Here is a 57,671-nt window from a genome sequence, read left to right on the forward strand (position 1 = left end):
CATTTTTCGGGAAAGGCATCGCGGGTGTAGACGGTTAATGCAGCAGTGAAATATGCGATCGCAACTTCGATATTCTCAGCTTTCTCTCCCCTGATTCTCTCAGCGTAGGCAATTGCCAGATTATTTTGCGTCCTTGCCCAATTTTCGCTTCCCGGTTCCCAATTATTTAAAAGTATTTGATAACCAGTAATGGCAATTTCAAGATTATTCGCTCTTTTCCCCAGCGGAAAGTCACGAATATGAATACTCAAGTTTCCCATGTCGCCGAGAATAGATTCCATTGCTTCGGGATGTTCAGCAATTAAATACTGGGCCACTTGCTGTAAAATCTCGGCAAAACGGTCATTGAGGAGATGTTGCCGCTCGACCAGCATGGGGTTAATTACTTTAATATCGCTCTTGCTATCTTTTTCTGCTTGCAACAAGTCTAGGATAAACTTTCCATACTCTTGGGGCTTTTCACCTTCGGAGCGATCGCTATCTCCCTCATCATTTCTCCACAAGAATTGCCCTAGTTGACTGGCAAGATTTCGTAAAAAATTAATTAGTCCCATTTTTCTATCCTTCCCCTGCCAGGTTTTCTGCTACTACCTCGCAAAATTGCAGAAATCCGCGATCCAATAATTCTGAGTTAGCCTGTAAAATCTCCGGTTCCTCACCGTTGGGGCAATTCAGGAGTGTCTCAATCAATTGTAGATAAGCTTGGGCGCGGGTTTCTTCCATTGTGGGGAGTTGTCAGTAACACGGATGTTTATTTTACCATGATTCGATGGGTGGCCAGAAACCGGGTTTTTTCGAGAATATTTGGTTACAGGCGAAGAGATGGGAAAAAACCCGGTTTCTAAAGTTTGTGAACCGCAGATGTCGGCGGATATACGCTGATGGACGCTGATGAATTTAGTCGATAGGGGCGGGTTTATGAGATTGTTGGTTTTCGGAAAATATTGTGAGTAAAAACCGCCCCTACAGGATAAATGGTAAAAAACCGGGTTTCTTCTAATTTTGCGCTAATTCTGGTGGCCGGCCCATTAAACCGGTCATCAAGCGCAAGGCTAAAAACCTCACTGGGGGAATTGTCCGCAAACACCACAATCCAAAGCGGCGAAATGCTACAATTGGCAGCCAAGTATTGGAAAATAATCTGTCTAGAAAATCGGTAAATCCTAACACGATTAAATTCTCTTTTTTCCGCCAGTTGTGATACCGTTTCAATACTCGCAAATCGCCGATGTCTTCGCCTTTTTGGTGCGCTTGCTGCAAGATTTGGGCGATCGCCCCTGCGTCTCGAATGCCCATATTTAATCCCTGGCCGCCCACGGGATGGCAGCAGTGGGCCGCGTCGCCAATTAGTGCTAATCTGGGCAAAACGTAGCGATCGCTCTGCATTAACTGCACGGGAAACAAAAAGCGATCGCTCTCCAATTCCAAACGCCCCAAAAGCCCGCCCGTGCGCTGTTCCAACAAAGTCAAAAACTCTGTTTCATCCATTTGTTGCAAAGCTTTTGCTTCCGCGTGGGGTGCTGTCCAAACTACTTGACAGCGGTTCCCAGGTAATGGTAAAACTCCCATCGGGCCGCTCGGCCAAAAGCGCTCAAAAGCGATATCATTGTGCGGTTTTTCTGCTTTAATAGTGATAGCAACGCAGGATTGCCAGTATTTCCAGCCGCGAGTGCTGATGTTGGCTTCGGTGCGGATGCGCGATCGCGAACCGTCGGCTGCGACTAATAATTTGGTGCGAATTGTCCGAGTTTCGCCATTTTGTTTGACTTCTATTTCCGCGCAATCGGTTAAATATTTTACCTCGACAACTTCCGCCGGACAAACCCAGCTAAAATTCGGGTTTTTTTCCAAAGATTCCTGCAAAGCTGACAGCATTACTCGGTGCTCGCCAACGTAACCTAAAGCTGCTTTTGGTACGGGCAAATTGCCAGTATTTCCCAAATCCGGGCGGTGGAATTCCACGACGCCGGGATAGTCGCCGTCGCAGAGGCTAATTTGCTCGAAGGTGGTGATTTGCGGCAAGATTTGCTGCCACACGCCGATACCTTCTAAGATCATTCCTGATAGCAGGGTGATTGCATAGGCTTGTTTTTTGGCGGCGGCGGCGGCGGGGAGTTGGGTTTCAATTATAGCGATTTTCAATCCAGAATCTTTTAAAGCGCTGGCTAATGTGGCCCCGACTATGCCGCCTCCGACGATAGCTATGTCAAAGTCGAGTGTCGGTGTTTGCGTGGAGGCTGTTGTTGGAGAAAGTTGGTTTACAGGCATTTTCAAGGGATTTTGTCAAAGTTAATTGGATTGTTACTTTTTTATTGTAAAGAATTATTTCAATTTAGGGCGATCGAGCGACGGAGACGGGAGATGGGGAGACGGGGAGACGTTGAGAAATTTATGATTAATGACCACCATCAACGATCAACTGCCCACTATCAACTGCCAACTGCCAACTGCCAACAGTCAACAGTCAACAGTCAACAGTCAACAGTCTAATGACTAATGAATGCTGACCATTTCCTTTGTGTTTTCCGCAGCCAGCGCTGATACTTCCTGGCAAATGGGAATCTCGATGACAAACTCTGCACCTTCCCCGGGCGTGGAAATACACTGCAATTTGCCTCGGTGTTTTTCAACTATAATCTGATAGCTGATTGACAGTCCCAACCCTGTGCCTTTGCCGACGGGTTTAGTCGTAAAAAATGGGTCGAATAACTTGTGAATAACTTCTTGATTGATTCCCACCCCGTTGTCGGCAATGCGAATTGTTACTGTGTCTGAATTCGCACTGGTGCTAATCCGAATTCGGTTGTGGCGAGAATATATTTCTTTTGAAGCATGAGTGCTGTTGTACTCTTCGAGGGCGTCGATCGCATTTCCTAAAAGATTCATAAATACTTGATTGAGCTGACCTACATAGCACTCCACTTTGGGAAAATTGCCGTATTCTTTGATAATCTCAATAGCGGGACGAAGTACATTAGCTTTGATCCGGTGCTGCAAAATTAGCAAAGTGCTTTCGATTCCTTCGTGAATATCTACTCGCTTCATCTGCGATTCGTCGAGTCTGGAAAAGTTGCGTAAGGATACAACTAAGTCGCGGATGCGATCGGCTCCTACTTTCATTGATTCCAAAATCTTCGTAAAGTCTTCCATTAAGTAATCAACTTCAATATCTTCGGCTGCTTCTACAATTTCCGGGACGGGATTGGGGTATTTTTCCTGGTAAAGGTGGAGCAAACCAAGCAAGTCTGTGGCGTATTGGCTGGCGTGGGTGATGTTGCCGTAGATGAAGTTAATCGGGTTGTTAATTTCGTGGGCGACGCCGGCGACTAGCTGCCCGAGAGAAGAGATTTTTTCGGTTTGGATTAGTTGAGTTTGAGTTTGGTGCAACTCCTGGACAGCTTTTTCGAGCTCGGCTGCTTGCGATCGATACTGTCCCTCTGACTGCTTGAGTGCTTCCAAAACTTGGACTCGATCGCTAATGTCGGTGTGAGTGCCCACCCATTCGCGAATGCTGCCGTCTGCTGCTAAAACTGGAACTCCGCGCACCCAGAAGTGTCTGTAGCTACCGTCTGCAGCCCGCAAACGGTGCTCGACCTCGAAGAGACTTTTTGCTTCGACTGCGCGCATCCAAGCTTGCGCCGTGATCGGGCGATCGTCTGGGTGAATTGCCGAAGTCCAATTGTCTGTAGCTTCCTCCCAACTTTGACCCGTATATGCCATCCAGTCGATCGGTGCGATCGGCTTTCCCTGGCCGTCTGTCGTCCATACCAGTTGCGCGGTGGCCATTGCCAGCGATCGGTATCTTTCCTCGCTCAGGCGCACAAATTCTTCGGCTTGCCGGCTGGCTGTCACGTCGCGCAAAATAGCTGTGAATATGATTTCGCCTGCCACTTCGAGTTTGGAAATAGAAGCTTCGGCGGGAAATTCTGTACCGTCTCGGCGGCGGGCGAAAATTTCTTTGCGGTTGCCCATTTTTCGGGCTTGTTTAACGCCGGCGCCGAAATTGCTGACGAGGTGGCGGTGAGAGGCGGCAAAAGCTTCGGGCAAAAGCAGGCTCAGGGATTGTCCGATCGCCTCTGCTGCACTCCACCCGAAAATCCTTTCTGCACCTTGGTTAAACAGGATAATTTTTTGCTCAGCATCCACCGAAATAATCGCATCGTCGGCAATTTCTACAATGCCGGCGAAACGAGCTTGAGACAGTTGCAGCGCTTTTTCAGCTTGGAAGCGATCGCTAATGTCGCGGGCGATCGTCGAAATGTATGTGAGTTTGTCGTCCGGTGCGGAGTGGGAGATGATGACTTGGCTGACGGGAATTTCAAGTCCCGAGGCTGACACGAAGGCGGTTTCTCCGCTCCAAACGCCCCCGGAAACAGCAGTGGCGATCGCTTGATTCAAAGTGCTGCGGGCTGACGCTGCGGTGAATTCTGGAAATTGTCGGTTGGATATATCTTCGTTTTCGTCTATACCCACCATTTTTCTGCCTGCTTTGTTGATGTAAACCGCGCGTCCTTCGAGGTCGCAGATACCTACAAAATCCGGCGTTGCTTCCAGAATTGCTGCCAGACTTCTGTTAGCGATTTCGGCTTGTTTGCTCTCAGTAATATCCCGCGAAATGGTAACTATACCGCTAATATTTCCTACTCCGTCCCGGTAAGCACTTTTTGTAGAAAGAAATGTCCTCAAATTTCCTTTGACTGGCAGGTCTTCTTCGATCGCTTGCGTTTGGCCGGCTGTCATAATTGGGCGATCGGTTTTCCAAATATTCCCCGCAATTTCCGGCGGAAATAACTCGCTGTCATCTCTGCCGATAATGTCGTCTACAGACTTGCCAATTATACTAGCTCCCGCAGCATTTAGCATCAGATAACGGCCCTGAATATCTTTGACAAATAGGGCGGCCGGCGTACTATTGATGACGGCAAGCAACAGGTTGTAGTTTTTTTGAAGTGCCTGCTTAGTTGTTTTAGTGTCGAAAATTTGCTCCTGCAATTGCTCATTGGCGAGTTGCAGTTGGATAGTCCGTTTCTCAACTTGAGTTTCTAAGTCTAATTTAGCTTTCCTAAGTCCCAGTTCCGCTCGATAGCGCTTCCGGTCGGCCGTGCAGAGAGTTTTTGCATTCTGCCAAATCAGAACTGTAAAAATAATCACGTTCAATACGCTTAACAGCGATATCCCTACCTCCGGCGTGTAGGCTTGTAACCGCTCTCCCGAGAGGATGAAATAACCTACTAAAGGCGGGATAATAATTGCCCGTGGTAACAAGCGCCGCGCCATGATGCCGCCCGCGCGATCGCTCGTCATTACTGCTATCAATCCTCGCTCTGGGCTGGCAAATAAAATGCCGACGCTCAGCAACATAAATGCTGCGGAGGTGTGCAAAGCCATCCCTGTATTATTGCCAATTTGGTAAAATAAAGCTTTGTCGTAGAGGTAGCCTATCAAACCCGTAAATGCAATTAAAAATGCACAACAGCTTAAGATTTGAATCCGCAAGTATTTAGGGCGACGTTCTGACAGCAGCAGCAGCGCTGTTCCCAGCAATAAAAAAGCACCAGCAGTATTCGGAGCCATGCGTCCTGGTATTCCGGCGCTTGTCAAGGTGTAACTTTCTTCAAAGAGCAGTTGGTCGATGCCTAAGTCTAAATTAAAAGTATATTGAACTAGGGTTAATAGACTAATTAATATAATTAAAAATGAACAGCTATAAATTAAACAATTAGGATTTTTTTGATGCTTTCTTGCCCTTAATTCTACGCGCCGCCGCTGTTGGATGAACAGAGAACACCCGCCCAAAATAAAGCAGATCGCAGTATTGGCTTTCATGGTCACGAGTCCGGGCAGAATGCTTTTTAACAGTTGCAGATGGAATATCCAACCCAAAAGGACTGTACAGCCGATCGCGATTACTGCAATACTCGCTTTTTTGGAAAAAGACTGAACTGCTGCCATTCGGGTTGAGGGCCTGTGCAGTTGTTGTGCTCGTTCAAAAAGTTCCAATTTCTCGATCCCTCAAGTTATTTGGGTTTCTACGTATCTAAGGTAACAATAAATACTGTAGTCATATTGTTGCCCACTATACAAAGCTGCTTAAGACTTTCTTAAAACCGCTAAGCATAAAATATGAATTATTTTATCTAACTTTAGAGATATAGTCAACTGAAGGTTGAAGGCTCTTATGTAGAAGGCATTCGGCAGAATTCAATAATTTTTCTTGCTGGTAAGTTAAAACAAAAAATTCCTTGTTGCTTGTTCGTTGTCCCTTCGGTCTCGGAAATTAGCGCCCGATCGCTCGGCAAGACCGAGTGTTTTTACTCAGTACATCAAGGCGTAATAGTAGCGGATTAGTCAATCGGCAACACGATCGCTCGGATTGTCAAGCGGCTGCTGTGGCTGTGGGAAATGCGATCGGCAGAACAGATAAGACTCGGCGCTTGAAACCGCTACTACAAAAACAAAGTCCGCCTGCGCGGACTAAAGAGGGGATATTAAAGTCGGATTTGGTAACTGTCAACTGTCAACAGTCAACTGACAACAGACAACAGTCAACTAACTCCCAAGTTTTGAACTGCTTGCAAAGCTTCGGTTGCTGACGGGTAACGCTGGGGGAAAGCGTAGAGCACCATCTTGTCTAAAACGCGAGCCAACTCCGGGGTAACAGTTGCATTTTTCTGCCAGATAAGATTGCCTAAATTATCAACTCTGAGTTGTTTCGGGCGCATTCCTGTCAAGGCTTGAATCCCGATGAGCCCGACAGCATAGATGTCGCTGCACAGTTTCGGGGAACCGATGGCTTGTTCGGGAGGAATATAATCTTGCTGAGTCCCACCGCGCGATTTCGTTTGACCGATACTGTTTAGTGAAGTGTTGATTTCTTTAACTGCCCCAAAGTCAATTAATACAATTTTGTTATCAGATGTGCGCCTGATTAAGTTTTGAGGGTGAACGTCGCGGTGAATTACATCTTGTTTGTGAACAAAGACAAGGACTTCCAAGATATCTTTCAACAAATCAATAACCTGATGTTCTTCCCAAGGTTTACCTTCGATTAGTTCTTGATACAAGGGTTGCCCTTCGATGAATTGATAGACTAAATAAAAATATCCATCTTCTTCAAAGCGAGCTAACAATTCTGGTATCCGATCGTGTTGACCCAATCGATATAAAAGCCGCGTTTCTCGATCGAATAGGTGCCTGGTTCTCTCACACTGGCTTTTGAGGCGCTTGACGAGGCATAAAGGTCGATCGGGCAAATTTTCATCTTCAGCCAGATATGTATCGCTGTACTCAGTGCTGACCAAATGTTCTCTGATTCGGTAACGCATCTGCAGCAGTTTTTGCAAGATCGGATCGACATAATTAGCGGGTTGTGTGCCTTTTTCTACAGCTCTCATGATGCAGTCCCAAAGATTTGCTCCGACTACTCTTTCTTCTTGTCCAATAATTCCTGCTTGCTTCAGTACCTTGGTGAGGTCTTTCCACAAGTTGTAGCCGACATACCGCCCCAGGTAGCCCACTGTGTAGCCGCGGGCGATCGGATCGTTTTGCTGAATTTTTTGGTACGTCAAACCCCCGACAACACCTCGAATTATCGACTGCTGCAACCGACTCAGGTGTTTTTCCGTTTGTTCGTATACCAGATTGTCCAAAAAAATTATTGCTTCTTCTACCGTCATAGTTTCATATTTTAAGTGATTTGTACAGGAGCCACGCATTTTTCTAGCACTCGATTTCTGTTATATATGATTGCTCTAAAATTTGCTAGCTTGTCTACTTATTGAAATATATTTTTACAAATATGACTTTTATGACTTTAAGTTATGAATTTTATGAATTGACGTTTTAAGTAGTTCGTGCAACTATATCAAGTACAACTTTTAACTAGAGAGTACATTGCCACATTAGCGCATCGCAAATTTGACTGTACCCAATTTAACTAAAATCTTTAGAGGTGTATCATGCCAAACTCAATCACTCAAACAATTACAAAGTCGATCGCATTTATCGACAGCGCCGTACCCGAATCCCAAGTCTTAGCCAACGGTATTCGTCCAGAAACCGAAGTCATTCAACTAGATGCCCGTCGCAGCGGCATCGAACAAATTGCAGAAGCCTTGCAAAATCGCAGTGTCTCCGCAATTCACATAATTTCCCACGGAGCGCCGGGCTGCTTGCAATTGGGCAGCAGCAACTTGAATGCAGACAGCATCGAGTGCGATCGCATTTCTTTACAGCAGTGGTTTTCGACACAAATGGGCGCGATCGAAAATTCGCTATCCCCAAGCCCTGCGGAAGAAATAATTCAACCAGAAATTCTGCTTTATGGCTGCCAAGTAGCAGCAGGCGACACAGGTATGGCCTTTGTCAAAAGGCTAAGCGAACTAACCGGAGCCAGCGTTGCCGCCTCTCAGAATCTGACAGGAAGTGCAGCCAAGGGCGGCGATTGGGAACTCGAAATCAAAACCGGAAAAATCAAAACACCTTTAGCCTTGAAACCAGAGGTATTGGCTGCTTACAGCCACGTTCTCTCACTCTTTAAAATTAATGACTACGATCCAGAAATCTACGTCACCAATATCACCGCCGGAGACTTTAACGGTGACGGTAAGCCTGACGTAGCCACTATGGATCTTTCGTCAAACAACATTGGCATTGTCTTTGGAAATGGCAATGGCACATTTAACTTTGGCCCCAAAATTAATTTAGGGGTAGCTCCTTACGACTTTGCTGCAGGAGACTTTAATGGTGACAGCAAGCTTGATTTAGGCATTACTAACTTGAGTTCTAAAAACTTTTCTGTCTTATTAGGAGACGGCAAAGGCAGCTTTAGTCCGGCCACCAACTTTGATTTGGGTTCGTCTTCCACCTTCGTCTATTGGGGAGACTTTAACGGCGATGACAAGCTTGACCTAGTTACTATTAACTCCGACTCTAACAACATTTCCGTACTGTTGGCAGATGGCAAGGGCGGCTATGGCAAACCCACTAACTTTAGTGTGGGAACATTTCCCGCCATGGACATCGTTGTGGCAGACTTTAACCGCGATGGCAAGCTCGATTTAGCAACGGCAAACCAGACATCTAATAATATTTCCGTACTGTTGGGAGATGGCAAAGGTAGTTTCGGCAAAGCCACGAACTTTGATGTAGGAAAATCCCCCACTTCTATAGATGTGGGAGACGTGAACAACGACGGCAACCTTGACTTAGTAACTGCAAATAGCGGCTCAAACAGCGTTTCTATTTTATTCGGAGATGGCAAGGGCAGCTTTGGTTCTACCACCAGTGCTTATGGAGGAGTGAACCCCTCTTCACTTACCCTGGCAGACTTTAATGCTGATAGCAAACTTGATTTAGCAGTTTCTGATGTCATTTCGACCTTCATTTTGTGGGGAGATGGTACGGGCGGCTTCAACACTTACGACGAGGTTCCCTACACTGGTCTCAACCCTGCAATAGTAGACCTTAACGCAGATAACCAGGCCGATATAGTTGGCAACACCCTTGGAGATATCAGGGTTTTGCTCAACGATTCAGACGCTAATCAGGCCGTTTCTTACGCTATTACTATCAATGGTGCTAGCGATACTGAAGGCAACACGGGTGTAAAAAATCCCATTTTCACGGTGACTCGCAGCGGCAATACTACATTTAGCAGCAGTGTTAATTATGACATTACTGGCAATGCTACTAACGGCAGCGATTACAACAATATTGGCGGGACTTCTGAGGCAACTGGTATCAAAGGCACTATCGATTTTGCTCCGGGCGAAACATCCAAAACCCTGATTATCGATGTCTTGGGGGATACATTACCAGAAAGCGATGAAGACATTATTGTTACTTTGTCAAATCCGATCGCACCAGGCCCCAAACCTACCATTACTACTGCTACCGTTAAGGGTACGATTATAGACGATGACACTCCTGGCAACACGTCCACTACGCCAACACCAACACCGACACCAACACCAACTCCAACACCAACTACATCCGCTACTCCAACACCAACTCCAACACCAACTACATCCGCTACTCCAACACCAACTCCAACACCAACTACGTCCGCTACGCCAACGCCAGTCACGCCAACGCCAACGCCAGTGACGCCGACGCCGACAGAAGTGACGCCGACGCCGACAGAAGTGACGCCGACGCCGACAGAAGTGACGCCGACGCCGACAGAAGTGACGCCAACGCCTGCAGAAGTGACGCCGACGCCTGCAGAAGTGACGCCGACACCAGTGACGCCAGTGACGCCGACACCAGTGACGCCAGTGACGCCGACACTAGGGACGCCCCCACTGATACTTGCAACTCCAGACATTATTATTAATGCACCAGCGGGATTCTTAGTCACTTGGGAAGCAGGTGGCACAGCCCCCTTCTTTGTCAAACTCAACAGCCCACCTACTGCTGATGTGAGTATTACTTTTAGTACCAATAATGCGGGAGAAGGAGTAATTGACAGGCCAACTGTTACCTTCAATTCTACTAATTGGAATGAAGAGCAGATGGTGAGCGTAAGAGGCGTTGATGATTTTGTAGTTGATGGAGAGCAAAATTACATGATTATTGCCGACCCTGCTGTTAGCGCCGATCCCAATTACTCCGGGTTAACTACATCAATTGTTTACGCTTACAATAATGACGATGACGATCCTCTTCTTGAGACGAGCGTTAGTATAGGCTGCGTTATTGATGGTTACATCTCCGGTGCAACCATCTTCCTAGATGCTAACAAAAATGGCATTAAAGATAGTAACGAACCATCAACTACTACTGACTTTAACGGTGAATATCAGCTCGATATTCCCTTGGAGACTTTCGACAAAAATAAAAATGGGAAAATCGATGCAGATGAAGGCAATTTAGTAGCTTTTGGAGGGACGGATACGGGCACGGGTTTGCCGCTGGAAACGCCTGTTGCAGCGCCTGCGGATGCCACTGTTGTTACTCTGTTAACCAGTTTGGTAACTGATTTGATGGCTGGGGGAATGACGCAGAGTGAAGCCGAGTCAAAAGTTAAATCTACTCTGTCTATTCCTGCGGGAGTTGACTTGATCGACTTAGATCCGATCGCCTCTACAGCCAAAAATGAGCCTGGCGGCGTTGAAACTCTAGTCGCCATGACAAAAGTCCAAAACGTCATCACCCAAACCAGCAGCCTCATAGACGGGGCATCTACGGCTGATAATGGTGCGATCGTCAAAGCTGTTGTCGGGGCAATTAACAGTAAAATCAAATCCGGTGGTTCCCTGGATTTGAGCGATTCGGCACAGGTAGAAAGCATTATCCAGCAATCTGTTGCCAACGTCAAAAAAATTGACACCAATCTCAACACTCAACAGCTTTCTCAAATTACCCCGGAAGCAGCGAAGGTAATGGTTGAGGCAAATCAAAGCACGGATAAAGTTAAATCTAACTTTTTGCCTGAGTTTATTCCTTCGGAAATTGCCAAAGTCCAAAAGGTGACATTAGGTGAAAGTTCGATCGCCCTCGAAGAAGCGGCGGCTGGCACAAAACCAATCGCACAGGTAGTTTCCGAAAATACTGGCGAATTTTTAACTGCCAAAATTCAAGGAAATCCAGCACCGGCTCAACCCGCTGTTCCGGTTGTGCAAGGTGATGTGGAACTTGTCAATACTTCTCCTGAAATTCTGGGCGCTGAGGGCAAAAATCTTGTCGGTACTGATGATAGCGATACTTTAATCGGCGGCAGCGGTAACGATTTTATCAGTGCCAGAAAAGCTAGTGATTCCCTCGATGGTGGGGGCGGCAATGACACGATTTACGGTGGGCGGGGACTCGATACGCTGACAGGTGGCAGTGGCGATGATATCCTATTTGGAGGCCGCGGTGCTGACAGTTTGGACGGCGGTGCAGGCAATGATAGTTTGTACGGTGGCAAGGGAGATGATACTTTGCTTGGCGGTTTGGGTGATGATTTTCTCAGCGGCGAAAATGGCAACGATTTTCTGATTGGAGGTAGCGGGAGCGATCGCTTTTTGTTAACTCCAGGTGGGGGCTCGGATACGGTGCTTGATTTTGAGGTGGGTATCGATAAATTTGCGATCGATAACGGTTTGACTTTCCAGCAGTTAGAAATTACCCAAACTGCGGGAGGAACGCTGCTAAAAGTTGCCTCAACTAATCAAGTTTTGGCAACGGTGACTGGGTTGAATAGTTCGATTACTGAATCGGATTTTGTGTTGCTTTAGATCCAACTCCAGCGTAGGGGCAATCCTGTGATTGCCCTTCTAAATGAGGTAGGCACTAAAAACGAATCATTTGTTAAATCACTTTTACTGGGAGGAGCATCATGTTTAAGTTTGGAAAAATGACCCTAGTATTCATCACCGCATCTGTTGCTGTTTTGCAGCCAGCTTTTTCAGCTAGCGCCCAAGAAACCAGCAGCGAATTCAGGCAACTGCAAACCTTATTAGAAGCTAAGAAATGGGACGACGCCGATCGCGAAACCGTCTCTCTACTCCGCAACAACCCCACGTCTTGTCCTAACCTCCGCGCGATCGACCAATTGTGGATGCAACACAGCAATAACAAATACGGCTTGACCCCGCAGTTAGAGATTTGGCAGAAGACGAGCAACGGTTTAAATTGTAAAACTTGCGAAGGTGAAATTAAAGAATTTAGCGAAAAGGTAGGATGGAAACTAGGCCCGCAAGCAACTCCTATGCTAGGGGATTTTCCAGCTCAGTACCCAACTGTTGCTGCATTAGGTTGGCAAAGCTACGTGGATGGAGATGCAACTATGCAGATTCTTTTTGGCACCCGGAATACATGGCAAGCATGGAAAGTTCAAGGTTATAACTTGTTCTCTACTTTTGCTAATTGCGGCAAGTAAGTAGACCCACATAAAAAAACAATACCCAGATACCCGACTTATTTAAGAAGTCGGGTATCTAAAGCGCGAGATCGTTTTACGTTCTTTTGCTTTCATACTTCTGCTCGTTTTGCTGAATTTCTTGGTATGTCAAACCCCCTACAACGCCTCGAATTATCGACTGTTGCAACCGACTCAGGTGTTTTTCCGTTTGTTCGTATACCAGATTGTCCAAAAACAATATTGCTTCTTCTACTGTCATGACTTCATGTTTTAAGTTATTTGTACACGCTCTGCACATCTTTTTTTCTAAAATAGCAACTTCCCAGGGATGAGGTTCAGCTTTCCACTCACCAATTAGCCAGTACCCTTTGCGTTGCGATCGGGCAACTGAAAACTGCTGTATTTATCTTATACATGATTTAACTTTACTTTGATTGGTTGTCTACTTATTGAAATATATTTTTACAAATATGACTTTTATGACTTTAAGTTATGACTTTTATGAATTGACCTTATCAGGAGTTTGAATTATTATCTCAATTACAACTTGTAAGCTACGCCCTCAGTTAAAAATTTTTAATATTGTTTCATACGTTTGCAGTGAGGGCGCAGAGTCTTATTCAAAGGAGATTAATGACTAAACTCCTTACTACAAACAACGTCACATTTCTGGAAGTTTACAATTTTTTTAATTTATGTTAGACATCAAGACGAATCCTACCGATCGCCTTTTTTGCATTCAACAGCCAAACGATCTCCCCACATCAGTATTTCCGGTGAACAACGGCTTGCTCAACCCAATCGATCCATTCAATGTTTCTAGCTATAGTGCGGAATCTAGCTTTCCTAATCTCACAGCATCCAGCAGCGACCAACAGACACAAAATGCGGATTTTCTTGTAGCGGATGCCAGGGCTGACTTCAGTTACTCTGTGAGCGATGCTCAACTCAAACCGCAAGCACAGTCAGCGATCGCAAACACAGATCCGCTAACAGGAACGATATCTGCTTCCCAGTTGAATTTCGCCGATCCAGGTAACTCTCTTTCGACCGCTCGTAATGTTGTTGGCGTTCAGAACGGTAGCATCAGCTTAACTGATTTTGTCGGAGTTGGAGATTCCAAGGATTTCTATCGATTCGATATCAATACTAAGAGCAATTTTAACCTGCGTCTCGACGGTTTGAGAGGGGAAGTAAAGCTAATTCAAGATAGAAACCGCAACCGTGTAGTCGATCTTGGTGAAACTATTGACTCCTCTGCTAATAGTGGCCAAGTCTCCGATGTCATTAATGTACCCAATTTGGCGCCTGGAACTTACTATGTCGAAGTCTATACCTTCTCAGGCTCTACCAATTACAACCTGAATCTTTCTGCAACCTCTGTTCCTGTAGTGCCAGATATTACAACACCTAACGGTGTTTATAATAGTAATTACGGCTACGGTTTGGTGAATGCAAATGCCGCAGTTTCCAGCACCTTAAACCGCTCAAGTCTTTTGCCTGCTCTTGCCGATTTGGGCGGAACTAATTGGGCGCTAGATGTCATAAATGCACCGGAAGTTTGGAATCAGAACATTACAGGAAATGGGATTGTTGTAGCTGTCGTGGATAGTGGTGTTGACTACACCCATCCTGACTTGGATGGCAATATTTGGCGGAACGCTGGTGAAATTGCTGGAAATGGCATTGATGACGATCGCAACGGATATATTGATGATATTCGGGGTTGGGATTTTGTGTCTAATGACAACAACCCAATGGATATGAGTTACGAGGGTCACGGGACTCACATAGCAGGTGTGATCGCGGCGGAACGAAATAATTTTGGCATCACAGGAGTTGCGCCCAATGCTAAGATTATGCCTGTCAGAGTGTTGCCCGCCTCCCTTTACGGCGAGTTGAATAATGTTGCTGCTGGAATCCGCTATGCTGCTGATAATGGAGCCAATGTAATTAACCTCAGCTTGGGAAATGAGTTTTTCCCCTCCACCCAGGTGAATGACGCAATTGAGTATGCAAATAACAAAGGCTCTGTTGTGGTTATGGCAGCCGGAAATTTGGGTGACATCCAACCAGCTTATCCAGCTCGTAATGCCGATCGCTGGGGAATTGCCGTGGGCAGTATTGATATAAACGGCAGGATGGCTGACACCTCGAACCGGGCGGGTTCGGGACCTTTAGATTACTTAGTTGCTCCGGGAGTAGAGATATTTTCTACCACTCCTGATGACGATTATGAAATCGAAACAGGCACGTCTTTTGCAACGCCACAAGTAGCAGGTGTAGCGGCTTTAGTTTTGAATGCCAATCCGACTTTAACTCCGGCTCAAGTTGAGTACATTTTGACGACAACAGCTAATCGGAATGGGTTGACAGGATAGAATCGATCGGGTCCATGAGACGGGGGTTTAAACCCCTGTCGTGGGACTACTACAACTTGGAGAAAATGAATCAGCCCAGCTTAATTCTTAATCTTATTCACATAGCCCCACAAACTATAATCTCGACTCAGCCAACCCCGGAAAAAAGCCATTTGACTCGGATCTTCTTGCACCCGTTTGTAGCGGTAAATAATTCGTTCATTAATCATTTGCAGCGCGGTATTTCTGTTATTTGCCCCTTTCAGCGCTTCCTTGGTGCGGGGGTCAAAAACTCCTGTTTGCGGCAATCCTAATGCTTGCTGAAGAAAGGTAATTGAGTTATTAATACCGAAATTAACGGCGGTGTCAAACATGACGATCGCCAAAGCCGGCTGCATCGTGCCCGAGAGGCTCGAATCCCAGTAATATTTATAAATTTCTAGGAGCTCTGCTTCCGACATCTGCGTCACGTCGAGGGGCGGAAGCCCACGACTGTAGCGGTAGGCGTTGTATTCTGTTTGCAAGACGCCCCTATAAGTTCTGCCGCCCTTATCGGCAGGGTGATTGCTGAATCCACCCTCAAAATAGAGGGTGAAATAAAGAGCAGTTTGAAATATTTTCTGCCGAAAGCTTGCTGTCTGCTGCTGCTGTGCGAAAGTCTTTTGGGCAAAGGGTAAGGGGATTGCTAAGGTTAACAAGAGTACCCCCAGCAGGAGGTTTGGTTTCCACTTAATGTTATGTTGGCGCTGTGTCGCTTGCTTGTCGCTCATAAATTCTCTGTGACGATCGCCCGTAGTTCCGCTAAAACTGCTACTCTGCAAAATAATATAGATTCAACCTTTAACTTGATAGCACAGATAGGCCGCCAAATGAATTCCGATTTTCGCAACCAATCCGAAACACCCCAATTTGAAGATGCTGCATCGCTGACAGTGGTTGCAGAAACCTATTACTCTCAAGGCAATTTAGCAGCAGCCGTCGCTGCTTGCCGCCGAGCTCTGGAATTGCAACCGGATTGGGCGGCGGCTTACGTGACAATGGGTAATGTGCAGCAAGCAAGCGGCCAAATTGATGAAGCGATGCGGTTTTATTCCGAGGCGATCGCTTTGAATCCCGATTTTGCTGAGGCTTATGCTAATTTGGGCAGTATGCTGTACAAACAAGGGCATTTGGTGGAGGCGATTGTAAATTACGAAAAGGCGATCGAACTTAAACCAAATTTGGCCGCTGCTTACTGGAATTTGGCAGGAGCACTGAAACAGCAGGGGCAGCAGGATGCAGCGGTAGCATACGAGCAAAAAGCTCTCGAACTCAATCCCCACCTAGCTGAGGTAGATTTTCACTTAAATTTAGGAGATCAATTAGCGCGGCAAGGGAAGTTAGATGAGGCGGTGGCTGCATGGCAGCAGGCGATCGCCTTCAAACCCGATTTAGCCGAAGCATACTGTCAAATTGGCCGAGTTTTGCGCCACCAGGGCAAATTTAAAGAGGCAATACCCAACCTTCAAAAAGCCCTAGAAATTAAACCCGATTTTATTTCGGCCCACCAACATTTGTGCGGCATCCTCAGAGATACTAGCAATTTAGCTGCCGCGCGGCAAGCCGTACACCAATACAGCCAAATGTGTGCGGAAACCGATCCAATTATGACCGCGATTTACTTCATCAGCACCTATCAAGTGTCGGGATTAAATCAAATTGCGGGCGATCGATTTTTAGAGCTAGAGTCGTACTTGCAGCAAAAATTAGAAACCGCTAGCCCGGTGGAAATTAAATCGCTTTATGCAAATTTGTTATTCAGTACACCCTATTTGCGAGATGACTTGGCGGCAAACTCAAAACTTTACAGATTAATTGCCCAAAAGTATATCCACCAATGTATTAAACCTAATTTTTCTCAACCCGCCAATTACAGTTTCAAACCAAGTGTTCCATCCAGCAAGTTAAAAATCGGCTTTTTGTCCAATCACTTCAGCCGCCATTCTGTAGGTTGGTGCAGCGCTGACATCATTCGCGAATTGTCCGACATCACACCCCATGTGTATTTGTACGCTTCCGAAAGAATTACTCCTGACGATCGCACTCAGCAATTTGAAACTTGGGGCAAACTGACTTTTCCGAAAACCTACCCGAACGGACTTGCCAATTCTGCAGAAATTATCGACAAAATTCAGCAAGATGAACTGGACGTTCTAGTCGATTTAGATTCTCTCAGCGTACCAGTTCACGCTGACATTCTCTACCAAAAACCCGCACCAGTTTGTGTTTCTTGGCTCGGATTTGATGCCCCTTACATATCGCCGGAAAATTACTTTCTTACAGACTGGCACTCGCACCCAGCCGGGCGGGAAAAATATTATGACGAGCAGCTAATTAGGATGCCGGATTCCTTTGTAGCGGTGTCAGGTTTTCAGAGATATGGAGTCGATCCGGTTGCATTGAGAAGGTCGAATCGGATCGGTTTGGATCAGATAGTTTACCTGTGCGTAGCACCAGGCAGAAAATTTAATCACGACTTGGTAAAAGCACAAATTGCCATTCTCAAACAAGTGCCCAACAGTATTTTAATTCACAAAGCTTTAGGCGATGCTGCGGTGTTGGAGGCTGCATATCACCAAGCTTGCGAAGCTGAGAAAGTGAGCAAGCACCGAATTAAGTTTTTGCCAAGGTTTGCTACTGAGGAAGAACACAGAACTATCTATTTGCTGGCCGATGTTTTGTTAGATTCTTATCCTTACAACGGAGGAACTCACACTTTAGAGGCTTTGTGGTGTAATTTGCCAGTGGTTACTCGCACAGGAGAGCAATTTTTGTCGAGAATGGGTTATTCGTTTTTGCAGGCTTTGGGAATTGAAACGGGTGTGGCTTTGTCTTGGTCGGAATATGTGGAAGTTGGGGTAAAATTGGGTAAAGAACCTGAATTGAGAAATGCAATTAAAGCACAGTTGGTGAAATCTAAAGATCCAGCCAATTTGTCGCCGCTTTGGAATCCGAAAAAGTTTGCGGGTGATATGTATGGGGTGTTTGAAAAATTGTGTAAAATAGGATAAATGCTGACTAATGAATGATGACTGATAACTGATGACTAATGACTTCAACACTATCAACTATTAAGTTTTTAAAACAGCCGACTTCGGAAGCTTGGATAGAACAGGCGATCGCCCATTTGGATACAATCTTATTAGATCATTCTCACTGCGAGCGGAAAGCGGCGGGAGTAGCGTTAAATTTAATGTTTCGCTACCCAGCCCGGGAAAAATTGGTGAGGATGCTAACGGCGATCGCCCGCGAAGAATTAGAGCATTTCGAGCAAGTCAACCAACGGTTAGAAAAGCGCAGCATTGCTTTAGGGCCTTTGGCTGCACCTCCCTACGGTGCGGGTTTGTCCGCCCACATTCGCAAACACGAACCGGAGAGACTTTTGGATTCTTTGTTGGTTTCTGGTTTGATAGAAGCGCGCAGTCACGAACGGTTGGGGCTGCTGGGCGATCGCTGTCCCGACGCGGAATTAGCTAAGTTTTACCGCAGTTTGATGGCTTCGGAGGCGCGTCATTACGGTGTATATTGGATTTTGGCAACAACTTATTTCGAGCGGGATATTGTGATGCAGAGGTTGGAGGAATTATCCTTAGTAGAGAGCGAGTTACTGGCAATTCTTCATCCCGAACCGAGAATTCATAGTTAAAATCTCGGGGCATTTAAAGAGTGTAAAATACAAAAAATCACTAATTTTACAGTTGCTCAAGTCAAAAAATAAATATACGTTGCAACAACCAATGAAAACCCAACATCTGGATTTTTTAATTCGTTCCTGGGAAACGCGCGATCGCGCCGAGGCGTTCTATTTAATTAGAGATGTTTTAGCAGAGTACGGTTTAAAATGCGAACCTCACGGGGCAGATCGAGATGTCTATGATGTAGAACTACATTATCAGAATAAAGGCGGCGAATTTTGGGTAGTTGAACGGCAGGGTAAAATAGTTGGTACGGCAGCTTACTATCCGATTGAGCGCGGAAATAATGCTGTGGAAATTCGCAAAATGTATATTTTGCCCGCCGCAAGGGGACAAGGTTTGGGGAAATTTTTACTGCAAGAATTGGAAAGTAAAATTATCGCTCGTGGCTTTGAGGAAATCTGGATAGAAACTGCCAGCATTCTCAAGGAAGCGGTTAAGATGTACGAAAATAGCGGATATCAACCGACAACTGGTGTGGAGACGCAAAGGTGCGATCGGGTTTACGTAAAATATCTCGGTATAAAAAAGCTACAATAAAGTTTCTGTCAACAATGATTAATTTACCCAGTTTCAATCAGCAACAGCAAATAGTTGTTTGGCGAGGCATTTCTGCCTTTATCTTCTGCCTTACTTTTGTACTGATTGGTTATTATGTGATAGGGCTGTCCCTACCGCTATTCAATACCCCAGAGTCGCGCCTAATTTTCACCCTTCGCTGCCAAATTTTTCCGTTACTGATGTTATTTGCCGGCATAGTTGCTGTTGGTAATGGGAGATTTAGCAGCCCAGCTATCAACCCTTTAGCAAATGCCGAATCTGAAGCAATGCGGATTAATGTGCGTTATCTGAGCAACACTCTAGAGCAATTTGTGCTGTTTTTTGTAGGCAGTTTAATTCTTTCTACCTTTTTAGATACTTACAGCATCAAGCTGATTCCAATTTTGGCAACTTTGTTTGTTTTCGGAAGAATAGCATTTTGGATAGGCTATCTCAAAGAGCCGATCGAACGAGCTTTTGGCCTGGGAGTTACTCTGTATCCTACTATTGCCGTACTAATTTATGATGCCTACCGCGTACTATTTTTCAATAGCTGAGGGATTTGAGAGTTTTTTGGAATAAGACTTATGCTTTGATTAGTCCTGTGAAACCCTAAAACTAGAAGGAAAACAAATGACTATCCCCACAAAAAACTCTCATTCTCAAAATCATACTACCAAAAAAATTCTAGACGGCCCTAAAGACGCTAGATTTGTTCAAACAGTGCGGGGAATGTTAAATCCTCTGTATTATTTAGATAGTAATTATCAACGCTACGGCGACCTTTTTACCAGCAAATTCAGTAACTTTCCGCCGCAAGTAATTATTAGCAATCCTCAAGCTATTCAAGAAATTTTTACAGCCGATTTTAAACTCTTTGAATCCGGTACTGTAAATCAGATAGGGCTACCTTTAGTAGGCTCGAATTCGTTATTTTTATTAGATGGCGATCGACATTTGCAGCAGCGCAAACTTTTAATGCCACCTTTTCATGGTGAACGCATGAAAGCTTACGGACAAATCATCTGCAATACCACCGAAAAAGTAATTAATAATTGGACTCCTGGTAACTCGGTAATCGCGCAGTTAACTATGCAGGAAATTTCCTTGCAAGTAATTTTACACACAATTTTTGGGCTGAGCGAAGGAGAACGCTACCAGCAAATTCAGCAACTAATTATTAATATGTTTAGCCTCTTTAGCAATCCATTAAGTGCTACCTTTTTGTTTATAAAGTCGTTGCAAAAAGATTTAGGTGCTTGGAGTCCGTGGGGAGGATTTATTCGACAAAGACAGCGTTTAGATGAACTGCTTTATCAAGAAATCCGCGAACGCAAAACTCTATCTCAACCATTGGGAGACGACATCCTGAGCTTGTTAATTTCAGCTCGTGACGAAGCAGGACAGCCGATGAGCGACGTTGAATTGCGGGATGAATTAATGACAATGTTATTCGCAGGACACGAAACTACAGCCACAGCTTTAGCCTGGGCTTTGTATTGGATTCACTACATCCCAGAAGTCCGTGAAAAACTGCTCCAAGAACTCAATTCTATTGATGTCGAAAATTGCGAGCCTGCGGAAATAACTAAACTCCCGTATTTGAATGCTGTATGTTGCGAAACCCTGCGGATTTATCCGATCCTATTTTTTACATTGCCGCGCCTTCTGCAAGCTCCGATGCAGTTAATGGGTTATAATATTCCCAAAGGAATGATACTTTCTCTCTGTATTTATTTGGTTCATCACCGTCCTGATATTTACCCGGAACCTAAGCGTTTTAAACCAGAACGTTTTCTAGAACGTCAATTTTCGCCTTACGAATATTTGCCGTTTGGGGGAGGGAACCGCCGCTGTATTGGGGCGGCATTTGCCATGTTTGAAATGAAGTTAGTATTGGCGAAAGTGCTGTCACGATACTCTTTAGAACTTGCAGAAAATCGTCCGGTTTTGCCAGTACGCCGGGGTGTGACAATGGCACCCGCTGGTGGTGTGCGTTTGGTGGTAAAGAATCGGATTTGATATGATACCGATACAAGGGGTTTTAATTTATCTTTTGCCGCAGAGGAATCTCAATTACAAATTCCGAACCTTCTCCCAATATAGAATTGCAAGAAAGCTTGCCCCCGTGTTTTTCTACTATAATAGAGTGCGAAATCGCCAATCCTAAGCCAGTTCCTTTGCCAATGGGTTTAGTAGTGAAAAACGGGTCAAACAAGCGTTTTTTCACATCTTCGCTCATTCCTGGGCCGCTGTCAGCTATCCATATCGCAACGCTGTTATTGTCGGTTACTTGGGTGCGAATCGTAATTGCGAGATTTTTGGCGGTGCTATTGGATTCCTTTATCTCCATTTCCAATGCGTCTAGCGCATTGCTCAACAAATTCATAAATACTTGATTTAACTGACCGGGATAACATTCAACTAAAGGCAAATTACCGTATTCTTTAATCACATTAATTGTCGGGTGATCGGTTTTATGTTTCAGGCGGTTTTGCAAAATCAGCAGCGTGCTTTCGATGCCTTCGTGAATGTCAACTTGTTTCTTTTCGGCTTCGTCAAGTCTTGAGAAAGTCCGCAGGCTCAAAACTATGTCGCGGATGCGATCGGCTCCGACTTTCATAGAGGCTAAAATTTTCGGTAAATCTTCAATAAGATAATCAATTTCCAAGTCTTCCCTTGCATCTACAATTCTTGCGCTAGGCTGCGGGTATTCTTTCTGGTAAAGTCGCAGCATTTTTAGCAAATTTTGAGTGTATTCGCTGGTGTAGCTGAGATTGCCATAAATAAAATTAACCGGGTTGTTAATTTCGTGGGCGACACCTGCTACTAACTGTCCCAAACTCGACATTTTTTCACTTTGAATTAATTGAGTTTGGGTGCGTTGGAGTTCGCGCAAAGTTTGTTCTAGCTGTTGAGTTTGAGCTTGAGCTAATTGGGCGGCTGTGCGGGTTTGGGTGTAGAGTTCGGCGTGGTCGATCGCGATCGCAATTTGAGCGACTACCGCTTGCATCAGTTCGACTTCCGAGTCGCTCCAATTTCGCAGGGACACAGCCTCATAGCAGGTAATTGCCCCAATATCGCCTGAAGCAGTTTGAACTGGCAGCGACAGCACAGAGTTAATTTTTAAGGCCTGGAAATTTTCGCGCAACTCTACATCTTCAAAAGTGCTGACATCATCAATTCGCAGAATTTCTCGCCCCCCAATCTGCTGCAGGGCGACACTAGATTGATCCTGTACAGAATAAGTACCGAGCAAACTCGGCAAAGCTGCATTCTTCGCTTCGCAAACTATTTCCCAAACCGGAGGATTGCGGTTTGGGCGATACCAAGTGAACAGGCACCAATCTATGTGCATCAAATTGCGAATTTTTTGAACGGCGGTTTCTAAAATTGTGTCTAAATCTAAAGATGTGCGAATCTGGTTGGCAATTTGATTGAGCAGTTGTTGTCGTCTCGCTTGCTGTCTGAGGGCTTGTTCCGATCGCACTAATGTTTCTTCTGCAAGTTTGCGATCGGTTAAATCTTGGACGACGGCTTGGATAATTTTTTCATTTCCAACTTCGATGACTGTCAGCACGACTTCTGCAGGAAAATCAGTACCGTCTAAGCGCTGGTGAACCCACTCAAAACGGTGGTTTCCCCGCTCAAAGGCGAGATCCATCATTTCCTTAATAAAGCTCAAAGAATCTCTGCCGTTGGGTTGGAAAGGAGGCGACAGTTTGCCGGGGTTTTGCCCGTACAACTGTTGCGGGGTAGTGCAGCCAAATAGTTTTAGGGTGGCTGTGTTGGCATCGGTGATGCCATTGTTACATAACATCAAAACAGGCAAACTGGTTAATTCGTAGAGCGATCGAAATTTGGCTTCCGACTGCTGCAATGCCGCTTCTGTTTGCTTGCGATCGGTAATGTCGGCAACCATTGCCAAAGCGCCCACATAGCGTCCCTGTTTGTCTGCCAAGGAATTAGTAGAAACTATCGCCCACAAGTCGCTGCCGTCTCGGCGACGGAACTTAAAATCGAGCTGTTCGCGAATTCCTTCACGGCGGCGGTTGAGACTGACTTGTGCGAGTGCGATGCCTTCTGCATCCATGAAAGCAAATAGCGACTGTCCGATCATTTCCTCTGCGGTGCAGCAGAGCATATCGGCCATTTTTTGGTTGACAAAAGTAGTTTTACCCTCCGTATCTATCATCCAAATTCCTTCGTCTGCTGTCTCGACAATGCACCTGTATTTGTCCTCGCTTTCCCTGAGCGCTTCTTCTGCTAATTGGCGAGCGGTAATGTTTTGAGTCATTAGCAATCCGCCGATGATTTCTTGCCGTTCGTTTCTGACTGGCAAAGTATAACCGAGGTAGATGCGATCGCTGTAAAAAATTTCTGTAACAACTGTTTCTCCTGCCAGTGCCGCCCGATAAGTTGGCTCTAGATCGGCGCAAACACCTGGCTCGAATACTTCCCAGATTGTCTTGCCTTCCATCAACTCTTTGGAAAGCCCCACTGCTGCTAATTCTGTACCTTCTACCAGCGTGTAGCGCATTTCTGGATCGAACAACATCACCGCGCCGTTCGGAAAGTTGCTTGCCATAGTGCGGTAAAGCTGTTCGCTTTTTTGCAGCGCAGCTTCTGCTTGTTTGCGATCGGTAATGTCAATTATGACGGAACCGATGCCGAGAGCCTCGCCATCTTTGTCTAGCAAGGGAAAATAAGAGCCTGTCAGGTGTCGGACAAACCCAGGCTTTCTGGGATTGTCACCACTCATCTCGATATTAATTAATGGTTGTTTTGTACTCAAGATTTCTTGGTACAAAGGCTCTACAATTGGAGCGATATTCGGCAATATTTCGCGTACCGTCTTGCCTATGTGCTCTGCTGGACTCAGGCAATTTATTTCGGCTAGAAATTGATTAATTTGCACGTACCGCAGTTGGGAGTCCAAAATGCAAAGTCCCGCCGGCGCCTCCTTCAAAAACGCATCAAATAGTGCTTGTCTCTGTGCTAATTCTTGTTCTAAAGCTTTGCAAATACTGAGATCAGTTAAAGAGCCAATCATCCCCACAACTTCTCCCATTTTGTCTTTCAATAGCGAAAGCATCAGGTGCGAGGAAAATATTTCTCCCGATTTATGACGTGTGATAACTTCTATTTCATGCTCGCCTTTTTTTTGTAGCGGTTTGATGACTTGCTCTAACAGAAATTCGTGCTGTTCGGGCGGGTAAATTAGAGAAATGTGCCGTCCGATAGCCTCAGTTTTTTCATAGCCGTATAACTTTTGGCAGGCTTGATTCCAAATGGTGATCGAGCCGTCCATATCTGTAGAAACCACCGCTTCGTGAATTTGGTCGATAATTTGACTTTGGAGACGCAACTTTTCTTGAGTCTGCTCCAGTTCGGCGGTTTTTTCTGCGAGTAGTTTCTGAGTTTTTTCGAGTTCGGCAGTCTGCTTTGCCAGCAATTTTTCCATATGTGAATTGCTGTGCGGCGCCGCTGGTTCCAGCGGTTCGCTATTTTCTTGCCTCGGATTAAAAATTTCTTCAGCGCTCAGCCAAATCGCGCACTCTCCGCCTGTTTCAATTACCCGCTCGGAAACTCGCACGGGTACGAGATGGTTGTTTTTATGTCTGTATGCTGTTTCGCACGGGCCAGTGCAGCTATTTTTTGCTTGACTTTCTAGATATTTTTCTCGGCCCGCGCACTGCGTTTGCTGAATTTCCCAGTAGTTGAGGTGAAGAGTTTCTGCAACTGTGCGGCCGATAATACTTGCAAAAGCTGGATTTACGTCGAGAAAAGTCCCGTCTGTCCGGCACAATGCCAGCCCGATCGGGCACAGTTCTAACAATTGGCGGCGAGAGCGATCGCGCTTGGCTTTTCCTAACTGGCTTTGCATCTGACCTAGCTGGACTTGGGTGATTTAATTATATCTTTTTATCTTGTTTATTGTTGTGAGTTTTATCCTTGATTAAGCAAGAGAGAACAAGGAAGTTCGGCAACGAGCCGAGCCGTCTACGGGATTTAACAAATGTAACGGACGGAGGCTGAGGTTGGAGGGAAGAAGGAATAGATTGGAGGGAAGTTCGGCAACGAGCACGCGATCGGGATTTAACGGATGGATGTTGAGGAAAAAGACAGGATGGGGAAACAAAAATGAGTAATAATCAACGGGGAGGACGAAAGAGGGAATGAGAATAAACCAGAAAAATCACAAAAGAAGAAGTACAAAACTGGTACAAAGACCCTTAATTTATACATGGTATCTTCCCTCCCACCTTCTTCCTTCTTCCTTCTTCCTTCTTCCTTCTTCCTTCTTCCTTCTTCCTTCTTCCTTCTATTAATCGCGGGCAATACCTTCGGATCGGGCGGCCAACTGAACTGCACCGGCGACAGCAATGGCAACTCTTTCGTCAAAAACCGATGGTATAATGTGTTCTTTGTCAAGCTGGGAAGGACTGACTAAAGAGGCGATCGCATAAGCTGCTTCCAAATACATAGTGGTCGTAATCGTGGCAGCTTTGCAGTCCAAAGCACCTCGAAATATCCCCGGAAATGCCAAAACATTGTTAATTTGATTCGGGTAGTCGCTACGTCCGGTGGCAATGATCGCCGCATCTTCCATAATTAATTCGGGCTGAATTTCGGGAATGGGATTTGCCATTGCAAAAACAATTGGATTCTCGGCCATCGAACGCACCATCGATCGGGTGACTACCCCAGGGGCGCTGACTCCTAAAAATACATCGGCACCGGCGATCGCATCTTCCAAAGTACCGCTCGAAGGCACGGCAAATTCTAGTTTTTCTGGGTTCATATCCGTGCGGTCTTCGGAGAGGACGCCTTTGGAGTCGCACATGATGATGTTTTGGGCACCTGCTTTACGCAGCAACCGGGCGATCGCGACTCCGGCCGCACCGGCTCCATTAATCACGATACACACTTCTTCTATGGTTTTTTTGACAATTTTTAAGGCATTAATTAATGCTGCCAAACTAACAATCGCCGTGCCGTGCTGGTCGTCGTGAAAAATGGGAATATCTAAGGTTTCCCGCAATCTTGCTTCGATTTCAAAGCAGCGGGGAGAAGAAATATCTTCGAGGTTAACGCCACCAAAAACCGGGGCGATATTCTGCACTGTACGAATAATTTCCTCGGTATCTTGGGTGTTCAAACAGATAGGAAAGGCGTCAATCCCAGCAAATTCTTTAAATAACATGGCTTTGCCTTCCATGACTGGCAGTGCGGCGGCAGGACCGAGGTTTCCCAGTCCCAAAACTGCGCTACCGTCGGTAACAATGGCAACAGTGTTTTGTTTGATTGTGAGGTTGTAAACTTGTTGGGGGTCATTGGCGATCGCAGTGCAGATGCGGCCGACTCCAGGGGTGTATGCCATTGCCAAATCTGACTGGCGTTTGAGGGAAATTTTGCTAACTACGCTGATTTTTCCGCCGCGGTGCAAGTTGAAAGTGCGATCGTACACATCGATCACTTTGATATCCGGCAGCGCTTTCACTACTTGCAATATTTCTTCGTTGTGTTCGAGGCTGTAAGCATCGACGGTGATATCACGAATGGTAGTGGCGCGGGTTTGCTCGATCAAGTCGATTTGACCGAAATTGCCACCGACAGATGCGATCGCGCTGGTGACGCTTGCCAGCATTCCCGGCCGATTCGGCAGAGCAACCCGAATCGTTAAACTAAAGCTGGGGTTCGGTGTCAGTTTTACCATGATTCCTTGATTTCAGATTTGAGAATTTCAATCTTAGATTTTATCGCCAATATTAGGCATAAAATTTAATAATTCAAATTTTCAACGGAAATTTTTAACAAATTCTATGAGCCTGTGATCCCATCGCTCTGCCAAGGGTGCCGCTGGGAAACTCATCTTTTTTTGAGTAGAGCTTTGCTTTGTGTATAGCTTGTGACGCGCTCACAAACAACTTATTTTCTGTCAATTTTCCGGTCAACCGCGAATATGAAGCACGGGGGTACAAACCCGGTTTTTGAGGTCAAGCGGCGCAACTGTTATCTATTTTTGAGAATATTTCTGCTTATTCTGAACATGAGCAGATATTTCGCAAAACTATATTTTCCAGCGATATCGCCTCATTCCTGCTGCTGTCTTTTGAAGCGAGACACCCAGGAGAGTTGATGCGGCTTTTTGGTGGCCGACTTTGGGGGAACAAAAGTAGATGCACGGCTGTTTTAGCCGGCAGGTAAAAATGAGATCCACTCAGAAGCGGGCATTTGATATATATATTGCCTGCTTGTTTAACACTTGCCAAGGATTGCGAGTGCAACCTTGCTGCGCGATCTAATTACCTGCACGTTTTACCCGATAATTCCCGCGACTGTAACTAACAGACAATCTACCCCGGGCCGGCACAGGCACAGGTTCAGCCGAACCGTGCTGAGTTGCTGCTTGCTAAGTGTCAATTTTATCGATCGGCCGCAGCATCGGCACATATAATTGTAAAGAATTTGCAAGCCAGACAATCCGGGGGAACTTTTTCTAAGTCTTGCAGATCGACCGATTGCTCTGCCTCGCTGCCGGGGGGAAGTATGCACAGGGCAACTTGTCCGACTCCTGCCATGAGTTCGGCAACTCGCTCCAAAATACTGTCCATTTTGTCAATTAGTTGCTCTGCTGCATCGAGACTTGGCGCGATGATGAAAAAGGTTTTGACTCCATCGGGACAGGGAGCGAAGCCGAGGTTACAGTCTCGTAATAGTGCTTGGGTGGAGAGACTGAAACCGTCGTAGAAGCGAGCGATTACTGCTTGATAAAAGGCTTGGGTCAGAGAGCGATCGCCAAAAATAGGTTGAGATAACATAACTACTTCCTTTCGTAGGATTTTTGGGTGCATTGAAAAAATTTTAACATACCTTAATGTAAGCGATTTAACAAAATGATCTAGCGATCGAGATCATGGACTTGATGTGATAATTTTTAATTTGTGTAGCGATCGCAACTGTGATAAAATGTAGTCTGTGTTAGCGCTGCCAGTGATAAAAATCGCATCAGCAGCAAAAGCTCAGTAAAAATACATAAGTTAAAAAGACTAAGTATTAAATCACAATATTAAAGATGAACTCGATAGCCCAACAGTTAAAAGCAAGATTTGAAAAAGCATTCACCGCTGCATTCGGGGAAAGTTATGCAGGTACTGATCCGATGCTAGCCGCCGCCAGCAATCCCAACTTTGGGGACTTTCAGTGCAACGCGGCGATGAGTTTGGGGAAAAAGTTAGGAAAGCCCCCACGGGCGATCGCCTCGACAATTATCGAAAACCTAGATATTACGGACATCTGCGAAACGCCAGAAATCGCCGGGCCAGGTTTTATCAATTTGAAGCTGAAACCGGCTTATTTGGAAGCGCAAATTAGTGTGATCGCCGGCGACTCGCGTTTGGGGATTGAACCGGCGAAAACGCCTCAGACAATCGCGATCGACTTTTCGAGTCCGAATATAGCCAAAGAAATGCACGTCGGACACTTGCGATCGACAATCATCGGAGATGCGATCGCCCGCACCCTCGAATTTCAAGGCCACGACGTACTCAGAATCAACCACATCGGCGACTGGGGCACCCAATTCGGAATGCTGATCGCATACTTGCGCGAAGTTCACCCCGAAGCCCTCACAACCGCTGACGCCCTAGACTTAGGCGATTTAGTCGCATTTTACCGCCAAGCAAAACAGCGCTTTGACACAGACGAAACCTTCAAAGAAACCGCCCGCCAAGAAGTAGTAAAACTGCAAGCAGGCGCCGAAGACACCCGCCGCGCTTGGAAATTGCTGTGCGATCAATCGCGCCGCGAATTCCAAGTAATCTACGATTTGCTCGATATCAAATTAACCGAACGCGGCGAATCATTTTACAATCCATTATTGCCCGCAGTAGTCGAAGATTTAACCAATCTAGGTTTGCTAGTAGAAAGTGACGGCGCAAAATGCGTTTTTGTAGACGGTTTCACCAACAAAGAAGGCGAACCCCTGCCGCTAATCGTCCAAAAAACCGACGGTGGCTACAACTACGCCACCACAGATTTAGCAGCAGTGCGCTACCGCATCCAAAAAGACAATGCAAAGCGCATAATTTACGTCACCGATTCGGGACAAGCAAACCATTTTGCCCAAGTATTTGCAGTAGCCCGAAAAGCCGGTTGGATTCCTGAAGATGTAGAAATTGTCCACATTCCCTTCGGTTTGGTATTGGGAGAAGACGGCAAAAAACTCAAAACTCGTTCTGGGGAAACGGTGCGGTTGCAGGATTTGTTAGATGAGGCGATCGTCCGCACACGCCAAGATTTAGAAGACAGATTAAAAGCCGAAGAAAGACAAGAAACTGAGGAATTCATTGCTAACGTATCTCGAACAGTTGGTTTGAGTGCCGTTAAGTATGCCGATTTAAGTCAAAATCGCGCCAGCAACTATATTTTCAGTTACGACAAAATGCTCGCATTGCAAGGAAATACCGCTCCTTATATGCTGTATGCTTACGTGCGCGTGCAGGGAATTCGCCGCAAAGGTGAGATTAATTTCGATAATTTAGATGCGGGTGCGAAAGTGATTTTGCAATCAGATGCCGAGTTGGTATTGGCAAAGCATTTATTGCAGTTGAATGAAGTTGTAAATGCTGTTGGCGGCGATTTATTGCCGAATCGGATTTGTCAGTATTTGTTTGAAGTGAGCCAAAAGTTCAATCAATTTTTTGAGCAATGTCCGGTTTTGAAAGCTGAGGAACCGTTGCGGACTTCGCGGTTAATTTTGTGCGATTTGACGGCGAGGACTTTGAAGTTGGGTTTGGAGTTGTTGGGGATTAAGGTATTGGAAAGAATGTGATATAAAGTTTGTAGGTGTAGGGTGCGTGAGAGCAATAAATATTTGAATCTAGATGATGAGACTATTTGCAATCACGCACCTCCGCAAGCTTTGAACAATACCGATGCAACCGGAAATAAGATAATTTTAACCGCTGATAAACGCTGATGAAAGAGGATGGGATAGGGTGAGAATTTATTCCCAAGTTCCCTCTAGTTCTAACATTTCTGATGTCATGGCTTTTACTTTTTTTGAAACGCGGATTTAGTTAATTGTAGCGCATCTCTAAAATCTAGCATTTACGGCTTTTTGTTAACAATCAAGCTCTCCAAGATGCCTTTAAACATTTTTACCACAATTTGGCGATCGTTATCTCTTATAAATATATCGTAGTTGGGAGTTGAGTTAATTTCTATTAACCAATATTGTCCCTTTTTATCGAGCCCGATGTCAAGCCCAGCATAATTAATCGCCATTTCAGCAAAAACAGGTTTAACAAAATCTTCAATCTCAGACATGAGATTGGGGTTAATTATATGTTTGGCTTTGGCACCTTCCCAGTGCAGCGGGCTTAAATTTCCCGCAAATTTAGCCTGAGATTTGTCTTTCTCGTACAGCAAAACTAGCTTTTCTTTGCAGAAAACAGCCCGATATTCGTGGGCAATTTCGATATATTCTTGAGCTAGGGCCACATAGTCATAATCTTTGCTGTTGACGTTAAATATATTTTCTAGGGCTTCTTTAATTTGCTCTCTCGTTTCACACAAAAAAACATTGTTGCCACCAGCACCGCGATTTCTTTTGAGAATCACCGGGAAAGCGAATTTTTTGTTTACTTCTAAAACTATTGATTCAATATCTGGGAAACTCAAATACTTTTTATACTTCTCCTCGCAGTGAGGTGAGACAAAACCGAGAGTTCTAGGAGTATTTATTTGCCCGTTTAAGAGTTGATAAGTATATTCTTTGTCTTTAAAAATCTCTGCTAGTGACGCGCTGTTAAATGGCGTCATGTAATTGACAAAATAATATTCTTCGCCGCCCTGTTTAACTCTAATCAAGTTTTGGGAAGGATGCAGGATTTTGTAAGGGATATTTAATTCCTCACAAGCTGCCAGCAGGATTTCAATATTGGTTAGCATAAAATGTAACTTAATTAAAAATTAATTTTAAAGATTTGAGAGTTTAGAATCGCTTCCAAATCTCAAACCTCAAATTCTATCGCACTTCTATCCAAACAATCGCTGCTGCCCGTTTGCCGCATCTTTCCCGGCATAAATCTCGCGCGTTCCCTTGGGAATATAAATCCAATCGAATTCTTGTAAGCGGTTTGTTAAATTGGAAATGCTCACTCCCAATTCATCTCTCATTTTGTATAAATGCGACCACTTAGTTAAATCACGTCCCCGTCTTTTTTCCTCCAAAATACACCGAGGCATCAACAAACAGCTTGCAAAATATTGCGCTTGCCATTCGATCGACAAAACCTTATTATCCGCACTCGCACCCCGACAAACAAACGGTTCCTCGACATCCTGGGCGGTTTTTCCTTCATTCCCCAAGTTTAATTCCAACTGTTCCACAGTGCCGTCTGCTTCGTCTTGATTGACGTGTAACACCCAGTGTCCGATTTCGTGGGCGATCGTCGATTCGATGAAGCCCGGCGGTTTTTCGAGAATCTGTTCGTTGATTTCGATTAACCGCTGCTGCGGCAAAATCCTCGCCGCGATCGCACCTTCTTCATCCGGCTCAATGCACTCCCAAACTACGCCCAAATCCAGAAAATCAGCAACCGTTGTCGCATCAAAAGGCCATCTCGGAGCAAAATTTTGCGTTTTCTGCATCTGCATCAAGATGTCATTTGCCAAACGCTCGATCGTTTCTTTGGGATAGAAGCAATACGGTTTAAAAATACTCACTATGAGGGGCCTCTCTTACGCTTCAAAAGATTGTTTGAGCCAATCTGGATTTTCTTGCATCCGGCGGAAAAGAGCCTGCATTTCCTTCGGATTCTGCTTCAGCAGCGCTTCGTACTGCTGCGGCAGTCTCCCCGCCAGGAAAATCAATTCCTCTTCGTTTATGTCTAGATTCCGCGCTAATGCTCGAATTACGTCCTCTTTGGGTGCATAATCCGCTCGATCGTTCTCCAACTTCGACAAATAAGTAAAATCCACACTTAGCATAGCTGCTAGCTCACGTTGTGAGTAAGCTTTGTCCTTGCGAGCTTGACGGATCAGTCTTCCAAATGTTTGTTCCACGGTTTTTCGCCTCCTGACAAGCATTCTAGCCTGTTTTGATGAAAAGTTCAACAAAATACTTGACGGGAAAATCAACCCGCGCTACCATGATGTTAGTTGACGGTTTAATCAACCCAGGAAGCCTGACTGGTAGGGTTAAGGGTGCAAATTAGCCTAGCTCACACGCTGCATATAGCGTCGTCAACTTCAGAGGAGTGAGAAGCGCTGGGCGTCAAAACGCTTGTACGCAGCAAATAAGGAGGAGCAGATCGCAAATGCTGAGAACCTGGACAGACACGCATTACAAGCTCGAAGACGATGACTGGCTATACATCGCCACCCACGAAGAACAAAGCTCAGCCTCACTGGTTTGTCCCGGCTACGCGCGGGATGGCGAAGGCTTCAGCATCCACTTCACCCCAGCGCACTTAGAAACGTTAGAGCATTTGCTCGCCGCGCTGCGGATTATCAAAGCTCAACAAGAGGCGATGCTTGAGTATACCTATCCCGAACCAAAAGCGACAACACATCTCATTAGGTAATGGAAGGAAGAAGGAAGAAGGAAGAAGGAAGAAGGAAGAGGGAAGAAGGAAGAGGGAAGAAGGAAGAGGGAAGAAAAATAATTCGATTGTTGTAAGTTCCCAATTCCCAATTACCGATTCCTAATTGTCAGAACATAAATCAATAACTAAGGAAAAACGAACAATGACTACTAAAACACAAGAAAGACCTACATTTTCAGTGTTTGGTGCCAAACCGAGCAATGCTTTGCTAGTACCCGAAATCCCGATCGCAGTACGTAACAATTGCCAGGCCGGCCAGTGGACAATTGGCGATTCAGACTACGGTTCCAAGTGTTCCATGACAATCCTCAAATTCTCCAAATTCTTCGGTTCCCTCGGTCAAACTTCGCACACACTGTGGGGTCAACTGTGGTTTGTCGCAGAAAGTGGCGAATTGCCGCAAGGAGTTGTCATGGTGACATATATCAAAAACCGCAGCTTGAACGATTTCAACCGCTTGGTAGCATCAGTTCAATCTCGCGGCGTAGAACCGGCTACCGGAATTTTTGTTCCAGAATTTGTCAAGCATTCCGGTCAGAAACCAGACGACAGCGGAGTAGTAAAACCGATAAATTACTACAGCTTGAAATGGTCTTGGAACGAGCGGAAAGATTGGGCAGTTATCGACCAAGCCGCAGCAGTTTTGTCAGATTCTAGCAATCAATCGCGGATGATTGACTTAGAAGGAACAAAAGCTATGGTGTGTTTAGATAACCTGCCGGCGCAGCAAGTTGCCTGCTTGATGGCGGCTCACGCTGGCGGGGAAAGCGATGCTATTGCTTTGAATTCCAACGGCGGTATGTCGCTACCGCCAGCCGAAGACAAATCTACTGCTGACTTGTTCTAATTCTGTTGTAAAGGCGCGATTTAATCGCGCCTTTACCATAACTGTTACCACAGACTGAAATGAAGAAATCAACCAAGCTTAAAACCAAACCAAACCTGCAAGAAAGCCGTTTGAAAGAGAATCTTGAGCTGCTAGACCAAATTCGGACAGATGCAGTAAATGACATCGAAAGTCTCACCGAAGACTTCCAGCACATGACTTTAGTTGCCGAATCGGTTCAGCGGAATTACCGAGCTTTGTTAGCCGAAAATCAATTGCTAAAAGGCGCACTTTTGAGTATAATTGATGAGTGCGATTGCTGGGACGGAAATCGGTGCGATCGCTGCTCGAAACTTCTCAAAACTCTAGCCAACGACAATCCCGAAGAAAAACCCGATGCCACCAAAAAATACCGATCCATTCTCAGCCAACTCCGAAACTTAGAATAACTGAAAACCTTTCAGTCACAAGTGTCGAAAAGTTATAATCAGGAGAAGCAAACATTATGACAATAGCAACTGCCAAGGATAGCAAAGCCCAAATTTTGCAAAACTTTCAGCAGATTTTAGCAGACAAAAAAAAGATCGAATCCAAAGTCGAAACCAAAGAACAATCAGCCGAAAAAGCCAAAAACAAACAACTCCTCGAAGTCGCTTCCACCTACACAATTGACAGCATCGTCAAAGGCTTGGCTGACTTGCAATTAGATTTCGGCAGCATCATCAGCGGACTTTCCGAAAAACTGAAGGCGGAATCTTCCAAATTAGACGAATTAAAACGCGCGATCGAAATAGAAGCCGAGCAATTGCAAGAGTTGCAGCAAATTAGAGTTGTAGCAGACGCCCTCCACATTTTAACTCAAGAGCACCGAGAAAAATTGACCCTGCTGGAACAAAACGCTGCTAACCAACGCGAAATTCTAGAAAAAGACACGACCCAAAAACGCAAGATTTGGGAAAAAGAACAGCAAGAATTTGAGGCGGCAGTTCAAGAAGAGGCTGCACTCATAACTAAAAAGCGCCAGGAAGAAACAGCAGATTATCAATACGAATTACAGCGCACTCGCAAAATCGAAACCGACGAATACGAAGAAACGAAGCGTAAACTAGAACGGGATTTGCAAGAATCTACCCGCGAAAAAGAAAAAAATTGGGTGGAACGGGAAAAAGTCCTCAGCGACAATCAAGCGGAGTTTGAAGAGAATCAAAGAAAAGCCGCCGGATTTGAAGAAGAACTCAAACAGGCTTATGTCAAAGCCAAAGAAGAAGCAATTCAAGAAGTTTCCCGCGAAGCTAAAGTCAAGGCAGATTTAGTGGAGAAAGAGTGGGAAGGAAGCAAGCAAGGATATGAATTGAAAGTCCAATCTTTACAGCAGACAATTGGGCGACAAACCGAACAAATCGCCGAAATTTCCGCGCAACTGCAAGCCACGATGAAGCAAGCGCAAGATTTAGCAATGAAAGCTTTTGCCAGCAAAGCTTAAAACCCAGTAGGGTGTGCAATACACACCTTACGAAAAAATGACATAAATTTTCCCAACACTTAAGGAATGAAAAGTCATGAACAAAAGAGTTAGCGACAAAAGCACCAAGGCTGAAATTTTAGAAGCGTACAAGGAAGTAGCGCAAGAAAAAGCGCAGCTAGAATCGCAAATCCAACTATTAAACGCTTCTCAAAAGCAAACAGCAGTCCCAGAAAAACCTCTTGTGGAGGCACCAAAATCAATGGCTTTAACTCAAAATCAACACAAAATGCAGTCCACAATCGACAATTTGATTTTGCTGCAATTTAGCTTTGGTGGCGCTGTCAGCGAGTTGTCGGAAAAATTAACTTCCGAAGCTGCTAAAGTCGAAGAATTGCGCCGCACTGTGGGCGAGGAAATTCAACAACTGCAAGAGTTGCACAGTTTAGAAGATGTTGCAGAAGATACGCTGGACAATTTAATTCAACAGTACGAAGAAAGCGCCAAAACTTTTGCTGGCGAGCTCAGCGAACAGCGCGAAACTGTTGAACAGGAATTGTTGGAACGCCGACAAGCTTGGGAAAAAGAGCAGGAACTGCAAAAGTTGGCCGTTAAAGAACGCAATGAGCATCACCAAAAAGCTCGTGAGCGGGATGAAGAGTTGTATGATTATGATTTGAATCTTCAGCGAAATCTGGACATCGAAGAATACGAACAGCGCCAGAAAATGCTGTATCAAGAAATCGAAGAGTTTCAGCAAGAACAGGAGAAACAGTGGGCGGAACGCGAAAAATCTATTTCGGAACGGGAAAAACTTTATGCTGAGGTGAAAGCGAAGGTAGAAGCTTTCCCGAAAGAACTGGAAGCTAATATCAAGAACGGGAAAGATAACGGTCGCAATATTGGCAATTATCAAGCTAAAGTTAAGGCGGATTTGTCTGCTAAAGATGTTGAAGGGCAAAAGCAAAATTATGAACTGCAAATTCAAGGGATGTTGCAGACAATTCAAAATCAAGATGAGCGCATTGCTAGCTTGTCAAAACAACTGGATTCTGCTTTGAAACAGGTTCAAGATTTGGCGGTGAAGGCTATTGAGGGTGCATCGAATTTGAGTTCTTTCCAAGCAGTCAGGGAAATTGCGATCGAACAAGCGAAGACTCAGCAGAAAAATAAGTAAATAAAACTCGGCGGTTGAAACTGGGGCTACAAAAACGAACTAGATAAGACCCGGCGGTTTCAACCGCTGTCGAGAGTCAAACGAAGTCTGCGGAGGGCGACTGGGAGAACTAAGGTGCTCTTCGGCGCACCTTACGCTATTTTGAGAAAAAACTGGCTTTCCTTAGTGGAGTTTTCAAACTGTCCACTCGCTGCGAGTCTTTCTTGAGCCTCAAACCCTATCTACAGCGTTAGAGTTTTTAGTAAAAAGTTCGATCGCACTGTTCACTTATCGAAACTGTCCCTTCCTCTCCTGACCGCTCCACTCAGGCTATTTATTCTTTAAGTTAATCAACCAAAAGATATATTTGACTTAGAGGCACTATGCAGAAACAAATCATACGCCAAAAAGATACTAATGCTTGGATACTTCAGTGCTGGGTTTCTTTTATTCTTGCCCTTTCGGCAACTACTGTAGGTATCATTTATTTACAGGTAGACCCCTGGCAAAAAGCTTTTATGGGTATGGGTTTAACTTTTTCTGTCGGCTCGTCTTTTACTTTAGCAAAAACCATTCGCGATAACAACGAGGCAACAACATTAACTGCCAGAATCGACGAAGCTAGAGTTGAGAAAATTCTCGCTGAGCACCATCCTCTCAAATAAACTTGAATTATACAATCTATACAAAAAACAGCCCGCGCGGGCTGTTTTTGTTGTTTGAGCCACAGGTTTCAAGCTGTGGATGTGAATTGGGGACTTCAATGGCTACCTTTGAACTTACGATCGCGCAACTTATTCTTTTGTCGCTGGCGAATACCGGCCTTAACCATCGCAAAATCCACCGGAAAACCAACGACAGGAATCACCTGATCCTTGCGTTCTTCTTCCAGATTCTTGAGTTCGGTGTAATCAACCCAATGAATGCAATTCACGGGACAAGTGTCGATCGCCTCAGCAATCAACTCTTCAGAATCCCCGTCTTGTCGAACTACGCGCGATCGACCGTAATCCGGTTCAATATAAAAAGTATTGCGAGCAACGTGAGCGCAGTGCTTGCAGCCAATGCAGGTAATCTCATCAACATAGACACCTTTTTGGCGCAACACGCCGCCCAACTCCGGTTCCAAACCAGAGCGATCGGGCGCATCCCGCAAAAAACCTCCCAACTCCGGCTCTAAACCAGAGCGATCAATTGCTGTATCTATTCCGAGTCCAGAAAGCTCAGACATTTAGACCCCCACAATAGTAAATAAGTCCGCAGCAGCGGACTTTGATGAGACAAGATTGCAAAAAGCTCGCAAAATTATTAAGCGCACCAGCGCTGCACCACCAAACGGATAGAACCGTCTTGATTTTGCTTTTGCTCAGAAACTTGGAAACCCTGCTTGGCGCTTTCATTCACTACAGTATGGTAAGCGTAGCGCTGAGTCACCTTATTCAGAAAACGGTCTACAGACCAAGCTTGCTGCCAAAACTGCAAGTCAGCCACCAATTCATACTCAGTCCCGTTCCAGCTAAAACCTACGTCGTAGCCGTTTTTTTGCTCAATCACGACCTCAGCGGTGCTGGTTAGGCCGCGATAGCCACGCACCTCAGTTGGACCCGACTTCCAGTCGATACCCAAGTCAGTTAAAGCAGCTTCCAAAGAATTCAAATTGCGGATCTGGGTCTTAATTTGGCTAAAGTGTGACATGGTGATTCCAAAAAAAATTAAGTGAACTCAACAAAAAAATTACCAATCGCTAAAAGCCACTTGGGCCGTCGCTTCGGCTGACTGATGCAGCGCTTGCGTGAAATATTCAGATGTTGACTCTTGGTGAAGCACCACGCCGAGCTGAGCTTCAATTGCAGCCGTTACCTCAGCGCAGGAAGCACCGACAATGCCGGTGACTGTTTCCTGTACGCGGCCATCTGGATAGATCACAAACTCTAGTGTTTCCATAATCCGGGCTGACTGAATAGGAATATTGAGAACAGACACCGACACCAGCAAGCCAGGGACGATGCCTCCTGAAGTAGCTTCTTGAGAGTTGGCTGACTGACAAAGCGCTATATCAATTTTGACTAATTGATAGGTTTTGAGTCACAACTTAACAGAAGTTATTAATAGGTAGAAGCAATACATCAGTTGTATGTAAAGTTTCGCGTAGATTGTGACAGCAGTCAAGTCACTATATATGTAGATTTTAGATTTTAGATTTTAGAGTGAGGAAGAAGGAAGAGGGATGAACCGCAGAGGGCGCAGAGGGAAGAGGGCAGAAGGTAAAAGCCAGAAAGAAGACAAAAGGCAAAAGTATAAATTCCCCCACTCCCCCTCTAATTCCCTCTGGGGTCTAAAACGTCTCGCAGGCCATCCCCCAAAAGGTTGAAACCAAGAACAGTCAAGGTAATTAGCAAACCTGGAAACACGATCGTCCAAGGAGACGAAAGAGCGTATCCGCCCTTAAAAGCATCAGAAAGCATCGTCCCCAACTCAGGAACCGGCGGCTGTGCGCCCAAACCTAAAAAACCCAAACCAGCAGCTTCTAGTGTCGCCGTACCAGTCGAAAGAGTTGCTTGTACAACTAGAGGCGCGAGACTTCCCGGCAAAATGTGGCGAAAAATAATCCGTAAGTCGCTCGCGCCCAAGGCTTTGACAGCCAAAACAAATTCTTGTTCCCTCAGAGACAGCACCATACTGCGAGTTAAACGGATGTAAATCGGAATTTGCACGAGGCTGACAGCGATAATTACGCTTTGCAGGCTCGGCCCGGTGACGGTAACAACGCCGATCGCCAGTAAAATCGAAGGAAAAGCTAACAAAATATCCGCCAAAGTGCCGATCGCAATTTCCAGCAACCCCCGAAAATACCCCGCCACCAGCCCCAAAAGCGTTCCCACAATTAAACCCGCACCCACAGAAACCAGGCTAACAAGTAAAGAGATCCCCAATCCGTGCCACACCCGCACCAACAAATCTCGCCCCAAACCGTCGGTGCCAAACCAATGTTTAGCGCTAGGAGCCACCAAGCGCGACAAATAATCTCGATCGACCGCCGAATCGTAAGGGAAAAGTAGGGGGGCCAACAGTGCCGAGCTCATCAGCGCTACAGTCAAAATTAAGCCGATTTTCCCCGAAGTCGATCGCCAAAATCGTTGAAAAGCTGCTTGTGGAAATACTAAGTTTTTGTTCAATCTTTGATTTTCCATCTTTTGCTGTCACCAAAAAAACTGAGGACTTGGGCAACTATTAGGATAAATTAACGCTCGCGATCCCAGAAATACGTTAACAAGACTTCCTCCAGGAAAACCAAAAACTCGGTGCGTGCATTTCCGTCCATATCCCATTGCATTTATCGCCCCAAATGCCCAATGCCTGAGCTCTTCCTTAAAGACCCTTTAAGATATAGAGAACAAGATAAATATAAAAGCACAATGACATCAACCTTAGTCAAAACCTCAGCCCGATCGCCCCTCAACGCCCCAACAATCCGCCATTTCCCCAACGGCCTCACCGTTATAGCCGAACACTTGCCGGTCGATGCTGTTAACCTCAGCGTGTGGCTCAATTTAGGCTCAGCCGTCGAACCAGACGACATTAACGGGATGGCTCACTTTTTAGAACACATGATTTTTAAGGGAACTCCGAGCATTCCCAGTGGCGAATTTGAGCGCGCGATCGAGCAGCGCGGCGCTGTCACCAATGCTGCCACCAGCCAAGATTACACTAACTACTACATCACCACAGCCCCTAAAGATTTTGCCGAACTAGCTCCCCTGCAAGTCGATGTGTTGCTCAACGCCAGCATTCCCGACGACGCCTTCGATCGCGAAAGGCTGGTAGTCTTAGAAGAAATTAGACGATCGGAAGACAATCCCCGCCGCCGCACCTATCAGCGATCGATGGAATTAGCATTTGAAGTCCTGCCCTACAAGCGACCGGTACTCGGTCCGACTGGCGTAATCGAACAGTTGACAGCGCAACAAATGCGGGATTTCCACAGCAGCAGATATCACCCAGGGGCCATGACAGCCGTAGCTGTAGGCAATTTGCCAGTCGAGCAACTAATAGAAATTGTCGCAGACAGTTTTGCAGCAAAAAGTACAGCACAAAACAACAAAATAAACGTGCCTGCTGTCGGCAACTTTCACCCAGAACCCGAAATTCTGAACTACGGCCAAGAATCGCCGTTTACAGAAACAGTCCGCCGCGAATTTGTAGACTCTGCCCTTCAGCAAGCCCGACTGATCGTGATGTGGCGAGTGCCAGGTTTCATGGAAATGTCCGAAACTTATGCCCTGGACGTTTTGGCGACAATATTGGGTCACGGCCGCACAACTCGCTTGGTTCAGGATTTGCGCGAAGAAAAAGGCCTAGTGTCGTCAATTTCGGTCAGCAACATGACTCAGCGACTCGGCGGCATCTTCTCGATTTCCGCTCAACTACCGACAGAAAACTTGCCAGCAGTGGAAGCTGCGATCGTCCAACACATCCGCACTCTCCAAACCGAACTTGTGACAGATGCCGAAATTTCCCGCATTCGCACCCAAGTAGCAAATCGGTTTATCTTTGGTAACGAAACTCCGAGCGATCGAGCAAGTTTGTACGGTTACTATCAGTCGATGGTAGGAGATATCGCTCCCGCCCTCAACTATGCCGCCTGCATCCAAGCTCAGACTGCCGAGGATCTCCGAGAAGCCGCCGTCAAATATCTGTCTCCCGACGCAATGGGTGTTGTGGTAATTCGCCCGGACGAAGCATAAATCTGACTTCGACTCAACAGGGGAATTCTGCCATCCCTCTGGTTTTGAGGCATCCAACAGCATTCGGCATTCTGCCGAAACAATGTCAACGGGCACCAGGGATTTTTAGTCAATAGTGCGTGAAATTCGATCGGCTCTCGCCTTGAAGGTTTTGTATCAAATAATTAATATGAAGCCTTTAAGGTAGGGACGATCGGCAAAATTACCGTAATTTTATGAGACGATAAACTGGGAATTTTTGACGAGCAAGCAATTTAGTCGAGGGAAACCGGGTTTATCGGCGATCTAAAATATAAAATTTAAAATTTAAAATCTAAAATATAAAATCGAGTGATCGGCAAAATTACCGTAATTTTATGAGACGATAAACTGGGAATTATTGAGGAGCAAGCAATTTAGTCTAGGGAAACCCGATTGATCGGCGATCGTAATTCTAAAATCTAAAATCTAAAATCTAAAATCGATTGACAGGGGCACGCAAGCATGAAACTACAAAACTTTCTCAACTCAAAAATTAGGTACGATGCCAAAGCAATCGCTGCTGACGACGAACTCAGTGGCCAAATTCAAAGCCGCCTCATTGACCTGGGTTTACTCAAACCTCCCGTAGACGCAATTTTTGGTCCTCTCTCTACCGCCACCCTCCACCGATTTCAAACTCTGATGAAGTGCGGCGAACCGGGTTTTTTGGGAGCAGTCACAGCCAAAAAGCTGATTGAAACCAAACCAGAGGAGATTCCCACACATCCCCTCATCCTGAAAACGCTCAGAGACACCATTTTTAAATCAAAACCGCTGGCGTCTTCTCAACTTCAGGACTCGGAAAAACAAGTAATACCAGCCGGAAAAGAGTTTGAGATCTTGGCTTTTGCTCCGGCTCGCGGTCACATCAGAGTTGCTCTCCGCAACGAGTCTTTCAAAGGTTCAGGAATTTGGTATGTTTTCGGAGCACACGCTCAAATTACTCAAGACACCGTTCTGTTTTTTCCGAAACCGAATCCCCCAACTGTCAGGCTTGGCATTCCTTATCACTCGCAAATGGATAACTTGAACAATCCTACAGGTTCTTGCAATGTAACTTCATTAGCGATGTGTATGGACTTTTTGAAGGTGCCACGGCGCAAACAAACCGGGCAATATGAAGACGAACTCTACGAATATGCGATCGCCAAAGGTTACAGTCGCTGGGACCCCTACGATTTAGCAAAGATTGTTAGAGATTACGGCGCTCAAGATTTCTTTACCGAGAATGCAACTGTTGATGACGTTCAAGATTGGCTAGCCACCGGAAATCCCGCTGTCATCCACGGATATTTCACGTCTTTCGGTCACATTATAGTTGTCGCAGGCTACGACAGCGAGGGATTCTTCGTTCACGATCCCTATGGCGAGTGGTTCCGAAGTGGCTACGATACAAGTGTCAGCGGTGCTTACTTGCACTATACTTACCGCTTAATCCGCAGCCTCTGTATGCCTGACGGGAATTTTTGGGTTCATTTTATCTCCAAGTAATTGGAAATTGGGAATTGGGCATTGGGCATTGGGCATTGGGAATTGGGCATTGATTATTTGTTGGTTATTCACACCAACAAATAATCAACAGTCAACAGTCAACAGTCAACAGTCAACTAACTATTAATTTTCATACTCAAATCCAGCCAAGTCGATCGCGTAATCGGAGCACTGGTAGAAATATAGTCAACTCCGGTTTCGGCTACACTTCTAATTGTTTCTAAAGTAACATTGCCGGAAGCTTCAATTTTTACCAGATCGCTCTTTTGGCGAATTATTGCCACAGCCTGCCGCATCAAATCAAAGGACATATTATCTAACATGATAATATCCGCTTTGTGCTGCAAAGCTGTTTCTACTTCAGCCAGAGTTTCGGTTTCTACTTCGATTGTTAGCGGATAGGGGATAGAATTGCGAATTAGGGCGATCGCCTCTGCAATTCCCCCAGCCGCCGCAATGTGATTGTCTTTAATCATCACCGCGTCATCTAAGCCCATCCGGTGATTGCAAGCACCGCCGACTTGAGTTGCGTATTTTTCCAACAATCTCAACCCCGGCGTTGTCTTGCGCGTATCCACCAATTGCACGGGCAAATCGGCTATTTTGTCAACATATTTCTGAGTTAAAGTAGCGATGCCGCTCAAACGCATTGCCAAGTTTAATGCTACTCTTTCTCCGGTTAGCAGGGCGTCGAAATTGCCGGAAATCTCGGCGATTACTTCTCCTTTTTCGCACAGTTTCCCCTCTGGTACTTGGGGGATGAAACTGAGGCTGCTGTCTAAAAGTTTAAATGTGCGATCGGCAATTGGCAATCCGGCAATGACTCCCGCTTCTTTGACAATCCATTTAGCAGTACCCTGCATGCTGTTTGCGGGAAATAAGGCCGATGTTGTGCGATCGCCCCTACCGATATCTTCGAGTAGCCAGTTGTGCAATAGGGAGTCTAAAACTATCCAAGGCGGTAATATTGCTGTCATGTTTTTGTTGGTTGTTATATCAAGATCATATCTACTAGGAAGAATAGTCTATCGGGTAATTTTAGGCAAGTTGGAAAATAATGAGGGTGTCAGTGCGATCGGGGGCGATCGGCATTTGGGAGGCGGGGGCGATCGCACTAGATAATGGGGTATTCTGTTGCTGACATTGGGTTTTGGTGCTTTAATGGAGTAGATGGGGCGATCGCGAGAAGAAACCATGATACAGCCAGTCATTTGAGAAAAATTAGCAGAACTCCCTGAGTCTCTTCAGACAGAAGTCCTTCATTATATTGAGTTTTTGATTGAAAAGCAGGCTAAAAACTCAACTCAAGAAAAGCCGACACAGAAGCGTCGTGTGGCCGGAACAATGAAAGAAATGTTTGTTCTACCGCTACCTGATGACTTTGATGAGCCGCTTGAGGATATGAAGGAATATGTGGATGCTCAGCATTAGATTACTTTAAGGTTATTAGTGGGACGGTCAATTTCAACATGAGACAACAAATGAACCAAAAAATAAGTATTGAGTTGGTCAATTCCATCGCCAGTGAACACCTTGGTTCCACAGTGCGTGATTTTGCGGAAGTGGGATTGGACACTATTTTAAAGGAAGGTGTATTTCGTGATGTTCCATTTTTTAACACTGTTGTTTCTTTATACCAAGCTAGTGTAGAAATCCGACAGCAACTCTTCATCCAGAAAATCATAAACTTCTGGAAAGAGCTACCCAATACATCCCTTCAGGAACGTCAAAAATTCGTTGAATGGATGGGTCAAAATCCCAAGCAAAAGCGTATATTTGGAGAAAATTTATTACTGCTAATTGACCGTGCAGACAGCATTGAAAAACCATCAATTTTAGGACGATTACTTGATCGTTGTACGCTCGGAGATATATCCTATGAGGATATGATGCGATTATGGTTCATAGTCGATCGTGTATATATGCCTGACTTAAATTACCTGACTAGCTTTACATATGGTATCCAGAGCAATCCGAATATTGCTGCAAGTCTTGAAAATGCTGGACTACTTATTTTGGCTGGTATGGAGGGTGGATATTTGGATAAACGTCTTTCTGGAGGTGTTATTTATGAATTAAATGATTATGGGAAAATGTTATTACAATATGGCTTAGATTCAGCAGTCTAACAATTTAGATGCAGCCGCTAATTTCGGAATCATAACTAATCTTCATAAAGTTAAATCATTGCCTTACTTTGATTAGTCATGATGCTGCTTCTGATGCCTATGACCTTCCGCGAATATGGTCATAATGAATGCAAATACAATATTTTCCTTGCTAAATGAGGACGAACCTGATGAAATAAAATTCATATTTTCCGCTTAATTATTGCTGTCGAAGCTTCACACATAATTACTATCTAAACTGGGAGTTTGAATATGCCTGCTTCTGACGAGACAAATAAGGCGATTAACCGCAATGAATCTTTAGTAACAGAAATCCTAAAAATTGTTGATAGTCTCCCCAGCATTGTTCCACTGAAAGGCGACATTCAAGAGAAACTGAACAGTTTACGCTCTGCTATGCAAGGACTACGATCGCCAAGAATCATGGTAATTGGTCGATCTAGAGCTGGTAAATCATCCTTAATTAATGCAATATGCGGGTTGAGAGTTGCAGAAGTGAGTGATACAAAGCCAGAGACAGGCAAGGCTGAATGGAAAGATTATCATCATGACGGCGTTGATTTACTACATATTCTGGACACACGCGGTTTACAGGAAGCAGAAGCTCCAAGACAAGCCGATCCAGCAAAAAGTCCATTTGACAGCATCATGCAAGCTGTAAACAAAGAGTGTCCAGATGTTGTTCTTTTTATCTGCAAGGCGACAGAAGTTCATAGTGGCAGTCAAGAGGATATTGATATTTGTACATTGATTCTCACGGAAATTAAGAACAAGTATAAACGTGATTTGCCCATGATAGGAGTTTTAACCCACTGCGATCAAGTAGCTCCTCCATACGAACGTTTGCCGACCGATGACGAGGAGAAAAATCACAATATTGACGCACAAGTTAAATCTTTTTATGGTTATTTACAACAGCGGGAGAAGTTGCGTTTTCATATAAAGGAGGTTGTTCCAACCGTTGCATACGCTAGGTATGAAAATGGCAGAAATGGCTTGATACTTTCTGGCAAGGACTACCGATGGAATATCACTAAATTAGTTGAAACAATGATCAAATATACGCCAAGAGAAACACGTAGCTCTTTCGCACGAATGGCACACCTTGCAGAGTTTCAACTCACTGCTGCTAATACAGTTGTTGTCGCCTGTTCAGGCTTGAGTGGTGTTGTCTCCGCAATCCCGATACCTGGTGCAGCAATACCAGGGGTTGCAGCTATTCAAACTTTTATGGTGATGTATATCGGTTGGCTCAGTGGTCGGGAGTTTTCGGAACAAACAATCAAAGATTTTGCGGTAACTGGGGGAGTAGCTGCTGGTGCAGATGCTGGAATGCGGGCCATCGCTGACATCGCTTTGAAATTCGTACCTGGTTTCGGCAGCGTGCTGTCTGCGGGAGCTAGTACAATTGCTACAAAAGGTTTGGGGGATGCAGCAATCGCTTATTTTCTCAATAACGGTAAAGCCCACTCTTGACTGCTAAAATAAGGGCGATCGCTTGTTATGATTGTATTAAAATAAAAACGACTGGAATGGGCAATTATTATGACTATTCCTGATATTACGATCGCCCTTATTGCAGCAACTTCCAGAATCATTTTTGCCCGAAGTCAACCACTTCCTCGACTTGGTGATGCACAAGCACCAAAATAGAATAGCTGAGCCAAAACTCCCAGACGATATTGCCAAAGCTTGAGCAAAAAGGTTCGAGGAGGTCGATCGCTTGGAAGTAATGACTAATGGCCCGATAGCGAATTTAAGCTACAGTAAAAGCTATAGCAGTTCATCTAACTCAAGACTAGCCGGAGACTTTACGGTGGGCAACTAGCGCTGAGGGGAATTTTGCACGAAATTTGATCGGGTGGAATTCGGATAGTTGTGCTAATTTAGAATGCAAAAAAGATGTTCGGCGTTTGCGGGTAACTTTGGAAGTGGCGGGGTGGCAAACTACTTCGGGGTTCTGCACGATTTAGGTAGAACCTTTAGAAAAGCGTAAATTCAAGACGTAAACGCTGTAAGGGAAAACCTATCCTAAACATAGGAGTTTTCCGTTTTCAAGCTTAAAGGCTTAAAATGAGCAAATAGGGGCACTCGGTCAAGCAAATCTCCTGTAGGCCTAGAGAAGGTTATATGGTGCACCAGAGTTTAAGACAACGGTTATCCAGTCTCAGAGTTGGGCAAAAGATCGGTTTAGGATACACCCTTGCTCTCAGCATTGCTGTGTGTGGAACAATTGCTGGTTTTGGAGTTGGCGATCGTTATCAACAAGAGACTGAAGAGGGAGAACAACACGCGCGTAACGAAGTGGAACTTCTGCATCGTCTGCAATCTCGTGTTCTCCAAACCCGAACCCATCAACAACAACTCATCCCTCTAGTGCGAGACCAAAAAAAATTTCAGCATGAATATGCTCACCTGCTGAAGCATGAAACTGAAATTCACGCAATTTGGGCTGAACTTAAGGCATTTGTGGCAAAGTCTCCGACCCTACAAGCTGCTGTGCGTCACGCAACGATTACAGCCTTGTTGCAAACCTATGACGATGTGCCCAAACTCTACTCACAGGAATTAGAACGCCGAGTTGAACGAATTCGTAGTCTGAATCTTGCCTCACCCACTGATGTTGAGCAAGCCCAAGCCCTGATGTTGGAATTTACCAACAGCGATTTGGCGCTTGAATTCGATGGCATCTCGGATGATTTGGTGGGTTTAATTGACCAAGCTTACCAAGAACTTGAGGTAGCAACAAGATTAGATCAACAGGCTAGTGAAGTTGCTGAGAAAGTTGTAGTTGCAAGTATCGGATTGTCTGTTGCGATCGCCATTCTTTTGGCAGTTTTGACGAGCCGAGCAATTGCCCAACCCATTCAAGCTTTGACTAGAGTGGCCAGAAGATCCACTGAAGAATCTAATTTTGAGTTACAAGCCACTATTGAGCAAGATGATGAGATTGGAACGCTTGCTAATGCTTTTAACCAATTAATTCGCGCTGTTCAACAACTGTTACAGCAACAAAAAACAGCCAACGAACAACTCGAAAACTACAGCCAAACCCTTGAATCTCAAGTCGAGGTAAGAACCCAAGAACTCAGCGACAAAAATACGCAGTTGCAACAACTCTTAGAGGAACTGCAACGCACTCAGGTTCAAATGGTGCAAAGCGAAAAGATGTCTGCTTTGGGGCAAATGGTGGCAGGGGTCGCACACGAAATCAACAATCCCGTCAACTTCATTCACGGCAACCTGAATCATGTGCAGGAATACGCCCACAATTTATTAGGTTTGGTGCAACTCTACCAGAATTACTATCCCGACCCAGCACCCGAAATCCAAGCTGAGGCGGAAGATATTGATATGGAGTTTATCCAAACCGATCTACCTAAAATCCTCGACTCCATGAAACTCGGCACGGATCGGATTCGTCAGATTGTTTTGTCACTCCGCAACTTTTCACGAATGGATGAAGCTGACTTCAAAGCCGTCGATCTTCATGAGGGCATTGATAGTACGTTGTTGATTTTGCAGCATCGCTTGAAAGATAAACCAGAACGTCCAGCGATTCAAGTAATTCGTGATTATGGTAATCTACCGCTAATAGAATGCTATCCTGGTCAAATCAATCAAGCGTTTATGAACATCCTGGCAAATGCCATTGATGCCCTGGAAGAAGCCAACGTCCAACGAACCTATCAGGAGATCCAGGAAAATCCCAACCTGATTACCATTCGGACTGCCATGATTGATTCAAAGTGGGTAAAAATTGCCATTTCTGATAACGGAAGGGGAATGCCTGAATCTGTTCAGAAACGCCTCTTTGATCCATTCTTCACCACAAAGTCTGTCGGTAAGGGAACGGGCATGGGGCTACCGATTAGCTATCAGATTGTCACTGAGAAACATGGCGGTAAGTTAGATTGCTTCTCAATACCTGGTCAGGGAACGGAGTTTGTCCTTCAAATCCCTTTCCAACAGCAAAAGGGTGATGCGGTATAACAAAATGCGCCTCACCGCCGAAAGGTTTTCTGTTAGGCTTTTGAAGTTATCTGCTATGAGGTTTTAGTTGTAATCTTCACTTTCTCTTTTCGCCTAACTCCCCAAAAAACTAAAGCCCTTTTCCGTTGTTGCGGGAAAAGAGCTTTAATTTATTATTAACCTGGCACTGAGCTATTTTACCGGGCAGTGACCCGCCGAGTATCTTCGCCATAGCAACGTTTAACAACCGAGTTCGGGATGGATCGGAGTGGTTCCATTACATCATAAGCACCAGGAAAGCTTTGAAAACTTTTAATCCTGTGTCTGCGTTAAGCTTGATGCGCTGCATCTCTTTCGCTCGACTTAATTACCTTATCAAGTTTTCCTTTGTCTGTCAACCCCTTTGTCAAAACTTTTTTTGAACTCGCCCGAAACCGTCCTCAATAGCCGAGTTTGACGTATTATTTGCCAGTGTTGTCGATCGACCTTTAACTCACAAATCCAAAAAAGCCGCCTCGGTTCCCTGTTCTCTGCGAATCTTCCCGTCCTTCACCAACCACGCCACAACCTGCTTAACTGTTAATTGTTCGATCGCCCTCTCGGCTTCTATCGCAATTTGCCTCAAAAGCCGCAAAGACGCCACCACCAAATTCGTAAATTCTACAAAACTCGCACCAAAGACATCTCTAACAATTCTTGTGGGCAGTAGGGGTTAGGCATCCTGCCGGCCCAAGACTTGCTGTTGTGTAGATGAGTAATAACTCCCCAAAAAACTAAAGCCCTTTTCCGTTGTTGCGGGAAAAGAGCTTTAATTTATTATTAACCTGGCACTGAGCTATTTTACCGGGCAGTGACCCGCCGAGTATCTTCGCCATAGCAACGTTTAACAACCGAGTTCGGGATGGATCGGAGTGGTTCCATTACATCATAAGCACCAGGAAAGCTTTGAAAACTTTTAATCCTGTGTCTGCGTTTTGTTTGATGCGCTGCATCTCTTTCGCTCGACTTAATTACCTTATCAACTTTTCCCCAGGCTGTCAACCCCAAAGTCAAAAGTTTTTTTCGATCGCCCGAAACCGCCCCCAATAGCCGAGATTCTGTCGCACTTTGCCTCAAAGGCCGCAAGGACGCCACCACCAAATTCGTAAAAAAGTTTTCCTTTCCTCGCATCAAGTTCGATCGACCCAAAATCTGCTGCTGGCCGAGAATATTGAGATTTCTACAAATGGCCCAAGACTTGCTGTGGTGTAGATGACTAATAACTCCTCAAAAAACTAAAGCCCTTTTCCGTTGTTGCGGGAAAAGAGCTTTAATTTATTATTAACCTGGCACTGAGCTATTTTACCGGGCAGTGACCCGCCGAGTATCTTCGCCATAGCAACGTTTAACAACCGAGTTCGGGATGGATCGGAGTGGTTCCATTACATCATAAGCACCAGGAAAGCTTTGAAAACTTTTAATCCTGTGTCTGCGTTTTGTTTGATGCGCTGCATCTCTTTCGCTCGACTTAATTACCTTATCAACTTTTCCTTTGTCTGTCAACCCCTTTGTCAAAACTTTTTTTCGATCGCCCGAAACCGCCCCCAATAGCCGAGTTTGACGTATTATTTGCCAGTGGGAGCGATCGACCTTTAACTCACAAGTCCAAAAAAGCCGCATCGGTTCCCTGCTCTCTGCGAATCTTCCCGTCCTTCACAAACCACGCCACAACCTGCTTAACTGTTAATTGTTCGATCGCCCCATCGGCTTCTGTCGCAATTTGCCTCAAAGGCCGCAAAGACGCAATTACCAAATTCGTAAAAAAGTTTTCAAAACTCGCATCAACTTCGATCGACCCTTTAATACTCTCATCATTCTTAATCCAATCCATCACCTGCCCATTAGTCACCTCAGCCACGCGCAAACCCGTCTCCTCAGAAATTTGCTTCAGCACCCTCAAAGCATAAATTGCCACCCGCGCCGAAAACTTTTCCTTCGACGACAGCAGCGCCATATCAACTTCGGCGCACTCTTCCGGCTTTAAAAAATCTGCTAGCGGTTCCATATATTAAAAATTGGTAATTGGTAATTAGTAATTAGTAATTGGAATTTAGGATTGGTAATTGGGAATTTGAAATTCTCATCCTTCTTCCTTCTTCCTTCTTCCTTCTTCCTTCCTTCTTGCAATCAAATAACCGCAACGGTGTTCCCCATTAATAATCGAGTGAGTCCGCTCCACAATACAGTCCGGCAAAACCGCTGCAAACATTTCCAACTCATTGCCACACACACTCGGGAAAGTTTCAGCAACATTAGAAATCGCGCAGTTGTGTTCCATCAACACAAATCGATCGCCCTTAACGTTGCGATCGCAAATCCCAACCTCTACAGATTCTACAGGATAACACTCAGCCATATAACCTTCAGCCCTGCGGAGTTCCACCAACTTAGTCACCCGCTCTTCCAGCGAACCTGCACCCACTAGCCGCCGGTAGTCCATAGCCTTGCGCTGCCACTGTTTTCGCAAGATAGTAATCACTTGCTCGCGGCCGACGGTTTCCGCCAAAGTATCCAAAAAAGAGACTGCAAAATCACCGTAACGATTCGGGAAGCGATCACGCCCCAGACTGGTAAGCTCATAAATGTGCTGCGGCCGCCCCATCCCAGCCTGAACCGACTGATACTGAATCAGCCCCTCCGCCTCCAAATCCTTCAAGTGACGGCGAATCGCCTGCGGACTGATATCCAAAGACTCCGCCAACTCAAGAGCCGTCCCTTTATCCCCCTTAAGCAAATATTGCAGGATGTCTTGTTTCGTGGAAGTCTGCTGAGTAGTCTCCATCATCTTCACAAAAAATTATTAATTTGACTTTGACAATATCACTATTGTTAATGTAGCTTAAAATATAGTAAAGCAACAAACCAGTTGTTTAACTTCCCAGAGCAGTCCAGCAGAACTCGCTCAAGCCCAGACAGGCATTGCCCCGTCTGCCATCCAGAGAGCATTATCTAGAACACTGAACACGCAAAATAATGAGTTCTACCACAGTCAAAACCTTAGTCAACCAACCCTACAAATACGGTTTCGTCACCGACATCGAATCAGACACCATCCCCCGCGGCTTGAGCGAAGATGTAGTGCGCCTGATTTCCTCCAAGAAAAACGAACCGGAATTCATGCTGCAATTCCGCCTCAAAGCATACCGGAAGTGGCTGACAATGACCGAGCCCACCTGGCCCCACGTCAACTATCCCGCGATCGACTACCAACAAATTATCTACTATTCCGCGCCCAAACAAAAGCCCAAAAAGCTCAACAGTTTGGACGAAGTAGACCCGACACTCCTAGAAACCTTCGAGAAACTCGGCATTCCCCTCTCCGAACAAAAACGCCTCGGAAATGTTGCCGTCGATGCCGTTTTCGACAGCGTTTCAATTGCCACAACATTTAGAGAAAAGTTAGCCAAAGATGGTGTTATTTTCTGTTCCATTTCAGAAGCGGTCAAAGATTATCCCGAATTAATAGAAAAATATCTCGGCAGCGTCGTACCAGTCGGCGATAACTTTTTCGCAGCCCTCAACTCCGCCGTGTTCAGCGACGGTTCCTTTGTCTACATTCCCAAAGGCGTAAAATGCCCCATGGAATTGTCAACCTATTTCCGCATCAACAACGGAGATTCCGGCCAGTTCGAGCGCACCCTAATTGTTGCAGAAGAAAACAGTTCTGTTTCTTACCTAGAAGGCTGCACCGCGCCGATGTTTGACACCAATCAACTGCACGCCGCCGTCGTGGAATTGGTAACAATGGACAATGCCGATATCAAATATTCCACAGTGCAAAACTGGTACGCTGGTGACGCCAACGGCAAAGGCGGTATTTACAACTTCGTGACGAAACGCGGTTTGTGTCAAGGAGTCAATTCTAAGATTTCTTGGACACAAGTAGAAACCGGTTCTGCGATTACTTGGAAATATCCCAGTTGCGTTTTAGTCGGTGACAACTCAGTAGGCGAATTCTACTCGGTAGCGCTGACAAACAACAAACAGCAAGCTGACACCGGCACCAAAATGATCCACGTTGGCAAAAACACTCGCAGCACGATTATTTCTAAGGGCATTTCTGCGGGAAATTCATCCAATAGCTATCGCGGCTTGGTAAAAATGGGGCCGAACGCTAAAGGCTCTCGCAATTACTCTCAGTGTGATTCCATGCTGATTGGCGACAACGCTCAAGCGAATACTTTCCCTTATATTCAAGTGCAGAATCATACTGCTAAAGTGGAACACGAAGCTTCTACTTCTAAGATTGGGGAAGAGCAATTGTTCTTCTTCGCACAGCGGGGAATTTCCGCAGAAAATGCTATTTCCATGATGATTAGCGGTTTCTGTAAAGATGTTTTCAATCAGTTACCGATGGAATTTGCGGCGGAAGCTGATAAGCTGTTGAGTCTGAAACTGGAAGGAAGTGTCGGATAATTGTCGCGGCCGATAAACCCTTCCAGGCCGAGTCCATCGGTGACAACTTAAGCTCCCCGTCCGCCAGGAAATGAATTCCTTGGCTAATAGCTAAACTCCTCTAAACAGGACTAATGAGTTTAAAATTTTCTTCTCAGTCCTCTTCAGAGGACTTTAGCTTTGAGACAGGGAATTCATTCCCTGGCGGACTATCGGTTTAACGTTAAATTGTCACCAATGGGTACAGCCTAGGAACGAGAAGAAAAAACTGTAAAGTGCATTGAGGCAAAGGAAAAAAATAGATGATTGTTGAAAATAGTCAAGTGGTGCTATCCGTCCGCGATTTAACTGCGAATGTGGAAGATACCCAAATCCTTAAGGGTTTGAATCTGGAAATTAAATCGGGTGAAATTCACGCGATTATGGGCCCCAACGGTTCGGGTAAAAGCACTTTATCCAAGATATTAGCCGGCCATCCTGCTTATACAGTAACGGGTGGAGAAGTTACTTTTCTGGGGCAGAACCTGCTGGAGTTACCGCCGGAAGAACGCTCTTTGGCTGGCGTTTTCCTTGCATTCCAATATCCTTTAGAAATTCCCGGCGTTAGCAATCTGGATTTCTTGCGCGTGGCTTACAATTCTCACCGCAAACATCGCGGGTTGGAAGAATTGGATGCTTTTGATTTCCAAGATTTAATCGAGGACAAGCTGGATATTGTCAAGATGAATGATTCTTTTTTAGGCCGCAGCGTTAATGAGGGTTTTTCCGGTGGCGAGAAAAAGCGGAATGAAATTTTGCAAATGGCGTTGTTGGAACCGAAATTAGCTATTTTAGACGAAACTGATTCGGGTTTGGATATCGATGCTCTCAAGATTGTCGCCGGCGGTGTGAATCAGTTGTCAACTGCTGAAAATTCGATGTTGGTAATTACTCACTATCAGCGGTTGCTGAATTACATTATTCCTGATTTTATTCACGTCATGGAAGCGGGCAGAATTATCTTGACTGGCCCTAAAGAGTTGGCGCTGGAATTGGAAGAGCGCGGTTATGACTGGGTTGTGGAAGAGGAAGCAGCAGGAGTAGGCGCGCGATGATGAATACGCAAGTTGCTAGTAGGGAAATGTTTTTGACTGATTTGGTGAATCAGTGCGGCAAGTTGGGCGCAGCTAATAAGGAAAGTTCTGCTTACGGGTTGCAGGATTTGCGGGATGCGGCGACTCAATACGTGCTTTCTTCGAGTTTTCCGACGGTGAAGGATGAAGAATGGCGCTTTACTGATTTGTCGGCGGTGTTGCAAATTCCTTTTCATATACCCCAGAGCAATCAGTCAACAGTTAAGCTGGCTGATATCATTATGCCAGTGAAAAACAAGGCAGATTTACCATTAAGATTGGTATTTGTCAACGGTTTTTATGCGCCGGATTTGTCAACGGTGGAGTCGTCGGTTTTTCCCAATTTGCCGCTCGACTTTTACGCAGGTAATCTATCCAATGTACCCGAAAAATATCAAGGGCGCATCAGCGATGTTTTGAGCAAGCACAGACAGCAAACTGAGGTGTTTACCGCGCTGAATGCTGCGGGTTTGGCGGATTCGGCGGTGGTGTTCGTGCCGGCCAATATGTCGATCGACCTTCCGATTCACTTGCTGTTCCTGACAGCGCCTGGTGCATCTCCCACGATGTCCCAGCCGCACTGCTTGGTCATAGCTGAGCCTGGAAGCAATGTCACGCTGGTTGAAGATTACGCAACTATCGGTAATGTCGCTGCATTTACGAATGCTGTAACCGATGTTGTTGTCGGCGAAAACGCCACTGTGAATCACGTTCGGCTGCAGCGGGAAGGTGGGGAGGTTGTTCATATCGGCAAAAGTGCGATCGAACAATCTCGTAATAGCCGTTACACTTGCCATGCTATCAGCTTGGGAGGCAAAATATCGCGGCACAATTTAGAAGTTTTTCAGCGCGGCGAAGCCACTGAAACAACTTTAAACGGCTTAAGCGTAGCCTTTGGGGAACAGTTAGCAGACACTCACAGTTTAATCGATTTTAACCACCCCCACGGTACAAGCCGCCAATTGCATAAGTGTATTATCGGTAACAAAGCTCGCGCTGTATTTAACGGCAAAGTTTTCGTTCGCAAAGCCGCACAATTGACAGATGCCGGACAATTGAGCCGGAATTTGTTGCTGTCGCCGAGAGCTCGCGTAGACACTAAACCACAGTTGGAAATTGTCGCCGACAACGTTAAATGTTCCCACGGTGCAACTGTCAGTCAATTAGAAGATGATGAACTTTTCTACTTGCAAAGTCGCGGTTTGGATTTAGAAAGAAGTCGCTATTTGCTAATCGATGCTTTTGCCGCCGAAATTCTCAATCAGTTGCCAATTATTGGCGTTGCCAAAATGCTTTCTACCTGTGTTGCTATCCAAGGATAACTCATAAAGATGAGGACACAGAGGACACAGCAGTCCTGTGTCCCTACCACATCTTGCACCATTTTTAACAGCCTGTAGGGGCGGGTTTCACGAATAATAATTGCCTAAAACCAACAATCTCGTAAACCCGCCTCCACCCAACGACAAATCACTAACTTCAAAAAATATGACACTTATTCAAGAAAAAACACTTGCATCAAAAGTGCGCGGCGACTTCCCAATTTTGAATGAAAAAGTAAATGGCAAACCGCTAGTTTATTTAGACAATGCAGCTACTTCTCAAAAACCCCTAGCTGTGCTCAACGCTTGGCGTGATTACTACGGACAATACAATGCGAACGTGCACCGCGGCGCTCACACTCTCAGCGCCAAAGCGACTGATGCTTACGAAGGTGCTAGAGACAAAGTTGCGGCGTTTATAAATGCCGCGTCGCGGCAAGAAATTGTTTACACTCGCAACGCCACCGAAGCGATTAATTTGGTTGCTTATTCTTGGGGTTTGAGCACTCTCCAAGCCGGAGATGAAATTATCCTGTCGGTAATGGAACACCACAGCAATCTCGTTCCGTGGCAAATGATGGCTCAAAGAACCGGTGCGGTGCTGAAGTTTGTCGAGCTAACGGAAACTAACGAATTTGATTTGGAACAGTTTAAAACGCTGATTTCCCATAAAACTAAATTGGTGTCAACCGTTCACGTTTCTAATACTTTAGGCTGCATCAGTCCAGTCAAAGAAATCTGCGAAATTGCCCACAGTTTCGGCGCCAGAGTTTTAATTGATGCTTGCCAAAGCGTGCCGCACATGATAGTAGACGTGCAAGCAATAGATTGCGATTGGCTGGTTGCTTCCGGTCATAAAATGTGCGCTCCCACTGGCATCGGTTTTCTGTACGGTAAACTGGACTTGCTGAGAGAAATGCCTCCGTTTTTCGGCGGCGGCGAGATGATTGCTGACGTGTTTCTCGATTATTCCACCTATGCCGATTTGCCGCACAAATTTGAGGCCGGCACGCCTGCAATCGGCGAGGCGATCGCCCTCGGTGCAGCAATCGATTATCTTAGTAACATTGGCATGGATAAGATTCACGCTTACGAAGCAGAATTGACTGCTTATATGTTCCAACAATTGCGGCAAATTCCCGAGATAAAAATCTACGGGCCGCAGCCAGACAGTAACGGCGAAGGTAGGGCAGCTTTGGCGGCATTTACTGCCGGAGAAATTCACCCTCAAGACTTGTCTACCATGTTAGATCAGGAGGGAGTCGCGATTCGTTCCGGGCATCACTGCACGCAAGCTTTGCACCGCTATTTGAACGTTTCATCTACTGCCAGAGCGAGTTTGTATTTTTACAATACTCGCGAGGAGATTGATGTGTTTGTGAAAGCGTTGAAAGAGACGATCGACTTTTTTGGTGGGATTATGGGGTAAGCTTGTGAGGTGGGGGTTGAAATCTGAACTACACAGACGAAACCATTTTTTGCGGGTTTTATGTCCCAAGTAAGTAGGGTGGCATTATCCACCCTACTTGCTGCAACCAAGTAATTGAATAAAACTTAATTACTCGCCTGATAACCTTTTAAGTTATACGTAGTAATTGAACTACTAACTTGTTCAATAAAATGTCCACCTTCGTAATGACTTCCTTTCCCATGACTGTTTGAACCACCCTTCCGGGTACTTCCTTTCCGGTTTGCTGCTTCAGCAGACGTTATAAACAAAGAAGAAGCCAACAAAATGACTAAACTAAAAACTAGCAATTGTTTCAGAAACTTAGCCATGAGAATTTAGTACCTTTTTGAAATTAATAAAATCATAGAAAATTATAATCTTATTGTCAAGTCTATTTAAATAAAATTATGCTTCGTCAGCGACCACCCAGAATACTGTAGGTTTTCTAGTCTCA

Annotated in this window: 48 protein-coding genes, 3 rRNA genes and 2 pseudogenes; 27 read left to right on the forward strand and 26 right to left on the reverse strand. The window is 45.3% G+C overall.

All coding sequences use genetic code 11. The features are described 5' to 3' along the window. From QT996_RS01845 to QT996_RS01860, 4 genes and pseudogenes are all read right to left on the reverse strand, one after another. Positions 1-554 (reverse strand): annotated as a pseudogene (locus QT996_RS01845) (hypothetical protein); the annotation flags it as partial. Between the two features lie 4 nt (positions 555-558). Next, the gene (locus QT996_RS01850; RefSeq protein ID WP_333044181.1) at positions 559-723 is read right to left on the reverse strand and encodes a hypothetical protein; all 165 of its coding nucleotides are present in this window, start codon (positions 721-723) and stop codon (positions 559-561) included. A 273-nt stretch (positions 724-996) separates the two neighbouring features. Beyond that, positions 997-2,268, reverse strand: a complete 1,272-nt coding sequence (locus QT996_RS01855) for an FAD-dependent hydroxylase (protein WP_333044182.1) — start codon at positions 2,266-2,268, stop codon at positions 997-999. Between the two features lie 225 nt (positions 2,269-2,493). Beyond that, positions 2,494-5,952, reverse strand: coding sequence for a PAS domain S-box protein (locus tag QT996_RS01860; RefSeq protein WP_333044183.1), 3,459 nt, complete (start codon positions 5,950-5,952; stop codon positions 2,494-2,496). Positions 5,953-6,305: 353 nt separating this feature from the next. Here QT996_RS01860 and QT996_RS01865 point away from each other — a divergent pair, with 353 nt between their 5' ends. Beyond that, a complete protein-coding gene (locus tag QT996_RS01865) occupies positions 6,306-6,593 on the forward strand; it encodes a hypothetical protein (RefSeq protein ID WP_333044184.1) in 288 nt (95 codons plus the stop codon). Here QT996_RS01865 and QT996_RS01870 read toward each other — a convergent pair. Beyond that, a complete protein-coding gene (locus QT996_RS01870) occupies positions 6,546-7,676 on the reverse strand; it encodes a serine/threonine-protein kinase (RefSeq protein ID WP_333044185.1) in 1,131 nt (376 codons plus the stop codon). The genes QT996_RS01865 and QT996_RS01870 overlap by 48 nt on opposite strands. 282 nt (positions 7,677-7,958) lie before the next feature. Here QT996_RS01870 and QT996_RS01875 point away from each other — a divergent pair, with 282 nt between their 5' ends. Beyond that, the gene (locus tag QT996_RS01875) at positions 7,959-12,221 is read left to right on the forward strand and encodes a DUF4347 domain-containing protein (RefSeq protein WP_333044186.1); all 4,263 of its coding nucleotides are present in this window, start codon (positions 7,959-7,961) and stop codon (positions 12,219-12,221) included. 101 nt (positions 12,222-12,322) lie between these two features. After that, complete coding sequence (locus tag QT996_RS01880) at positions 12,323-12,865, forward strand: GUN4 domain-containing protein (RefSeq protein WP_333044187.1); 543 nt, start codon at positions 12,323-12,325, stop codon at positions 12,863-12,865. A 76-nt stretch (positions 12,866-12,941) separates the two neighbouring features. Here the strand turns inward: QT996_RS01880 and QT996_RS01885 are convergent, their stop codons facing one another. Then, the gene (locus tag QT996_RS01885) at positions 12,942-13,106 is read right to left on the reverse strand and encodes a hypothetical protein (RefSeq protein ID WP_333044188.1); all 165 of its coding nucleotides are present in this window, start codon (positions 13,104-13,106) and stop codon (positions 12,942-12,944) included. Positions 13,107-13,542: 436 nt separating this feature from the next. On the opposite strand from QT996_RS01885, the gene QT996_RS01890 reads away from it, so the two are divergent. Further along, positions 13,543-15,228: a S8 family serine peptidase gene (locus tag QT996_RS01890; protein WP_333044189.1), complete on the forward strand. Its 1,686-nt coding sequence runs from the start codon at positions 13,543-13,545 to the stop codon at positions 15,226-15,228. Positions 15,229-15,308: 80 nt separating this feature from the next. On the opposite strand, the gene QT996_RS01895 is transcribed toward QT996_RS01890, so the two are convergent. Continuing rightward, positions 15,309-15,977, reverse strand: coding sequence for a glycosyl hydrolase 108 family protein (locus QT996_RS01895; RefSeq protein WP_333044190.1), 669 nt, complete (start codon positions 15,975-15,977; stop codon positions 15,309-15,311). Between the two features lie 99 nt (positions 15,978-16,076). On the opposite strand from QT996_RS01895, the gene QT996_RS01900 reads away from it, so the two are divergent. The 5 genes from QT996_RS01900 (at position 16,077) to QT996_RS01920 (ending at position 21,503) form a co-directional block, all read left to right on the forward strand. Beyond that, positions 16,077-18,257 carry a tetratricopeptide repeat protein gene (locus QT996_RS01900; protein ID WP_333044191.1) on the forward strand — a complete coding sequence of 727 codons (2,181 nt, stop codon included), beginning with the start codon at positions 16,077-16,079 and terminating at the stop codon, positions 18,255-18,257. A gap of 38 nt (positions 18,258-18,295) precedes the next feature. Next, on the forward strand, positions 18,296-18,892 hold the full coding sequence (locus QT996_RS01905) for a tRNA isopentenyl-2-thiomethyl-A-37 hydroxylase MiaE (RefSeq protein WP_333044192.1): 597 nt from the start codon (positions 18,296-18,298) through the stop codon (positions 18,890-18,892). A 91-nt stretch (positions 18,893-18,983) separates the two neighbouring features. Then, positions 18,984-19,481, forward strand: coding sequence for a GNAT family N-acetyltransferase (locus QT996_RS01910; RefSeq protein WP_333044193.1), 498 nt, complete (start codon positions 18,984-18,986; stop codon positions 19,479-19,481). 14 nt (positions 19,482-19,495) lie between these two features. After that, entirely contained in the window at positions 19,496-20,038 is a 543-nt protein-coding gene (locus tag QT996_RS01915) for an MAPEG family protein (protein ID WP_333044194.1), read from the forward strand. Positions 20,039-20,114: 76 nt separating this feature from the next. Then, a complete protein-coding gene (locus QT996_RS01920; RefSeq protein ID WP_333044195.1) occupies positions 20,115-21,503 on the forward strand; it encodes a cytochrome P450 in 1,389 nt (462 codons plus the stop codon). A gap of 22 nt (positions 21,504-21,525) precedes the next feature. Here the strand turns inward: QT996_RS01920 and QT996_RS01925 are convergent, their stop codons facing one another. From QT996_RS01925 to QT996_RS01940, 4 genes are all read right to left on the reverse strand, one after another. Continuing rightward, positions 21,526-25,368, reverse strand: coding sequence for a PAS domain S-box protein (locus QT996_RS01925; RefSeq protein WP_333044196.1), 3,843 nt, complete (start codon positions 25,366-25,368; stop codon positions 21,526-21,528). Between the two features lie 212 nt (positions 25,369-25,580). Beyond that, a complete protein-coding gene (locus QT996_RS01930) occupies positions 25,581-25,823 on the reverse strand; it encodes a hypothetical protein (RefSeq protein ID WP_333044197.1) in 243 nt (80 codons plus the stop codon). After that, a complete protein-coding gene (locus QT996_RS01935; protein WP_333044198.1) occupies positions 25,810-27,201 on the reverse strand; it encodes a malic enzyme-like NAD(P)-binding protein in 1,392 nt (463 codons plus the stop codon). The genes QT996_RS01930 and QT996_RS01935 overlap by 14 nt, the downstream gene beginning before the upstream one ends. Before the next feature lie 709 nt (positions 27,202-27,910). Beyond that, positions 27,911-28,306 carry a hypothetical protein gene (locus tag QT996_RS01940; RefSeq protein WP_333044199.1) on the reverse strand — a complete coding sequence of 132 codons (396 nt, stop codon included), beginning with the start codon at positions 28,304-28,306 and terminating at the stop codon, positions 27,911-27,913. 254 nt (positions 28,307-28,560) lie between these two features. On the opposite strand from QT996_RS01940, the gene argS reads away from it, so the two are divergent. Continuing rightward, the gene (gene argS, locus QT996_RS01945; RefSeq protein ID WP_333044200.1) at positions 28,561-30,318 is read left to right on the forward strand and encodes an arginine--tRNA ligase; all 1,758 of its coding nucleotides are present in this window, start codon (positions 28,561-28,563) and stop codon (positions 30,316-30,318) included. 278 nt (positions 30,319-30,596) lie between these two features. Here the strand turns inward: argS and QT996_RS01950 are convergent, their stop codons facing one another. The 3 genes from QT996_RS01950 to QT996_RS01960 all read right to left on the reverse strand — a co-directional run bounded on the left by QT996_RS01950 (position 30,597) and on the right by QT996_RS01960 (position 32,555). Beyond that, entirely contained in the window at positions 30,597-31,439 is an 843-nt protein-coding gene (locus QT996_RS01950) for a YheC/YheD family protein (protein WP_333044201.1), read from the reverse strand. An 87-nt stretch (positions 31,440-31,526) separates the two neighbouring features. Beyond that, positions 31,527-32,216, reverse strand: coding sequence for an ImmA/IrrE family metallo-endopeptidase (locus QT996_RS01955; RefSeq protein ID WP_333044202.1), 690 nt, complete (start codon positions 32,214-32,216; stop codon positions 31,527-31,529). Positions 32,217-32,231: 15 nt separating this feature from the next. Beyond that, entirely contained in the window at positions 32,232-32,555 is a 324-nt protein-coding gene (locus QT996_RS01960) for a helix-turn-helix domain-containing protein (RefSeq protein ID WP_172189318.1), read from the reverse strand. 254 nt (positions 32,556-32,809) lie between these two features. Between QT996_RS01960 and QT996_RS01965 the strand changes: the two genes are divergently transcribed. From QT996_RS01965 to QT996_RS01990, 6 genes are all read left to right on the forward strand, one after another. Continuing rightward, positions 32,810-33,076 (forward strand): hypothetical protein, encoded by a 267-nt coding sequence (locus QT996_RS01965; RefSeq protein ID WP_006634886.1) that lies wholly within the window; start codon positions 32,810-32,812, stop codon positions 33,074-33,076. A 163-nt stretch (positions 33,077-33,239) separates the two neighbouring features. Beyond that, positions 33,240-33,944, forward strand: a complete 705-nt coding sequence (locus QT996_RS01970) for a hypothetical protein (protein WP_333044203.1) — start codon at positions 33,240-33,242, stop codon at positions 33,942-33,944. A gap of 59 nt (positions 33,945-34,003) precedes the next feature. Then, positions 34,004-34,372 (forward strand): hypothetical protein, encoded by a 369-nt coding sequence (locus QT996_RS01975; protein ID WP_333044204.1) that lies wholly within the window; start codon positions 34,004-34,006, stop codon positions 34,370-34,372. Between the two features lie 56 nt (positions 34,373-34,428). Then, positions 34,429-35,406 (forward strand): hypothetical protein, encoded by a 978-nt coding sequence (locus tag QT996_RS01980; protein WP_333044205.1) that lies wholly within the window; start codon positions 34,429-34,431, stop codon positions 35,404-35,406. Between the two features lie 76 nt (positions 35,407-35,482). Next, positions 35,483-36,562, forward strand: coding sequence for a hypothetical protein (locus tag QT996_RS01985; RefSeq protein ID WP_333044206.1), 1,080 nt, complete (start codon positions 35,483-35,485; stop codon positions 36,560-36,562). A gap of 362 nt (positions 36,563-36,924) precedes the next feature. Then, positions 36,925-37,206 (forward strand): YiaA/YiaB family inner membrane protein, encoded by a 282-nt coding sequence (locus tag QT996_RS01990; RefSeq protein ID WP_333036187.1) that lies wholly within the window; start codon positions 36,925-36,927, stop codon positions 37,204-37,206. Between the two features lie 95 nt (positions 37,207-37,301). Here the strand turns inward: QT996_RS01990 and QT996_RS01995 are convergent, their stop codons facing one another. The 4 genes from QT996_RS01995 to QT996_RS02010 form a co-directional block, all read right to left on the reverse strand. Beyond that, on the reverse strand, positions 37,302-37,772 hold the full coding sequence (locus QT996_RS01995; RefSeq protein ID WP_333044207.1) for a ferredoxin: 471 nt from the start codon (positions 37,770-37,772) through the stop codon (positions 37,302-37,304). A gap of 77 nt (positions 37,773-37,849) precedes the next feature. Further along, positions 37,850-38,236, reverse strand: coding sequence for a DUF1257 domain-containing protein (locus QT996_RS02000; RefSeq protein ID WP_333044208.1), 387 nt, complete (start codon positions 38,234-38,236; stop codon positions 37,850-37,852). 39 nt (positions 38,237-38,275) lie between these two features. After that, a complete protein-coding gene (locus QT996_RS02005; RefSeq protein WP_015176940.1) occupies positions 38,276-38,485 on the reverse strand; it encodes a DUF2997 domain-containing protein in 210 nt (69 codons plus the stop codon). A 374-nt stretch (positions 38,486-38,859) separates the two neighbouring features. Next, positions 38,860-39,732, reverse strand: coding sequence for an ABC transporter permease (locus QT996_RS02010; protein ID WP_333044209.1), 873 nt, complete (start codon positions 39,730-39,732; stop codon positions 38,860-38,862). Positions 39,733-39,957: 225 nt separating this feature from the next. Between QT996_RS02010 and QT996_RS02015 the strand changes: the two genes are divergently transcribed. Both QT996_RS02015 and QT996_RS02020 read left to right on the forward strand, forming a co-directional pair. Continuing rightward, entirely contained in the window at positions 39,958-41,286 is a 1,329-nt protein-coding gene (locus QT996_RS02015) for a pitrilysin family protein (protein WP_333044210.1), read from the forward strand. Positions 41,287-41,769: 483 nt separating this feature from the next. Then, on the forward strand, positions 41,770-42,798 hold the full coding sequence (locus tag QT996_RS02020) for a C39 family peptidase (protein ID WP_333044211.1): 1,029 nt from the start codon (positions 41,770-41,772) through the stop codon (positions 42,796-42,798). Positions 42,799-42,914: 116 nt separating this feature from the next. Here QT996_RS02020 and nadC read toward each other — a convergent pair whose 3' ends face one another. Further along, the gene (nadC, locus tag QT996_RS02025) at positions 42,915-43,775 is read right to left on the reverse strand and encodes a carboxylating nicotinate-nucleotide diphosphorylase (RefSeq protein ID WP_333044212.1); all 861 of its coding nucleotides are present in this window, start codon (positions 43,773-43,775) and stop codon (positions 42,915-42,917) included. 48 nt (positions 43,776-43,823) lie between these two features. Beyond that, positions 43,824-44,009, reverse strand: a complete 186-nt coding sequence (locus QT996_RS02030; RefSeq protein WP_333044213.1) for a hypothetical protein — start codon at positions 44,007-44,009, stop codon at positions 43,824-43,826. Between the two features lie 64 nt (positions 44,010-44,073). Here QT996_RS02030 and QT996_RS02035 point away from each other — a divergent pair, with 64 nt between their 5' ends. From QT996_RS02035 to QT996_RS02050, 5 genes and pseudogenes are all read left to right on the forward strand, one after another. After that, positions 44,074-44,229, forward strand: coding sequence for a DUF2281 domain-containing protein (locus tag QT996_RS02035; protein WP_445304535.1), 156 nt, complete (start codon positions 44,074-44,076; stop codon positions 44,227-44,229). Positions 44,230-44,279: 50 nt separating this feature from the next. After that, a complete protein-coding gene (locus tag QT996_RS02040) occupies positions 44,280-44,927 on the forward strand; it encodes a hypothetical protein (RefSeq protein ID WP_333044214.1) in 648 nt (215 codons plus the stop codon). Positions 44,928-45,179: 252 nt separating this feature from the next. After that, positions 45,180-46,403 (forward strand): GTPase, encoded by a 1,224-nt coding sequence (locus QT996_RS02045; RefSeq protein WP_333044215.1) that lies wholly within the window; start codon positions 45,180-45,182, stop codon positions 46,401-46,403. Between the two features lie 341 nt (positions 46,404-46,744). Next, positions 46,745-46,900 (forward strand): annotated as a pseudogene (locus QT996_RS28565) (DUF6753 family protein); the annotation flags it as partial. 157 nt (positions 46,901-47,057) lie between these two features. Then, positions 47,058-48,920: an ATP-binding protein gene (locus tag QT996_RS02050; RefSeq protein ID WP_333044216.1), complete on the forward strand. Its 1,863-nt coding sequence runs from the start codon at positions 47,058-47,060 to the stop codon at positions 48,918-48,920. Positions 48,921-49,078: 158 nt separating this feature from the next. On the opposite strand, the gene rrf (QT996_RS02055) is transcribed toward QT996_RS02050, so the two are convergent. The 6 genes from rrf (QT996_RS02055) to sufR all read right to left on the reverse strand — a co-directional run bounded on the left by rrf (QT996_RS02055) (position 49,079) and on the right by sufR (position 51,723). Then, positions 49,079-49,195: ribosomal RNA gene (gene rrf / locus QT996_RS02055) — 5S ribosomal RNA — on the reverse strand. A gap of 197 nt (positions 49,196-49,392) precedes the next feature. Beyond that, complete coding sequence (locus tag QT996_RS02060; RefSeq protein WP_333044217.1) at positions 49,393-49,542, reverse strand: hypothetical protein; 150 nt, start codon at positions 49,540-49,542, stop codon at positions 49,393-49,395. Positions 49,543-49,721: 179 nt separating this feature from the next. Then, positions 49,722-49,838: ribosomal RNA gene (rrf, locus tag QT996_RS02065) — 5S ribosomal RNA — on the reverse strand. A gap of 384 nt (positions 49,839-50,222) precedes the next feature. Then, positions 50,223-50,339, reverse strand: a 5S ribosomal RNA gene (rrf, locus tag QT996_RS02070). Positions 50,340-50,535: 196 nt separating this feature from the next. After that, complete coding sequence (locus tag QT996_RS02075) at positions 50,536-50,943, reverse strand: hypothetical protein (protein WP_333044218.1); 408 nt, start codon at positions 50,941-50,943, stop codon at positions 50,536-50,538. 75 nt (positions 50,944-51,018) lie between these two features. Then, positions 51,019-51,723, reverse strand: coding sequence for an iron-sulfur cluster biosynthesis transcriptional regulator SufR (gene sufR / locus QT996_RS02080; protein ID WP_333044219.1), 705 nt, complete (start codon positions 51,721-51,723; stop codon positions 51,019-51,021). A gap of 188 nt (positions 51,724-51,911) precedes the next feature. Between sufR and sufB the strand changes: the two genes are divergently transcribed. The 4 genes from sufB (at position 51,912) to QT996_RS02100 (ending at position 57,196) form a co-directional block, all read left to right on the forward strand. Next, entirely contained in the window at positions 51,912-53,354 is a 1,443-nt protein-coding gene (gene sufB, locus QT996_RS02085; protein ID WP_333044220.1) for a Fe-S cluster assembly protein SufB, read from the forward strand. Positions 53,355-53,635: 281 nt separating this feature from the next. Continuing rightward, positions 53,636-54,427 carry a Fe-S cluster assembly ATPase SufC gene (sufC, locus tag QT996_RS02090; protein ID WP_333044221.1) on the forward strand — a complete coding sequence of 264 codons (792 nt, stop codon included), beginning with the start codon at positions 53,636-53,638 and terminating at the stop codon, positions 54,425-54,427. After that, on the forward strand, positions 54,424-55,767 hold the full coding sequence (gene sufD / locus QT996_RS02095; protein ID WP_333044222.1) for a Fe-S cluster assembly protein SufD: 1,344 nt from the start codon (positions 54,424-54,426) through the stop codon (positions 55,765-55,767). The genes sufC and sufD overlap by 4 nt, the downstream gene beginning before the upstream one ends. Positions 55,768-55,933: 166 nt before the next feature. Further along, positions 55,934-57,196 (forward strand): SufS family cysteine desulfurase, encoded by a 1,263-nt coding sequence (locus QT996_RS02100; RefSeq protein WP_333044223.1) that lies wholly within the window; start codon positions 55,934-55,936, stop codon positions 57,194-57,196. The last annotated feature ends 475 nt before the right edge of the window (positions 57,197-57,671 follow it).

Origin of the sequence: Microcoleus sp. S13C4 (assembly GCF_036700865.1) — a bacterium.
Taxonomy (GTDB): Bacteria; Cyanobacteriota; Cyanobacteriia; order Cyanobacteriales; family Microcoleaceae; genus Microcoleus.

Coding starts and splice junctions, on each gene's coding strand:
- QT996_RS01850 (WP_333044181.1), bottom strand. CDS start 723: ATGGAAGAAACCCGCGCCCAAGCTTATCTACAATTGATTGAGACACTC.
- QT996_RS01855 (WP_333044182.1), bottom strand. CDS start 2,268: ATGCCTGTAAACCAACTTTCTCCAACAACAGCCTCCACGCAAACACCG.
- QT996_RS01860 (WP_333044183.1), bottom strand. CDS start 5,952: ATGGCAGCAGTTCAGTCTTTTTCCAAAAAAGCGAGTATTGCAGTAATC.
- QT996_RS01870 (WP_333044185.1), bottom strand. CDS start 7,676: ATGACGGTAGAAGAAGCAATAATTTTTTTGGACAATCTGGTATACGAA.
- QT996_RS01875 (WP_333044186.1), top strand. CDS start 7,959: ATGCCAAACTCAATCACTCAAACAATTACAAAGTCGATCGCATTTATC.
- QT996_RS01880 (WP_333044187.1), top strand. CDS start 12,323: ATGTTTAAGTTTGGAAAAATGACCCTAGTATTCATCACCGCATCTGTT.
- QT996_RS01885 (WP_333044188.1), bottom strand. CDS start 13,106: ATGACAGTAGAAGAAGCAATATTGTTTTTGGACAATCTGGTATACGAA.
- QT996_RS01890 (WP_333044189.1), top strand. CDS start 13,543: ATGTTAGACATCAAGACGAATCCTACCGATCGCCTTTTTTGCATTCAA.
- QT996_RS01895 (WP_333044190.1), bottom strand. CDS start 15,977: ATGAGCGACAAGCAAGCGACACAGCGCCAACATAACATTAAGTGGAAA.
- QT996_RS01900 (WP_333044191.1), top strand. CDS start 16,077: ATGAATTCCGATTTTCGCAACCAATCCGAAACACCCCAATTTGAAGAT.
- QT996_RS01905 (WP_333044192.1), top strand. CDS start 18,296: ATGACTTCAACACTATCAACTATTAAGTTTTTAAAACAGCCGACTTCG.
- QT996_RS01910 (WP_333044193.1), top strand. CDS start 18,984: ATGAAAACCCAACATCTGGATTTTTTAATTCGTTCCTGGGAAACGCGC.
- QT996_RS01915 (WP_333044194.1), top strand. CDS start 19,496: ATGATTAATTTACCCAGTTTCAATCAGCAACAGCAAATAGTTGTTTGG.
- QT996_RS01920 (WP_333044195.1), top strand. CDS start 20,115: ATGACTATCCCCACAAAAAACTCTCATTCTCAAAATCATACTACCAAA.
- QT996_RS01925 (WP_333044196.1), bottom strand. CDS start 25,368: ATGCAAAGCCAGTTAGGAAAAGCCAAGCGCGATCGCTCTCGCCGCCAA.
- QT996_RS01935 (WP_333044198.1), bottom strand. CDS start 27,201: ATGGTAAAACTGACACCGAACCCCAGCTTTAGTTTAACGATTCGGGTT.
- QT996_RS01940 (WP_333044199.1), bottom strand. CDS start 28,306: ATGTTATCTCAACCTATTTTTGGCGATCGCTCTCTGACCCAAGCCTTT.
- argS (WP_333044200.1), top strand. CDS start 28,561: ATGAACTCGATAGCCCAACAGTTAAAAGCAAGATTTGAAAAAGCATTC.
- QT996_RS01950 (WP_333044201.1), bottom strand. CDS start 31,439: ATGCTAACCAATATTGAAATCCTGCTGGCAGCTTGTGAGGAATTAAAT.
- QT996_RS01965 (WP_006634886.1), top strand. CDS start 32,810: ATGCTGAGAACCTGGACAGACACGCATTACAAGCTCGAAGACGATGAC.
- QT996_RS01970 (WP_333044203.1), top strand. CDS start 33,240: ATGACTACTAAAACACAAGAAAGACCTACATTTTCAGTGTTTGGTGCC.
- QT996_RS01975 (WP_333044204.1), top strand. CDS start 34,004: ATGAAGAAATCAACCAAGCTTAAAACCAAACCAAACCTGCAAGAAAGC.
- QT996_RS01980 (WP_333044205.1), top strand. CDS start 34,429: ATGACAATAGCAACTGCCAAGGATAGCAAAGCCCAAATTTTGCAAAAC.
- QT996_RS01985 (WP_333044206.1), top strand. CDS start 35,483: ATGAACAAAAGAGTTAGCGACAAAAGCACCAAGGCTGAAATTTTAGAA.
- QT996_RS01990 (WP_333036187.1), top strand. CDS start 36,925: ATGCAGAAACAAATCATACGCCAAAAAGATACTAATGCTTGGATACTT.
- QT996_RS01995 (WP_333044207.1), bottom strand. CDS start 37,772: ATGTCTGAGCTTTCTGGACTCGGAATAGATACAGCAATTGATCGCTCT.
- QT996_RS02000 (WP_333044208.1), bottom strand. CDS start 38,236: ATGTCACACTTTAGCCAAATTAAGACCCAGATCCGCAATTTGAATTCT.
- QT996_RS02005 (WP_015176940.1), bottom strand. CDS start 38,485: ATGGAAACACTAGAGTTTGTGATCTATCCAGATGGCCGCGTACAGGAA.
- QT996_RS02010 (WP_333044209.1), bottom strand. CDS start 39,732: ATGGAAAATCAAAGATTGAACAAAAACTTAGTATTTCCACAAGCAGCT.
- QT996_RS02015 (WP_333044210.1), top strand. CDS start 39,958: ATGACATCAACCTTAGTCAAAACCTCAGCCCGATCGCCCCTCAACGCC.
- QT996_RS02020 (WP_333044211.1), top strand. CDS start 41,770: ATGAAACTACAAAACTTTCTCAACTCAAAAATTAGGTACGATGCCAAA.
- nadC (WP_333044212.1), bottom strand. CDS start 43,775: ATGACAGCAATATTACCGCCTTGGATAGTTTTAGACTCCCTATTGCAC.
- QT996_RS02030 (WP_333044213.1), bottom strand. CDS start 44,009: ATGACTGGCTGTATCATGGTTTCTTCTCGCGATCGCCCCATCTACTCC.
- QT996_RS02040 (WP_333044214.1), top strand. CDS start 44,280: ATGAACCAAAAAATAAGTATTGAGTTGGTCAATTCCATCGCCAGTGAA.
- QT996_RS02045 (WP_333044215.1), top strand. CDS start 45,180: ATGCCTGCTTCTGACGAGACAAATAAGGCGATTAACCGCAATGAATCT.
- QT996_RS02050 (WP_333044216.1), top strand. CDS start 47,058: ATGGTGCACCAGAGTTTAAGACAACGGTTATCCAGTCTCAGAGTTGGG.
- QT996_RS02075 (WP_333044218.1), bottom strand. CDS start 50,943: ATGGAACCGCTAGCAGATTTTTTAAAGCCGGAAGAGTGCGCCGAAGTT.
- sufR (WP_333044219.1), bottom strand. CDS start 51,723: ATGATGGAGACTACTCAGCAGACTTCCACGAAACAAGACATCCTGCAA.
- sufB (WP_333044220.1), top strand. CDS start 51,912: ATGAGTTCTACCACAGTCAAAACCTTAGTCAACCAACCCTACAAATAC.
- sufC (WP_333044221.1), top strand. CDS start 53,636: ATGATTGTTGAAAATAGTCAAGTGGTGCTATCCGTCCGCGATTTAACT.
- sufD (WP_333044222.1), top strand. CDS start 54,424: ATGATGAATACGCAAGTTGCTAGTAGGGAAATGTTTTTGACTGATTTG.
- QT996_RS02100 (WP_333044223.1), top strand. CDS start 55,934: ATGACACTTATTCAAGAAAAAACACTTGCATCAAAAGTGCGCGGCGAC.